This window comes from Hydrogenophaga sp. IBVHS2 (assembly GCF_002127215.1).
Lineage (GTDB): Bacteria > Pseudomonadota > Gammaproteobacteria > Burkholderiales > Burkholderiaceae_C > Hydrogenophaga.
In genome coordinates, this window is sequence record NZ_NFUT01000006.1 from 56,123 (window position 1) to 112,126 (window position 56,004).

Below are 56,004 nucleotides of genomic sequence, written 5' to 3' on the forward strand. Positions count from 1 at the left end.
CGTACACGCGCGCGGTCAGGATCTTCTTGAGGTAATCGGCCGGCGTGAGGTCGGCGGCCGCCGACGGTGCGGCCACATGGGGTACGGGCTTGGGCATCCCGGGATCATATCGACCGACTAAAAAAAACCCGGACCAGCGAACTGGACCGGGTTTGAATCCACCCGTGGAGGGTAGAGGAGACAACCTTCAATACAATGACGCGAGTATACCGACGCCATGCTGCGATGCAACATCCGGCCCCGGCAAATCCCCCACTTTTTTAGAGTGTGGTCTCCAACGGAGCCGCACGACAGACGAACGGACAGACATGGAATGCACCGTCAGCTGGACCGGCGCCACCGGCACCCGATCCTCCATGGGCTTTGTGGCCGAGACCGGCAGCGGTCATGTCATCACCATGGACGGCGCGCCTGACGCCGCAAAGCCCGAGAACGGCGGCGCCAACATGGCCCCGCGCCCCATGGAAACCGTGCTGGCCGGCACCGGCGGCTGCACCGCCTACGACGTGGTGCTCATCCTCAAGCGGGGCCGGCACGACGTGCGGGGCTGCAGCGTCAAGCTCACCAGCGAGCGGGCCGAGACCGATCCCAAGGTGTTCACCCGCATCCACATGCACTTCACCGTCACCGGCAAGGGCATCCCGGCCACCGCCGTGGAGCGGGCGATTGCCATGAGCCACGACAAATACTGCTCCGCCAGCATCATGCTGGCCAAGACCGCCGAGATCACCACCAGCTTCGACCTGATCGAAGCCTGACCGAACCGACCGGTCAGATCCGGTGCGCCACGGTGGTCATCACCTTGGCAGCCGCCCGCATCAGCCCCTTCACCGGCACCGGCAGATCGGCTGCACCGGCATGCTGGGCTTCGCGGGCGTGCCGGGCTTCGTCGTCCTTCATCTGCGCCACGATGGCCCGCGAGGCATGGTCATTGGCCGGCAGGCGGTCCAGGTGACCGGCCAGGTGGGCCTCCACCTGGCGCTCGGTCTCCACCACGAAGCCCAGGCTCACCGGTGTGCCCATGCGCCCGGCCAGCAGTCCCAGGCCGAAGGCACCGGCATACCACAGCGGGTTCAGCAGCGAGGGGCGGGCGCCCAGCTCGTCCAGCCGGGTCCTCGTCCAGGCCAGGTGATCGGTCTCTTCCTTGCCGGCTGCCTCCAGCTGGCGTGCCACCGCTTCGTTCCCCCGGCCCGACGTGGCCGAGGGCCAGCGCGCCGCGACCGCCTGGGCGGTGTAGAGCGCCTGAGCGCAGACCTCGCCCACATGGTTGACCCGCATCAGCGCACCCGAGAGTGCCTTTTCTTCGTCCGACAACGGCCCGTCGATTTGTGACGGTAATGTGGGGCAGGGCCGCGATGCGGCCGGACGCACGAACAAGGTGCGCAGGGCAGCGTCGGCGGCGGTGAGCAGGGCGTCCACAGGGGTCGGGTTCGGCATGGCGGCTCCGTTGGAGATGGTGGCATCGGGCGGCAACAGAGCGCATTGTCCCGCCATTCGCCGCACTGCAGCAAAAAGCCCCGCCCAAGCTCGGCCACCACGGCGTCGACCGGATGAATACCAATGCACCAAGGGTTAACACCAAGGTTGTCGTAATGGTGCAACGCCAGCACCACCGCAGGGCATGAAAGGGGAAATCCCCCGTGGCGGCGGGTAGGGGTTTCTGATGGAATCTGTCACAGCTTCCTGTTACGGAGGTTGGCCCGGCGGCACCAGACCGACGGCCTTTTCATCAAACCCTTGGAGAACCTTTCCATGAAAAAGACCCTCATCGCCCTGGCCGCCGTTGCAGCCACCGGCGCTGCCATGGCCCAGTCCAGCGTGACCGTTTATGGCGTGGTTGACGTTGGTTACACCAGCGTCAACAACAGCGGCACTGGCACCGACAACAGCGGCCTGAGCAGCAGCAACATGACCACCAACCGTCTGGGCTTCCGTGGCACGGAAGATCTGGGTGGCGGCCTGAAGGCCAACTTCCAGGTGGAAACCAGCCTGACCGCAGACGCGCCTGCTGCCTCCTCCATCGGCGATCGCGGCGCATGGGTCGGCCTGTCCGGCGGCTTCGGTGAAATCCGTCTGGGTCGCGAGTACTCGACCACCTTCTGGTCCGGCTTCCTGTTCTCCCCGTTCGGCACCGGCGGCGTGGGCAACGGCTTCGGCTTCGCCAACCGCGTCGTCGCTCATGCTGTGACCGGCCAGACCAACCCGATCTGGAACAACAACTCCATCACCTACAGCAGCCCGCGCATCTCCGGCTTCCAGGGTCATGCCCAGTACGTGTTCGACGAAGTGGCAGGCGCCAACAACGCCGGCCGCAGCATGGGCCTGCGCCTGAACTACTCGGCTGGTCCTCTGGGCGCTGAAATCGCCTACAGCGACACCGATGGCGGCGCAACCGTGGCAGCCACCACGCTGCTGGGTCTGACCACCTCCGCCGCTCACAAGTCCGTGGTCGGCGGCGTGTCCTACGACTTCGGCGTGGCCCGCGTGATGGCCAACTTCGGCCAGGAGAAGGCCAGTGTCCAGGCCACCGGCGCTTCGCTGGCCAAGGTCACCAACTACGAAATCGGTGTGGTCGCCCCCGTTGGCCCCGGCCGTCTGCGTGCTTCGTACAACAACACCAAGGTGGACGTGACCGGCCAAGCAGTCGATCCGAAGGCTTCGAAGTTCGCACTGGGTTATATCTATGACCTGTCCAAGCGCACCGCTGTCTACGCAACGGTGGCTTCGCTCAAGAACAAGAACGGTCTGAACCTGTCCCTGAGCTCCACCAACCCGGCCAACACCGGCGCAGCCAACGGCCGTTCGACCGGTTACAACATCGGTATCAGCCACACCTTCTGATCACCGAATCCGCCTTTGCAAAGGGCGGTTCACCGATCCAAGGCAAAGCCCGGTGCGAAAGCGCCGGGCTTTTTTGTTGCCTGCTCGCAACGTGAAGCCCATTTTTCTAGGGCATACCCGTAGGCCGTCGGGTACGAGCCCCTAAGATGTCAGGGCTAGTTTCATCAACCTGCAACCTGTGTGCTGCAGAACTCCAAAAGGAAGTTATCCATGAAAAAGTCCCTGATTGCTCTGGCCGTTCTGGCCGCATCCGGCGCCGCAATGGCCCAGTCCAGCGTGACCATCTACGGTCTGGCTGATGTGTGGGTCGGTTCCCAGAAGGATTCCACCAACGGCGTGTCCGCTGGCAGCTTCGGCAAAATGGCCAGCGACGAAGGCTTCGCCACCAGCCGTCTGGGCTTCAAGGGCACTGAAGATCTGGGTGGCGGTCTGAAGGCCAACTTCCAGATCGAAACCAACGTTGGTTTTGACCGTCCGGCCGCTACCAGCCTGGGTAACCGTCAAGCCTGGGTGGGTCTGTCGGGTGGTTTCGGTGAAGTCCAGCTGGGCCGCGTGTGGACCCCGTACGACGATACCCGCGCTCTGATCAACGACACCTTCAACGCCAACTTCGCTTCGTCGTTCAACGTGTGGGAAGGCTACTTCGACCGCACCAGCAACGGCATTCGCTACAACACCCCCAGCTTCTCGGGCTTCTCGGCAGCCGGTGCTTATGCCTTCGGCGAAGACAAGACCGCTACCGCCAAGGCTTCCAGCCTGACCTCCATCAGCCTGAACTACGCCAACGGCCCGATCGCCGCCGGTCTGGCTCACCAGATCGAGAAAGACGGCGCTGGTGCCGGCACCATCTATGCCGACCAGACCAGCCTGACCGCTCTGCTCGGCGCCGTGACCGACACCAAGCGCACCTACACCCTGGTGAATGCCTCCTACGACTTCGGCGTCGCCAAGGTCCTGGCTGGTTACAACACCGTGAAGGCCACCTCCAGCGCCACCACCGGTAACGCCAAGGCCAATGAGTGGAACGTTGGCGCCGAAGTGCCGTTCGGTACCGCCCTGGCTCTGGGTGTCGGCTACGCCAAGTCGCAAGTCAAGGTCAACGGCGTCGATGCCAACAAGACCACTGGCTACTCTGCTGCTCTGAAGTACACCCTGTCCAAGCGCACCTTCACCTACGCTGGTCTGACCAAGGCCGAGGAAGAGAATCCCTCTGGCGCCTCGCTGTCGAAGACCACCCGCGTCTTCGCCGGTATCAGCCACTCCTTCTGATCGATGCACTGACACCCGTCAGTTCATCCTCTGAAGCAAAAAACCCACCGCGCAAGCGGTGGGTTTTTTTACGTCCGTACCGAAGTCCGGTCGGTCAGCGGGAACTGGCAGGCGCAGGCTGTGTGGGCTTGGTGTCGGCTCCCTTGCGATCGGCTGGTTTGGCCACGGTCGGGGTGTAGCCGGGTTTGTAGGCTTCGCCGTTCACCGTGAGGCCTTGTGCCGAGAGTTGCACCGCGCGTTTTTCGGCGATGCCGGGCACGCGCTTGACCAGATCGTTCCAGTCCTTGAAGGGGGCGGTCTTGCGGGCTTCGATGATCTTGCTGGAGGTGCTGGGGCCGACGCCCTTGATGCTGTCGAGGTCGGCGGCGCTGGCCTTGTTGACGTCCACGCCGGCCAGACAGGCCAGGCTGGAGACGGAGAGCAGGGCAGCGATCAGGAACTTGCGCATGAAAACTCCTTGAAAGTGGGTTGGGACGGACAATGTAGGTTTGCGTCTGCACGAAGTCCTGATCCAACCGCGCCGAATGAATCTCCGATCTGTGTTGCCCGTGTGTGGCCTGGCCCTGCTGCTGGGCGCCTGCGCATGGTCTCCCGACGCCCGACGTCAGACCGCCGCAGAGCCGGCGCAGCTGCTGACCACGCCCTGGCCGGATCTGCCGTGGCAGCCGTTTCCCCTGCCCGGCAAGCGCTACGTGGCCTTCGAGCCGGAGCAGGTGGACGGCCGTCCGGCATTGAGGGTGCAGGCCGACTCGTCGGTCAGCATCCTGCGGCAGCGCCTGCCCGATGTGCAGAGAGGCATCCGGGTGCCGACGCAGCTTCGCCTGAGCTGGCGGGTGGATGGCCTTCCTGCGGACGGCGATCTGGCCCACATCGACCGCTCCGATTCGCCGGTGGGCGTGGTGCTGGCCTTCGAGGGCGATCGTTCGCGCTGGACCGGCCGGCAGCACCGGCTCTCCGACCTGACGCAGCTGCTCACCGGAGAGCCCTTGCCCTATGCCACGTTGTCCTATGTGTGGAGCGCCCAGCACCCGGCGGAGTCGGTGGTGTTCAACCCCCGGTCCGACCGCATCCGCAAGCTGGTGCTCGACAGCGGTACCGCCCAGGTGGGCCAGTGGCGCGAGCACGTGCGCGACGTGCAGGCCGACTACCGTCTTGCATTCGGTGAGGAACCCGGGCCGCTGGTGGGTATCGCACTGATGACCGACACCGACAACACCCGCAGCCGTCTGACCGCGTGGTACGGTGCCCTCAGCCTGCAACCCCTCTCACCCTGAACCGCCCGCGCCATGGCACTGAACCGCATCAAGGCCCACAGCCGCGCATTCGCCCACATTGCGGCCTTCCACCCCGAGCTCACCGCCCTGCGGCGGGAACTGCATGCGCATCCCGAACTGGGATTCGAGGAGCACTACACCGCCCGGCGTGTGGTCGAGACGCTCAAGGTCTGCGGCGTGGACGAGATCCACACCGGCATCGGCCGCACTGGGGTGGTGGCCACCATCAAGGGACGCGGGCAGGGCACGCGCATGGTCGGTCTGCGCGCCGACATGGACGCCCTGCCCATGGCCGAGGCGAACGAATTTGCATGGAAGTCCACCCGGCCCGGCCTGATGCATGGCTGCGGGCACGACGGCCACACCGCCATGCTGATCGGCGCGGCGCGTTACCTGGCCGAGACACGGAACTTCGATGGCACCGCCGTGCTGATCTTCCAGCCCGGCGAGGAAGGCTTTGCCGGCGCCAAAGCCATGATCGAGGACGGTCTGTTCGACCGTTTCCCGGTGCAGTCGGTGTTCGCCATGCACAACTGGCCCCAGATGCGGCCAGGCACCATCGGCATCAATCCGGGGCCGATGATGGCCTCGGCCGACCGCATCACCATCGAGATCAGCGGTAAGGGCGGACATGGCGCCCACCCCTACCAGACGGTCGACCCGGTGCTGGTGGCGGCCCACATCATCACGGCGGTGCAGAGCATCGTCTCGCGCAACATCCGGCCGATCGACAGCGCGGTCATCAGCCTGTGCGCCATGCAGGCCGGCGACCTGGGGGCGTTCAGCGTGATCCCGGGCAAGGCCACGCTGGTGGGCACGGTGCGCACCTTCAACCCGGAGGTGCAGGCCATGGTGGAGCGCCGCCTCAACGAGGTGTGTTCCGGTGTGGCCCTGGGCCTGGGTGCCTCGGCCCATGTGAAGTACGAGCGCATCTACCCGGCCACCATCAATACCCGAGACGAGGCCCGCTTTGCCGCCGACGTGGCCCAGAAGCTGGTCGGCCACGAACATGTGGACCGGGCCATGGACCCCAGCATGGGCGCCGAGGACTTCTCCTTCATGCTGCAGGTCAAGCCCGGGGCCTACCTGCGGCTGGGGCAGGGGGCCGAGAACGGCATCGGCAGCTGCTTCCTGCACAACAGCCGCTACGACTTCAACGACGAGGTGCTGCCGCTGGGCGCAGCCCTGCACGCCAGCCTGATCGAACACGCCCTGCCGCTGCAGGCGGCCTGAGTCCCATCAGGTGTAGCGCTTGCTGCGCAGGTTGTTCTTCATTTCCTTGAGCAGCGGCTGCAGCTGCTGACCGCCGATCCGCAGCGCCACGCAGGTGGCCAGCACGTCGATGACCATGAGGTGCATGAGGCGCGAGGTCATGGGGCTGTAGCGGTCGTAGCCCTCGGGGTGGTCGGCCGCCAGGTGGATGTGCCCGGCATTGGCCAGCGGCGAACCGCTGGCGGTGATGGTGATCACCGTGGCACCGTGCTGGCGCGCGATGTCGGCGGCGTCCATCAGGTCGCGGGTGCGGCCCGAGTTGGAAACGATGACCACGCAGTCGCCGGCTCCCAGCAGCGAGGCGCTCATCACCTGCATGTGGCCGTCGCTGTAGGCGATGGCGTTGATGCCCAGGCGGAAGAACTTGTGCTGCGCGTCCTGCGCCACGATGCCCGAGTTGCCGGCGCCGAAGAACTCGATGCGGCCACGGCTGCGGTAGGTGGCCATGAGCGCGTCCACCGCGCGCTCGATGGCATGGGTGGAGGCGTCGTTGCGGTATTTCAGGAAGGCCGCCACCGTGTTGTCGATGACCTTGACCAGCACGTCGCTGGTCTTGTCGTCCACGTCTACGCTGCGGTGGATGAAGGGCACGCCCTCGCTCACCGTGCCGGCCAGCTTGAGCTTGAAGTCCGACAGGCCGTCGTAACCCATGCTGCGGCAGAAGCGCACCACGGTGGGCTTGCTCACATGGGCGCGTTCGGCCAGTTCGGACACCGGCAGGCTGGCAAAGCTGCGCGGGTCGGACAGCACCAGCTTGCCCACACGTTGTTCGGCGGGGGCCAGCGAGGGCAGCGAGGCCTTGATGCGGTCGAGCATGGGAAGAGGGTCCGGGTTACGCGAAGATGCGTAATTTTATTACCGGACCGCCGCATAATCGCGGCATGAATCAGCTCGAAGCCCTCAAACAGTTCACCACCGTCGTGGCCGACACCGGCGACTTTCACCAGATCGCCGCCTTCGCCCCGCGCGACGCCACCACCAACCCGTCGCTCATCCTCAAGGCCGTCCAGAAGCCCGATTACGCGCCCTTGCTGGCCGATGCCCTGCAGCGCTACGGCCATCTGGGCAAGGAGGAGGTGATGAACCACCTGCTGGTGCGCTTTGGCTGCGAGATCCTCCAGCACATTCCGGGCCGTGTTTCCACCGAAGTCGATGCCCGCCTGAGCTTCGACACCGAAGCCACCGTGGTGCGCGCCCGCCGCCTGATCGACCTGTACCAGGGCCAGGGTGTGCACATCGACCGGGTGCTGATCAAGATCGCCGCCACCTGGGAAGGCATCCAGGCCGCCGCCCGACTGGAGCGCGACGGCATCCATACCAACCTCACATTGCTGTTCTCGTTCTGCCAGGCCGTGGCCTGTGGCCAGGCCAAGGTGCAGCTGATCTCGCCCTTCGTGGGCCGCATCTACGACTGGTACAAGAAGCAGGCCGGTACGTCCTGGGACGAGGCCGCCATGGCGGGGGCCAACGATCCCGGCGTGCAGTCGGTGCGGCGCATCTTCGAGTTCTACAAGAAGTTCGGTGTGGCCACCGAAGTGATGGGAGCCAGCTTCCGCAACGTGGGGCAGATCACCGCCCTGGCCGGCTGCGACCTGCTGACCATCAGCCCCGAACTGCTGGCCCAGCTGCAGGCCAGCGAGGCGCCGCTGGCCCGTGCGCTGGACCCCCAGGCTGCGCGGGGCGCCGATCTGGAGTTCGTGCAGTACGACGAGGCCGGCTTCCGCTTTGCCCTCAACCAGGACGCCATGGCCACCGAGAAGCTGGCCGAAGGCATCCGCGCCTTCGTGGCCGACACCGTCAAGCTCGAAGCCATGATGGGCTGACCGCCCTCTTTGCGCCCGGACGAAAAAAAGCCCCGCGATCGCTCGCGGGGCTTTTTGCCATGAGGCGCTGGCCCGAAGGCCAGGGGGACATCACATGCCCATGCCGCCCATGTCGCCCATGCCACCCATGCCGCCACCGGGCATGGCCGGTGCGTCATCCTTGGGGGCCTCGGCCACCATGCACTCGGTGGTCAGCATCAGGCTGGCCACGGAGGCGGCGTTCTGCAGGGCGGTGCGGGTCACCTTGGTCGGGTCCAGGATGCCCATCTCGATCATGTCGCCGTAGGTGTCGTTGGCGGCGTTGAAGCCGTAGTTGCCCTTGCCGGCCAGGATGGCGTTGACCACCACGCTCGGCTCGCCACCGGCGTTGGCCACGATCTCGCGCAGCGGGGCTTCGATGGCCTTGAGCACCAGCTTGATGCCGGCGTCCTGGTCAGCGTTGCTGCCCTTGATCTCGCCAGCAGCCTGACGGGCGCGCAGCAGGGCCACGCCACCGCCGGCCACGATGCCTTCTTCCACGGCAGCGCGGGTGGCGTGCAGGGCGTCTTCCACGCGGGCCTTCTTCTCCTTCATCTCGACTTCGGTGGCAGCACCGACCTTGATGACGGCCACGCCGCCGGCCAGCTTGGCCACGCGCTCCTGCAGCTTCTCGCGGTCGTAGTCGGAGGTGGCCTCCTCGATCTGCACGCGGATCTGCTTGACGCGGGCTTCGATGTCAGCGGCAGCGCCGGCGCCGTCGATGATGGTGGTGTTTTCCTTGCCCACTTCGATGCGCTTGGCAGAACCCAGGTCGGCCAGGGTCACTTTTTCCAGCGTCATGCCGACTTCTTCGGCAATCACTTTGCCGCCGGTCAGGATGGCGATGTCTTCCAGCATGGCTTTGCGGCGGTCGCCGAAGCCCGGGGCCTTTACAGCCACAACCTTCAAGATGCCGCGGATGGTGTTCACCACCAAGGTCGCCAGGGCTTCGCCTTCGACGTCTTCGGCAATGATCAGCAGCGGACGGCCAGCCTTGGCCACCTGCTCCAGCGTGGGCAGCAGGTCACGGATGTTGGAGACCTTTTTGTCGTACAGCAGCACGAAAGGGTTGTCCAACAGGGCCGACTGCTTCTCGGGGTTGTTGATGAAGTAGGGCGACAGGTAGCCGCGATCGAACTGCATGCCTTCGACGACGTCGAGCTCGTTCTGCAGCGATTTGCCGTCTTCCACGGTGATCACGCCTTCTTTGCCCACTTTGTCCATGGCGTTGGCGATGATGTCGCCGATGCTGGAGTCGGAGTTGGCGGAAATCGAGCCGACCTGGGCGATTTCCTTGCTGGTCGTGGTGGCCTTGGAGGCCTTCTTCAGTTCGGCGATCAGGGCTTCCACAGCCTTGTCGATGCCGCGCTTCAGGTCCATCGGGTTCATGCCGGCGGCCACGTACTTCATGCCTTCGCGCACGATGGCCTGGGCCAGCACGGTGGCGGTGGTGGTGCCGTCACCGGCGTTGTCGGAGGTCTTGGAAGCAACTTCCTTGACCATCTGCGCGCCCATGTTCTGAAGCTTGTCCTTCAGTTCGATTTCCTTGGCCACGGACACACCGTCCTTGGTCACAGTGGGGGCGCCGAACGAGCGCTCGAGCACCACGTTGCGGCCTTTGGGGCCCAGGGTGACCTTGACGGCGTTGGCCAGGATGTTCACACCCTCGACCATGCGTGCGCGGGCTTCGCCGCCGAAAATGACGTCTTTTGCTGCCATGTTGATTTCTCCGATTCAGTAAATGGGGTGGGTGAGGGGGAGAAGGATCACTTCTCGACGACCGCGAACAGGTCGTCTTCCTTCATGACCAGCAGCTCGTCGCCGTCGACCTTGACGGTCTGGCCGCTGTACTTGCCGAACAGCACACGGTCGCCGACCTTGACGGTCAGGGCCTTGGTTTCGCCTTTGTCGTTCGTCTTGCCCGGGCCGACGGCCAGCACCTCGCCCTGGTCGGGCTTCTCGGCGGCGGCGTCGGGGATGACGATGCCGGAGGCGGTCTTGGTTTCGCTGTCAATGCGCTTGACGATCACGCGATCGGCGAGAGGACGAAGTTTCATTGCATCTCCTGAAAAGGAACGGGTTGGAATGGAGGCTGGAGCCGGCCAGCAGGCCGGGTCGAGGGAGTTGTGTGCGTGTTAGCACTCATCTCCAGCGAGTGCTAATCATAAGGGTGGGGGAGGGTGTTTTCAAGGCCGGGCGGTGAAAAACCGGGTGCAGGCGGTTGTCCTGCCTGCGACTGCGCCCGGGTGGATTCCCTAGTGGTGCTGCTTTGTTAGTTTGCTAACAATGCACCGCATACCCCACACCCTGTCCCTGCGGTGCCCAGCGCGCCGGAGGGACAACCGGAATCCATGAGCAACGAATACATCCTCGAAACGCGGGATCTCACCCGCGAGTTCAAAGGCTTTGTGGCCGTCGACAAGGTCAACCTGCGCGTCAAGCGGGGGTCCATCCACGCCCTGATCGGTCCCAACGGGGCCGGCAAGACGACGGTGTTCAACCTGCTGACCAAGTTCCTGCCGGTCAGCTCCGGCCAGATCTTCTACAAGGGCCAGGACATCACGCCCCTGAAGGCCGCCGATGTGGCGCGGGACGGCATGGTCCGTTCGTTCCAGATCTCGGCGGTGTTCCCGCACCTCACCGTGCTGGAGAACGTGCGCATCGGCCTGCAGCGCCAGCTCGGCACCAGCTACCACTTCTGGAAGCCCGAGTCGTCGCTGTACCAGCTCAACGACCGCGCCCGCGAACTGCTCGATCAGGTGGACCTGGGCAGCTTCGCCGACACCATCACCGTCAACCTGCCGTACGGCCGCAAGCGCGCCCTGGAGATCGCCACCACGCTGGCGCTCGACCCGGAGCTGATGCTGCTGGACGAACCGACCCAGGGCATGGGCCACGAGGATGTGGGCCGGGTGGTGGAGCTGATCCGCAAGGTGGCGGCCAACCGCACCGTGCTGATGGTGGAGCACAACATGAATGTGGTGTCCAACCTGTCCGACACCATCACCGTGCTGGCCCGGGGCAGCGTGCTGGCCGAAGGGCCGTATGCCACGGTCTCCCAGGACCCCCGGGTGCTGGAAGCCTATGTGGGTTCGACCGAGGAGACCGCATGAAACAGCCGCTGCTCAAAGTCTCCGGGCTGGACGCCTGGTACGGCGAATCGCACATCCTGCACGGCGTCAATTTCGAGCTGTACGAGGGCGAACTGATCACCCTGCTCGGCCGCAACGGCGCGGGCCGCAGCACCACCATCAAGTCGATCCTGGGTCTGGTGGGCAAACGCACCGGCTCGGTCCAGATCGGTGGCGTGGAGACCATCCACATGCCCACCAACCGCATCGCGCGGCTGGGCCTGGGTTATTGCCCCGAAGAGCGCGGCATCTTCTCGTCGCTGAGCTGCGAGGAGAACTTGATGCTGCCGCCCAAGGTGGGCGAAGGCGGCATGAGCATCGAGGAAATCTACGAGATGTTCCCCAACCTCAAGGAGCGCCGCAACAGCCAGGGCACGCGCCTGTCGGGCGGCGAGCAGCAGATGCTGGCCATGGCGCGCATCCTGCGCACCGGCGCCAAGGTGCTGCTGCTCGACGAGATCACCGAAGGCCTGGCCCCGGTCATCGTGCAGACCCTGGGTCGCGTGATCCGCGCGCTCAAGGCCAAGGGCCTGACCATCATCCTGGTGGAGCAGAACTTCCGTTTTGCCGCTCCGCTGGCCGATCGTCACTACGTCATGGAACACGGCCAGATCGTGGCCACCGTGGCCAAGAACGAACTCGAAAGCAAGGCAGACATGCTGCGCGAGTACCTGGGCGTCTGACGCCTTCTTTTCATCTGGAGACAAGACATGAAACGCAAACTGATTGCTGCCGCCATCGCCACCGCCCTGGCTGGCGCTGCCCCCTTCGCCATGGCCCAGCAGGGCAAGCTCTCGGGTGACGCCGTGAAGATCGGCGTGCTGACCGACATGTCCGGCCTGTACGCCGACTACGGCGGCCCCGGTGCCGTGGCGGCTGCCCGCCTGGCCGTGCAGGACTTCGGCGGCAAGATGTTCGGCAAGGACATCGTGGTGGTCAACGCCGACCACCAGAACAAGCCCGATGTGGCCAAGAACGTGGCCCAGCAGTGGTTCGACCGCGATGGCGTGGACATCTCGGTGGAAAACCTGAACTCCGCCGTGGCCCTGACCGTGCAGGCCCTGGCCAAGGAAAAGAACAAGATCACCATCACCACCGGTGCCGCCACCGCGCGCCTGACCAACGAAGACTGTGCCCCGGCCAACGGCATCCACTACCTGATGGACACCATTGCCCTGTCCAACGTGGTGGGCAAGGCCATCGTGAAGGACGGCGGCGACAGCTGGTACTTCCTGACCGCCGACTACGCCTTCGGCCATTCGCTGGAGAAGGACACCAGCGAGGTGGTGCGCTCCTCGGGCGGCAAGGTCAATGGCGCCGTGCGCCACCCGCTGGGCACGAGCGACTTCTCCTCCTTCCTGCTGCAGGCCCAGACCTCGGGCGCCAAGGTGGTCGGCCTGGCCAACGCCGGCGGCGACACCGTCAACAGCATCAAGGCCGCGGCCGAGTTCGGCATCACCCGCAAGCAGAACCTGGCTGCCCTGCTGATGCTGCTGACCGACGTGCACGCCATCGGCCTGAACACCGCCCAGGGTCTGTACCTGACCGAAGGCTGGTACTGGGACCTCAACGCCGAGACCCGCGCCTGGTCCGACAAGTTCAGCAAGGTCATGAACGGCCGCAAGCCGAACTCCAACCACGCCTCGGTCTACTCGGCCACCATGCACTACCTCAAGGCCGTGCAGGCCGCCGGCACCGACGACACCGCGGCCGTGATGGCCAAGATGAAGGAGATGCCGATCAACGACATGTTCGCCAAGGGCGGCAAGATCCGCGAAGACGGCCGCATGGTGCACGACATGTACCTGTTCCAGGTGAAGAAGCCGTCCGAGTCCAAGGGCGCCTGGGACTACTACAACCTCAAGGGCACCATCAAGGGCGACGACGCCTTCCAGCCGCTGGCCCAGACCCGCTGCGCTGCCATCAAGAAGTGACGGACCCGGCCGGCTGAGACCGGCCTGAATCACCGAGCCGAACAGACGGGCCGTGCTGGCCACGGCCCGTCATCATTCAACGGACTGCAATGGACCAGATCTTTGGCGTACCGACGGCAGCCTTCATGGGGCAACTCATGCTGGGGCTGGTCAACGGTTCTTTTTACGCACTCCTTTCGTTGGGCCTGGCCGTCATCTTCGGCATGCTCAACATCGTCAACTTCGCGCACGGCGCGCTCTACATGACGGGCGCCTTCTTCGCGTGGATGCTGCTGAACTATGCCGGCGTGAACTACTGGTTCGCGCTGCTGCTCGCGCCCGTGGCCGTGGGCCTGATCGGCGTGATCATCGAAAAGACCATGCTGCGCTGGCTGCATGGACTGGACCACCTCTATGGCCTGCTGCTGACCTTCGGCCTGGCCCTGCTGCTGGAGGGTGTATTCCGCGAGTTTTACGGTTCGTCGGGTCTGCCCTACGAACTGCCTGAAATCTTCCGGGGCGGCTTCGACCTGGGCTTCATGTTCCTGCCCAAGTACCGGGCCTGGGTGATCTTCGCGGCGGTGTTCGTCTGCCTGGCCACCTGGTTCGTGATCGAGAAGACCAAGCTGGGCGCCTATCTGCGCGCCGGCACCGAGAACCCCAACATGGTCAAGGCCTTCGGCATCAACGTGCCGCTGATGGTGACCCTGACCTACGCCTTCGGCGTGGGCCTGGCCGGCCTGGCCGGGGTGATGGCCGCGCCCATCTACCAGGTCAGCCCGCTGATGGGCTCGAACATCATCATCATCGTGTTCGCGGTGGTGGTGATCGGCGGCATGGGCTCCATCCTGGGCTCCATCCTGACCGGCCTGGTGCTGGGCCTGATCGAGGGCCTGACCAAGGTCTTCTATGCCGAGCTGTCCTCGACCGTGGTGTTCATCATCATGGTCATCGTTCTGATGTTCCGCCCGGCGGGCCTGTTCGGTCGGGAGAAATGATGTCCAAAACCCGCATTCTGTATGCCGTGCTGTTCGCGGCACTTCTGGTGGCTCCGTTCGTGGGCTACCCGATCTTCCTGATGAAGGTGCTGTGCTTTGCGCTGTTCGCATGCGCCTTCAACCTGCTGATCGGCTTCACCGGCCTGCTGTCCTTCGGCCATGCCATGTTCTTCGGCTTTGCCGCCTATGTGTCGGGCCATGCCGCCAAGGTGTGGGGACTGACGCCGGAGCTGGCCATCCTGGCCGGCACGCTGTGCGCCACCGTGATCGCGGTGGTGACCGGCTGGCTGGCGGTGCGGCGCCAGGGCATCTACTTCGCCATGGTGACGCTGGCCCTGGCCCAGATGATCTACTTCATCTGCGTGCAGGCACCCTTCACCTACGCCGAGGACGGCATCCAGAGCATTCCGCGCGGCAAGCTGTTCGGCGTGATCGACCTGGCCAGCGACACCGCCATGTACTACGTGGTGGTGGCCATCTTCGTGTTCGGCTTTGCGCTCATCTACCGCATCATCCACTCGCCCTTCGGGCAGGTGCTGAAGTCGGTGCGCGAGAACGAGCCGCGCGCGCTGTCCCTGGGCTACAACGTCGACCGCTACAAGCTGCTGGCTTTCGTGCTGTCGGGCACCATCGCCGGCCTGGCGGGTGCCACCAAGTCGATCGCCTTCGGCATCGCGACGCTGACCGACGTGAGCTGGCAGATGTCGGGCGAGGTGGTGCTGATGACGCTGCTGGGGGGCATGGGCACCATCCTGGGTCCGGCCGTGGGCGCGGCCATCATCGTGACCATGCAGAACTACCTGGCCGACCTGGGCTCCATGGTGTCGATCATCATGGGCATGACCTTCGTGGTCTGCGTGCTGGCCTTCCGCCGCGGCATCGTCGGCGAGATCGAGTACCGCCTGGGCAAGAAGGGGTGACCCCCTTCGCCGGGCTCAGAAGTGGGCCAGGTAGCCGCCGTCCACCGCCAGCGTGTGGCCGGTGACGTAGCTGGCCGCATCCGAGGCCAGGAAGACAGCGGCCCCGGCCACCTCGTCCGGCCGGCCCCAGCGGCCCAGCGAACTGCGGCGGCTCAGCCATTCGGCAATGCCGGGATCGGCCACCATGCCGGCATTGGCGTCGGTGGCGAAGAAGCCGGGAGCGATGGCATTGACGCGAACGCCGCGCGGTCCCAGTTCGGCCGCCAGCGCCCTGGTCATGGCCTCCAGCGCCCCCTTGGTGGTGGTGTAGGCCGCATCGCCGGACCGGGCGATCGGCCCGGCGATCGAGGTCACGTTCACGATGCTGCCGCTGCCTTGCCGCTGCATGGGGCGAGCGGCTTCCCGGCACAGGTGCCAGGCCGACACCAGATTGACTTCCATCAGCCCGCGCAGGGCATCGGCCGGCAGATCGTCCAGGGGCGCTCGATGGCGCTGCCCCACGTTGTTGATCAGCACATCCAGCCGGCCTTCGGCCTGCAGCAGGCGATCGAGCGCCGCGGTGGCGGCAGGCAGATCGGCCACGTCCAGCGGGCACGCCACGGCCTGCGGACCGAGTTCGGCCGCGGCCAGCGCCAGCGCATCGGCATCCCGACCGGCCAGCCAGACGCGTGCACCGTGCCCGATCAGGCCGGCCGCCATGGCGCGGCCCAGACCGCGTGTGGCACCGGTGACCAGCGCCACGCGCCCGGTCAGATCGAAGTGGGAAGTGCTGTGCATAGGCGCCGGATTATCCGGCGCCCGCCGTTCAGACCGACAGCTCGGCCAGGGCCGATGCGGAGAACCGCATGGTGGGTTCGGCTTCGGCGCAGGGCAGGGTGAAGTAGAAGGTGCAGCCGTGGCCCGGTGCCGATTCGCACCAGATCCGGCCGCCATGGCGCTCGATGATCCGCTGGGTGAGCGACAGCCCGGTGCCCGTGCCTTCGAAGTCCATGGAGTGGTGCTGGCGCTGGAACATGACGAACAGGTTGTGCGCCTTGGTCATGTCGAAGCCGGCGCCGTTGTCCCGGATGTAGAACATGCGACCGCCCACCGGGTTGATCTGCCAGCCCAGCTCGATGCGGGGATGCTCGGTCTTGCGGGTGAACTTCACCGCGTTGTCCAGCAGGTGGCCGAAGGCCTGGGCCAGCATCATGGCGTCGCCCAGCAGCACGGGGAGTTCGTCGTCGATGACCCATTCGATGCGGCGGTCGCGGTGTTCCTGCTGCAGGTGCACCAGGATGCCGCGCAGCAGCTGCGTCATGGGCACCGCGTGCTGCTCCACCGTGACCCGCCCCAGCCGGGCGTATTCCAGCAGGCCTTCGATCATCAGTCCCATGCGTTTGCTGGACTTGGCGATCGAGCCCAGGTACTGGATGGATGTGGCATCGCCGCCGTCGCCCACATGCTCCTGCAGCAGCGACACGAAACTGGAGATGTGGCGCAGCGGTGCCCGCAGGTCGTGCGAGACCATGTGGGAGAACACGTCGAGGTCCTTGTTGGCCGCCACCAGCTGGCGGGTGCGCTCGGCCACCCGCTTCTCCAGTTCGCGGTTGAGGTCGTTCATGACGTCTTCCAGGCTCTTGGCGGCGGTCATGTCGCGCGTGATGCACGAGAGGCCCTGCAGTTCGCCCTGCTCGTTGCGCAGGGCGGTCAGGATGGTGTGGGCCCAGAAGCGCGATCCGTCCGACCGCACACGCCAGCCCCGGCTTTCCCACTGGCCGTGGGCCTTGGCCAGGCGCAGCACCTGGGGCGCATCGGTTTCGTCCTCGCCGTTGGTCATGGTGCTCATCAGCACCTCGAAGGGCAGCCCCTCGATCTGCCGGCGGGAGTGGCCGTGCAGCCGCTGCGCGCTGTCGGTCCATTCGGTGATGCGGCCCTCGGCATCCACGAAGTAGACGCAGTAATCCTGGATGGCCGACACCATCAGCCGGTAGCGCTGTTCGCTGGCGTACAGCTCGGCGGTGCGGGCGCGCACCCGCTCTTCGAGCTCCTGGTTGGCATTGAGCACCATCTCCTCGGTGCGCTTGCGCTCGCTGATGTCGTGCAGCTCGATGAAGATGCCGTTCACCTCGCCGTCGCGCACATCCGGGATGTAGCGGATCTCGTAACAGTGAGCGCGGCCGTCCACGTCGCTGCGCACCGCCTCGAACTGCTGCTCCTGTCCGCTCAGTGCCTCGGCGATGCGCGGCAGGATCTCGGCCATCACGTCGGGGTGGACGATCTCGCTCATGTGGCGGCCCAGCAGTTCGTCGGGCTGGCAGCCGTAGCTGGCGGCATGGGCGATGTTGGCGAATCGGCAGACGAGGTCCCGGTCGTAATAGGTCAGCCGGGCCGGAATCCGGTCGGTGAAGCTGCGCAGCAGACTTTCGGGCGCCAGGGCGGCGGTGCTGCGATCGGTGTCCATGGGCGGGCCTCCTGGGGAGAAACGGAAATGCAGAGAACGCGTTGTCTCTTCCGTATCGACCCGCCCTGCCAAAACTTCAGTCCAGCGATCTGGGGACGTCCATCAAAAAAGCCCTGCGGATTCCTCCGCAGGGCTTGGCAGCCAAGTGAGCGCCAGCTTTTATTTGAGGCCAGCGGCTTCGCGCAGGATCTGCGCCTTGTCGGTGCGCTCCCAGGTGAATTCCGGCTCCTCGCGTCCGAAGTGGCCGTAGGCGGCGGTCTTGCTGTAGATCGGGCGCAGCAGGTCCAGCATCTGGATGATGCCTTTGGGACGCAGGTCGAAATGGGCTTCCACCAACTTGGCGATCTCGGCGTCCGGGATCACGCCGGTGCCTTCGGTGTAGACCGTGATGTTCATCGGCTTGGCCACGCCGATGGCGTAGGCCACCTGCACCTGGCACTGGCGGGCCAGGCCGGCGGCCACCACGTTCTTGGCCACATAGCGGGCGGCATATGCGGCCGAGCGGTCGACCTTGGACGGGTCCTTGCCCGAGAACGCGCCACCACCGTGCGGGCAGGCGCCGCCGTAGGTGTCGACGATGATCTTGCGGCCGGTCAGACCGCAGTCACCCTGGGGGCCACCGATGACGAAACGGCCGGTCGGGTTGACCAGGTAGCGGGTGTTCTGGATCCACTCCTTGGGCAGCACCGGCTTGATGATCTCCTCGATCACCGCCTCGTAGAAGCTGGCCTTGAGCTTGGTGGCGGTCTCGCTCTGGTCCGGGCTGTGCTGGGTGGACAGCACCACGGTGTCGATGCTGTGCGGCTTGCCGTCCACATAGCGCATGGTCACCTGGCTCTTGGCGTCCGGGCGCAGGAAGGGCAGACGGCCGTCCTTGCGCAGCTGGGCCTGGCGCTCCACCAGCCGGTGGGCGTAGTAGATGGGGGCGGGCATCAGCTCGGGCGTTTCGTCGCAGGCGTAGCCGAACATCAGGCCCTGGTCGCCGGCGCCGGTATTCAGGTGGTCGTCGGAGGCATGGTCCACGCCCTGGGCGATGTCGTTGGACTGCTTGTCGTAGGCCACCAGCACCGCGCAACCCTTGTAGTCGATGCCGTACTCGGTGTTGTCGTAGCCGATGCGTTTGATGGTGTCGCGCGCCACCTGGATGTAGTCGACGTGCGCGTTGGTCGTGATCTCGCCGGCCAGCACCACGAGACCGGTGTTGGTCAGGGTCTCGGCCGCCACGCGCGAGCGCGGGTCCTGGGCGAAGATGGCATCGAGGATGGCATCCGAGATCTGGTCGGCCACCTTGTCGGGATGGCCTTCGGATACGGACTCGGAAGTGAAGAGGAAATCGTTCGCCATGTCTTTAAACTCCTGCGTTGGGTGGATCGGCGTTGCCGGTCCTGCAGAAGGCGGCGAACGCTTTAGCGGTATTTGTGAATCGCCCCGCAATCAGTTCATCAACTCGGCGATCCGCGTATTTTAAGCGCAAGCCCCATTCCCGTTCCTGGCCCGCCTTGACCTTGCTTGTCACATCGCTGTTCCGCCTGGGGCGCCACCTGCCGTTGTGGTGCCTGCACGGCATCGGCAGCGTCCTGGGCTGGTTGAGCTTTGGCCTGTCCTCGCGTTATCGGCGCCGCCTGATCGACCATGCGGCGCAGGCCGGTTACGGCCGTGCGGTGGCCCTGGGCTCGGTCGGGCAGGCCGGGCGGCTGGTGGCCGAGCTGCCCCGGTTGTGGCTGGGGCGGCCGGTGCCGGTGCGCTGGGACGGCGAGCAGCACATCGAGGCCGCCCTGCAGGAGGGCGCCGGCCTGCTGTTCCTCACGCCGCACCTGGGTTGCTTCGAGATCACCGCCCAGGCCTATGCAGAACGCTTCGGCGCGCGGCGCCCCATGACCGTGCTGTTCCGCCCGCCCCGGCTGGCCGCCCTGCGCGATCTGGTCGCGCAGGCGCGGCAGCGCCCCGGCCTGCAGACCGCTCCGGTTTCCCTGGCGGGCGTGCGCCAGCTGATGCGGGCCCTGAAGGCCGGAGAGGCCGTGGGCCTGCTGCCCGATCAGGTACCGCCGCAGGGTCAGGGGGTCTGGGCGCCTTTCTTTGACCGCGCCGCCTACACCATGACGCTGTCCAGCCGTCTGGCCCAGGCCGGCGGATGCCGTGTGCTGCTGAGCTGGGGGGAGCGCCTGCCCCGGGGCCAGGGCTATGTGGTGCATGTGCGCCCGCTGGCCGAGCCGCTGCCCGACGATGCGTCGGCCGCCGCTGCCGTGGTGAACCGGGCCATGGAATCGCTGGTGCGAGAATCGCCCGCCCAATACCTGTGGTCCTACGACCGCTACAAGAATCCGCGCTGATGTCCGCCGAGCCGTCCGTTCCGTCCCACCAGAAACCGCCCGGCGGCCTGGCCAACTGGCTGGGCCTGGCTGCCATGCGCCTGCTGGCGCACCTGCCGCTGCCCTGGATCCGCGCGCTGGGCTGGCTGCTGGGGCAGGTGCTGCACACCGTGGCGCGGCGCCGCCGTACCATCGCCCGCACCAACTGGTCGCTGTGTTTTCCCGGGCAATCGGTGGCGCAGCGGGATGCGGCCATCCGGCGCCACTTCGTGTACTTCGCTCAGGCCTGGCTAGACCGCAGCTGGCTGTGGGAGGCCGCGCCCGACGTGGTGCGCCGACGCCTGCTCCTCAAGGGGGATCTGGGCGCCCTCGAAGGCGGGCAGCCCACGGTGATGTTTGCACCGCATTTCGTCGGCATGGACGCCGGCTGGACCGCCATCACCGCCCACCTGCCGCGCCGTTTCTGCGGCATCTATGCCGAGCAGCTCAACCCGGATGTGGACCGCTGGATGGCCCGGGGGCGGCAGCGTTTCGGCGATCCCCACATCGTGGCCATGCGCCAGGGCCTCAAGCCGCTGGTGAGTGCTCTGCGCGACGGCCTGCCCTTGTACCTGCTGCCCGACATGGACTATGGCACCCGCGATTCGGTGTTCGTCCCTTTTTTCGGCGTGTCCACGGCCACGCTCACCTCCCTGTCACGCTTTGCCCGGCTGTCGCGGGCGCGGGTGGTTCCGGTGGTCAGCCGTCTCACGCCCGGGGGCTATGAGGTCGTGGTGCATCCGGCCTGGGAGGCCTATCCCACGGCCGATGTCGAGGCCGACACGGCACTCATGAACCGGCGCCTCGAAGATTTCATCGCCGGCATGCCCGAGCAGTACTACTGGGTCCACAAGCGCTTCAAGTCGCGCCCGCCGGGAGAGGCTTCGCTCTACGACGGGGTGCGCTGAGCGCTTCGGGCGTTCAGCCGCTCCGCGATCAGGCGGATCACCTCGACCGGCTGCTCGTGCACGATCCAGTGGGTGGCACCGGCCACCTGCACCACGTCCAGGTCGGGCACCCAGGTGTCGAGTCCCTCCAGCAGGGCCGGTGGCAGGGCGGTGTCGCCCAGACCCCAGATCACCCGCGTGGGCACCCGCACCATCACCTTGTCCAGGGGCAGCTGCACGGCCGCTGCGGCCGGGTCCTGCGGCGTGGGCGGCCGCAGCGGGGAGGCCCCGTAGTAATGGCAGCCGCCATGCAGGCCGTGCCGCCAGACTTCGCGGTACTGCTCGCGCACCGCGTCGGTGAGCCAGGCCTGCGGTCCGCTGTCGGCGGCCATGTTGGTGAAGAACGGCCAGAGCCGGGCGAAGTCGTTCTCGGCCAGCAGACGGGGGGCGTCGGGACGGGCCAGAAAGTTCATGTAGGCACTCGCCGCCTGCTGGGCCGGGTTGTGGGCCAGTTCGCGCTGGAACGGTCCCGGGTGCGGGGCATTCAGGATGATCAGCTGTTCCATCAGCGTCGGGTGCTGCGCCGCCACCGTCCAGGCCACGGCGCCGCCCCAATCGTGGGCGATCAGGGCGCCCAGCCGGCCGGGGGTGGGGCTGCCGGCCGTGATGGCGGTGGTGAGCGCCACGATGTCCTGCACCAGATGCCTCGCCTTGTAGGCGCCGACCTCATCGGGTGAACTCGATTTCTCGAAGCCCCGCAGGTTGGGCGCCACGCAGTACCAGGCGCCTTGCTCGGGGCGCGAGAAATGCCGCAGCAGCTCGTCCCACACGAACGCGCTTTCCGGGAAGCCGTGCAGGAACAGCAGGACCGGACGCCCCGGCGTGCCGGCGGTGCGGCAGTTCAGGCGGATGCCGTGCGGCAGTTCGATCGGAAGCATCTGGATCATGGCGGGCTTTCGCTGAGGGGCTGGCCCGCCGACGCGCTCCCGGCGGGAGCGTCACTCGTCGAGTGCGGGCGGTTCGTCGTCGGCCGGGTCGGCAGCAGCGGGAGTTGCAGGCGCCGTCCGGGGCTCATGGGTCCATTGCCACAGCAGCTGCGCCACCTCGTCCAGCCCCTGCTTCTTGAGGGCCGAGAACAGTCTGGCCTCTCCGCCGCCGGACTGCAGTCGCGCGATCGACAGGGCCTTGTTGGCCTCGGCCCGGGTGAGCTTGTCCGATTTGGTCAGCAGCACCAGGAACTTCAGCCCCTCCTGCACCCGCGGACGGATGACCTCCAGCAGCGTCTCGTCCAGTTCGGTCAGACCCAGGCGCGGATCGATCAGCAGCACCACCCCGACCAGGTTGGGCCGCGTGATGAGGTAATTGCCCATCACCCGCTGCCAGCGCAGCTTGGCCTCTCGCGGCACGGCGGCATAGCCGTAACCGGGCAGGTCGGCCAGCACCGCATCGGTCACGCCCTGCTTGCCCAGCGAGAACAGGTTGATGCTCTGGGTGCGGCCAGGGGTCTTGGAGGCAAACGCCAGCCGCTTCTGCTGGGTGAGGGTGTTGATGCAGGTGGACTTGCCAGCGTTGGAGCGGCCGACGAAGGCCACTTCGGGCACGTCGAGGGCCGGCAGGTGCTCCAGCTGCGGAGCGGTGGTGAGGAAACGGGCGGTGTGCAACCAACCGTGCGTGATCCGGGGATCGGGCTTGGCGTCTGGTGGAGTAGGGTATTGGGTCATTAGGGGGATCCCGGTGGGGCATTGTAAAATCGACGGGCTTTGCCGGGGTGACCCGGCCCACCCCATCAACCGAAACCGTCGCATCGACGCCCGTCCCGTCATGAAATTGCCCGTTTCCCTCCTTTGCGCCGCTGCTGCTGCAGTGCTGTCCTTCAGCGCCCAGGCGCAGTCCGCCAAGCCCGACCTAGTCAAGGGTGCTGCGACCTACGGCAACGTCTGCGTGGCCTGCCATGCCGTCGACGGCAATTCGACCACCCCGGCCAACCCCAAACTGGCCGGTCAGCACCCCGAGTACCTGATCAAGCAGCTGCAGGAATATAAGTCGGGCAAGCGGGCCAACGCCATCATGCAGGGCTTCGCCGCCACCCTGTCGGACGACGACATGCGCAACGTCGCCTACTGGCTGGCCAGCCAGAAGCCCAAGGACGGCGCCTCCACCGACAAGGACCTGGTCAAGCTCGGCGAGCGCATCTACCGCGGCGGCATCGCCGACCGCCAGATCGCCGCCTGCGCCGGCTGCCACAGCCCCAACGGTGCCGGCATCCCGTCGCAGTACCCGCGCCTGTCCGGCCAGCACGCCGAGTACACCGAAACCCAGCTGCGCCACTTCCGTGACGGCACCCGCGCCAACAATGCCCAGATGACGGGCGTGGCCGCCAAGATGAACGACCGCGAGATCAAGGCGGTCTCCGACTACATCGCTGGCCTTCGTTGAGCGGGCCTTCGAAGCCTGGGGTCATATAAGCCGTCGTTAATGCATTGACGGACAATCGCGGCGGCCGGGCGCGGCAGGACACAAAAAAGACGGCCGCGCATTGAACTGCCAGACCCGCCACACGTCATAGCAGGGCGCCATCCGGACCAGACGGATGCGCCCTTTTTTCTTGCACCGTCCACCGTCCCATGAGCGTATCCACCGAAGGTCTCCAGCTGCGCACCGGCTCCCGGTGGGTCAGCGACATGGTCGAGCTGCTGTCCTCGATGCGGTTCGCCATTTCACTGCTCACGGTGATCTGCATCGCCTCGGTCATCGGCACGGTGGTCAAGCAGCACGAGCCCTTCAACAACTACGTCAACCAGTTCGGTCCTTTCTGGGCCGAGGTGTTCGCCAGCGCCCAGCTGTTCTCGGTCTACAGCGCCTGGTGGTTCCTGCTGATCCTGGCCTTTCTGGTGATCAGCACCAGCCTGTGCATCGCCCGCAACACGCCCAAGATCCTGGTCGACCTGAAGTCGCACAAGGAAAACATCCGGGAGCAAAGCCTCAAGGCGTTTGCGCACAAGGCCGAGGCGTCGCTCGCCGAATCCCCGGAATCGGCGGCGCGGCGCATCGGTCAGACCCTGGTGGGTTCGGGCTGGAAGGTGAAGCTGCAGTCCCGCGACACCCCGCAGGGCACCGGCTGGATGGTGGCGGCCAAGGCCGGTGCGGCCAACAAGCTGGGCTACATCGCCGCCCACAGCGCCATCGTGCTGATCTGTGTGGGCGGCCTGCTCGATGGTGATCTGATGGTCCGTGCCCAGACCTGGTTCAACGGCAAGCAGCCGTTCCAGGGCGGCGGGCTGATCGCCGATGTGCCCGAACAGCACCGGCTGTCCTCCAGCAACCCGACCTTCCGCGGCAACCTGCTGGTGACCGAAGGCACCGCCTCGAGCACCGCCATCCTGGCCCAGCCCCAGGGCGTCCTGCTGCAGGAGCTGCCCTTCTCGGTGGAACTCAAGAAATTCATCGTCGAGTATTACGACACCGGCATGCCCCGCCTGTTTGCCAGCGAGATCGTCATCCACGACAAGGAAACCGGCGAGAAGAAGGAAGCCCGTGTCGAGGTGAACCACCCTGCCAACCACCGCGGCATCAACATCTACCAGTCCAGCTTCGATGACGGCGGCTCCCGCGTGAAGCTGCAGGCGGTGCCGCTCACCCGGCCCACCCGTCCCTTCGAGGTCGAAGGCACCATCGGCAGCTCCACGGCGCTGAGCAACGGCGATCAGCAGCTCACCCTGGAGTACACCGCGCTGCGGGTGATCAACGTCGAGAACTTTGCCAACGCCGGCGTTGCAGACGGCAGCCAGACCGACGTGCGCAAGGTCGACCTGCGGCACTCCATCGAAAGCCGCCTGGGTGCCGGCAACAAGACGGTGACCGAGAAGCATCTGCGCAACGTCGGCCCGAGCATCACCTACAAGCTGCGCGACGCTGCCGGTCAGGCGGTGGAGTACCACAACTACATGCTGCCGGTGGAGCTCGATGGCCAGCGGGTCTTCCTGCTCGGCCTGCGTGAGACCCCGCAGGAGCCGTTCCGCTACCTGCGCGTGCCGGCCGATGCCGACGACAGCATGGACGCCTTCGTGCGCCTGCGCGGGGCGCTCGATGACCCCGAGATGCGCCGTGCCGCGGTGCGTCGTTATGCGGAGTCGTCGGTGGAGCCGGGGCGTCCCGACCTGGCCGAGGCCCTGGTGGCGTCGGCCACCCGCGCGCTCGACCTGTTCGCCGGCGCCGAGCCGGTGCCGGCCACCGACAGCCGTCCGGAGGTGGTGGGCGGTCTGCAGGCCATCTCGGCCTTCCTGGAATCCAACGTGCCGGGCAACGACCGCGAGCGCGCGAGCGATGTGCTGGTGCGCATCCTCAACGGCACGCTGTTCGAGCTCTACCAGCTGAGCCGCGAGAAGGCCGGTCTTCCGCGGTCCGCGCAGGACGAATCCACCCGCCGCTTCATGACCCAGGCCGTCATCAGCCTGAGCGACACCTTCTTCTACCCGGCGCCCATGACGTTCCAGCTCAAGGATTTCACCCATCTGCAGGCCAGCGTCTTCCAGGTGGCCCGGGCCCCGGGCCAGAACATCGTCTACCTGGGCTGCCTGTTGCTCATCATCGGGATCTTCGCCATGCTGTACGTGCGTGACCGCCGCATCTGGGTGTGGCTGAGCCCCAGCGGCGAGAACCGGTCCGAGGCCCGCATGGCCCTGTCGTCCAACCGCAAGACCATGGACGGCGATCGCGAATTCGACCAACTTCAGTCCCAGTTGCTCAAGGTGACCCCATGAATACCGCCACCCAGACCATCGAGCTCAAGAAAGACGGCACTGCCCAGGGCGTGCAGCCCAATTACTTCGCGCGACGCGACCTGTGGGACTGGCTCTTTGCCGCCCTGATGGTGGCGGGTGCGGCATGGGCCTTCGCCCAGTACCACACCGCCATGAACGTCTACGAGCAGTGGATCCTGGCCGGCACCGTGCCGTCGGTGATCTGGCTGGGCTGGTTCTGGCGCCCGGTGCGGGCCCTGACCGTGACGGTCGGCTTCTTCTCCCTGCTCGCCATCTGGCTGTACCAGACGCCGGCCGGCGCCGATCTGGCCCGGGCCGATCAGGTGTTCATGCTGAAGTACTTCATCTCCAGCCAGTCGGCCATCCTGTGGATGAGCCTGCTGTTCTTCATGAGCACGGCTTTCTACTGGATCGGGCTTTTCACCCGCGCCGGCAGCGCGTTCGAGGTGCTGGGCTCGCGCCTGGCCTGGGCAGCCGTCACGCTGGCGCTGATCGGCACCATGGTGCGCTGGTACGAGAGCCACCAGATCGGCCCCGGCATCGGCCACATCCCGGTGAGCAACCTCTACGAGGTGTTCGTCCTGTTCTGCTGGATGACGGCCGCCTTCTATCTGTACTACGAAGACCAGTACCAGACCCGCAGCATGGGCGCGTTCTCGATGCTCATCGTCAGCGCGGCGGTCGGCTTCCTGCTCTGGTACACCGTCGTGCGCGAGGCCCATGCCATCCAGCCGCTGGTGCCGGCGCTGCAGAGCTGGTGGATGAAGGTGCATGTGCCAGCCAACTTCATCGGTTACGGCACCTTCGCGATCGCCGCCATGCTGGCCTTTGCCTACCTGATCAAGCAGTCCGCCGGCGAGACCCGCTGGTACAAGCTGGCGCCGCTGTGGCTGCTGGGCGTGGTGCTGTGCTTCGAGCCCATCGTGTTCCGCCAGGGCGCGCAGGACCAGGGCGGCAGCTACTGGTTCGTGTACTTCGGCATCTCGGCCCTGATCGTGGGCGCCATCATCGGTGGCCGGCGTCGCATTGCCGAGCGCCTGCCCAGCTTCGAGGTGCTCGACGACGTGATGTACAAGGCCATCGCTGTGGGCTTCGCCTTCTTCACCATTGCCACCGTGCTGGGTGCGCTGTGGGCGGCTGAAGCCTGGGGCGGCTACTGGAGCTGGGACCCGAAGGAAACCTGGGCCCTGATCGTCTGGCTGAACTACGCCGCCTGGCTGCACATGCGCCTCATGAAGGGCCTGCGCGGCACCGTGGCCGCCTGGTGGGCGCTGGTGGGTCTGGCCATCACCACGTTCGCCTTCCTGGGCGTCAACATGTTCCTCTCCGGACTGCACAGCTACGGGGAACTCTGACCCGGTCCGGCTTTTCTGCCGGAACTTTGCAAGAATCGCTGCGGTCCCACGACCAATCTGGACAGCGGTGGCGGCATCCTCCGCCACCGCTGTTTTCACTCGAGGTTCGCAATGATCATCCGCACCGGCACTGATGGCTTCCAGCACCCGATCTCCAGCGAGATCACTCCCCAGAGCGTCTACCAGAACCGCCGCCAGTGGCTCATGACGGCCGCTGCCGCCGGCGCGCTGGGCTGGACCGGGCGCGAGGCTTTCGCACAGGCCGGTGTCGAGCGCCCGGGCCGTCTGGCGCCGCTGGCGTCGAGCCCGAGCAAGGTGGCCGGCGCCCAGGCGCTGGACAAGCCCACGGCCTACAAGGACGCCAGCACCTACAACAACTTCTACGAGTTCGGCACCGACAAGTCGGACCCGGCGGCGCGTGCCGGCTCGCTCAAGACCCGGCCCTGGACGGTGCAGGTCGAAGGTCTGGTGAACAAGCCCGGCACCTACGACATCGAGACCCTGCTCAAGCTCGCCCCCATGGAGGAGCGCATCTACCGCATGCGCTGCGTGGAAGGCTGGTCGATGGTGATTCCGTGGGTGGGTTATTCGCTGGCCGAGCTGATCCGGCGTGTCGAACCCCAGGGCAGCGCGAAGTACGTGGAGTTCCACACCCTGGCCGACAAGGCCCAGATGCCGGGGCTGCGCAGCCCGGTGCTGTTGTGGCCGTATGTGGAAGGTCTGCGCATGGACGAGGCGCTGCATCCGCTGTCCATGCTGGTGTTCGGCATGTACGGCGAGGTGCTGCCCAACCAGAACGGCGCACCGCTGCGCCTGATGGTGCCGTGGAAGTACGGCTTCAAGAGCGGCAAGTCGATCGTCAAGATCCGCTTCACCGACAAGCAGCCGAACACCGCCTGGAACATCGCTGCGCCGCAGGAGTACGGCTTCTATTCCAACGTGAATCCGCAGGTGGCTCATCCGCGCTGGAGCCAGGCCACCGAGCGCCGCATCGGCGACGAAGGCGGCCTGTTCGCCAAACGCCGCCAGACCCAGATGTTCAACGGCTATGAAGCCCAGGTCGGCCAGCTCTATGCCGGCATGGACCTGCGCAAGTTCTACTGAGCCGCGCGCCCATGGCCACGGCCAGCCCGACGCTGCAACGCCCGCAGCCCAGCCTGCCCAACCGGGTGCTGCTGCACCCGGCGGCCAAGCCGGTGCTGGGGCTGCTGTGCCTGCTGCCCTTTGCCTGGCTGTTCTGGGCGGCCTGGCATGACCAGCTGGGCGCCAACCCGGCCGAGGCCTTGATCCGTTCCCTGGGCGACTGGACCTTGCGCTTTCTGGTGCTGGTGCTGCTGGTCACGCCGCTGCGCACCTGGGCCGGCTGGCCGGCGCTGGCGCGGATGCGGCGCATGCTGGGCCTGTTCGTGTTCTTCTATGCCAGCCTGCACCTGGTGGCCTACGCCTGGTTCGACATGGGCCTGGACCTGAGCGAGATCGTGCACGACACCGGACAACGCCGCTTCATCCTGGTGGGCATGGTGTCGTGGCTGCTGTTGCTGGCGCTGGCGGCCACCTCGTTCAACCGCGCCATCCGCTGGCTGGGTGCGGCCCGGTGGCAGGCGCTGCACCGCGCCGTGTACGTGGTGGCGGTGCTGGCCATCCTGCACTTCTTCTGGATGCGCGCCGGCAAGAACAACTTTGCCGAGGTGTGGGTGTATGCCGCCATCCTGGGCGGCCTGCTGGGCTGGCGTCTGTGGCGCCGTGTCGGGCGCCTCCGGCTTCAGTCCAGCGGGACTTCGGCCCGCAGTTGATCGGCCACGCTCTCGCGCTGGCGGATCACCCGCACCCGATCGCCGTCCACCAGCACTTCGGCGGCCCGTCCCCGGGTGTTGTAGTTGCTGGCCATGCTCATGCAGTAGGCGCCGGCGGACAGCACCGCCAGCACGTCGCCGGCCTGCACGTTCAGAGTGCGGTCGCGGCCGATCCAGTCACCGCTTTCGCACACCGGGCCCACCACGTCCCAGACCATGCCGTCGCCGCCGCGCGGCCGCACCGGCTCGATGCGGTGGAAGGCCTGGTACATGGCCGGTCGCGGCAGGTCGTTCATGGCCGCATCCACGATCAGGAAATTCTTCTGCTCGCCCGGCTTGAGGTAGAGCACTTCGGTCAGGCACACACCGGCATTGCCCACAAGCGAACGCCCCGGTTCGATCATGATCCGGCGCTGTCCGAACCCGCGCGCATCCAGCCGGGCGAGCAGCTGGCTCCACAGATCGTCGGCGGCCGGCGGTGTGTCGCCGTTGTAGTCGATGCCCAGGCCACCCCCAAAGTCGATGTGGGGCACGGGCACACCGGCTGCTTCGATGGCGGTCACCAGGTCCAGCACCCGGTCCATCGCATCCAGGTAGGGGCCTGACTGGGTGATCTGCGAACCGATGTGGCAATCGATGCCCACCACCTGCAGCCCGGCACACGACGCAGCATGGCGGTAGGTCGCCACCACCTCTTCATGGGCAATGCCGAACTTGTTGCCCTTCAGGCCGGTGGAGATGTACGGGTGGGTCTTGGCGTCGACGTTGGGGTTGACGCGGATGCTCACCGGCGCGCGCCGGCCCAGGCTGCGCGCCACGTCGTCGAGCACGTCCAGCTCGGCGCGGCTCTCCACGTTGAAGCAGCCCACGCCGACCTCGATGGCCCGGCGCATCTCGGCGCGGGTCTTGCCCACACCGGAGAACACGATGCGTTCCGGCTGCACGCCGGCGGCAAGTGCCCGCTCGAGCTCGCCGCCCGACACGATGTCCAGGCCACAGCCGGCCCGCACCAGCGTCTGCAGGATGGCCAGCGACGAGTTGGCCTTCATGGCGTAGCAGATCAGGTGGTCGCGACCGGCCAGTCCGCGCTGATAGGCCGACAGCGCCGCCAGCATGGCCGCGCGGCTGTAGGCGAACAGGGGAGTGCCGTGTTCGCGGGCCAGCCGCGACAGGGCCACGCCCTCCAGGTGGAGTTCACCGTTCTGGTGTGTCAGGAAGGCGGGGAGCTGGGACATTCTGGGCAGGGGAGGGGGCAGGCGTGGCCGCCGGGGGAGCGGTCACCGAAGACGGGGAGGGGAGGTACAGCGGGCCTTTCTGGCCGCATCCCCACAGGCCGCCGCAGGCCACAAGGCACAGAACCCCAAGGCGGGCGGGGCCATGGCTGCGGCCTAGAATGCGTTGGTACCCGAACATCCGCGCATTGTAATGACCGACACCGAATACCAGGACCGCGCCGAAGCGCTGCTCAAGGCCGTCGAACTGGCCTGTGACCGCCTGAACGACGACACCGACGCCGACATCGACAACCAGCGGGTGGGGGGCATGATCACGCTGACCTTCCGCAACCGCAGCCAGATCATCATCAATCTGCAGAAGCCGTTGCAGGAAGTGTGGCTGGCCGCCAAGGCCGGCGGCTTTCATTACCGCCACGACGGCACCGCCTGGATGGACACCAAGGGCCACGGCGAGTTCTTCGCCAACCTGACCCGCCATGCCAGCGAGCAGGCGGGTCAGCCGCTGTCGTTCAGTTCCTGAACAGATCGAGGATCGAACGGCGGTCTTCCACCGCCGGCGCCCGAGGCGCCTCGCCCGGCAATGCTTCGGTGCCGGTCTGGCCCGGCAGCGGGTCCTGCATGCCCAGGGACTGCACGCCCTTGCCCGGACCGTACTCTTCGTAGTACCACTCGCCGCCCACATTCACCACCCCGGGCGGCGGGTCGTACTGGGCCACCGGCACGTCCTTGAGCGCCGTCTGCATGTACTGGATCCAGATCGGCAGGCTCAGGCCACCACCGGTCTCGCGGCTGCCCAGGTTGCGGGGTGTGTCGTAACCCACCCATGCCGCGGCCACCACCGTGGGCTGGTAACCGACGAACCAGGCATCCACGGCGTCGTTGGTGGTGCCGGTCTTGCCGAAGAGGTCGGGTCGCTTCAGCGTGGCCTGGGCCCGAGCGGCCGTACCCGAGCGGGTGATTTCCTGCAGCAGGCTGTTCATGACGAAGGCATTGCGTGCATCGATGACGCGCGGTGCACTGTCCAGCGTGGTCTGGGGCGCCTCGAACAGCACATGACCCCGGTAGTCGGCCACCTTGGTGATCAGCGTCGGGGTGATGCGGTAGCCGCCGTTGGCGAAGACCGCGTAGCCGGTGGCCATCTGCATCGGTGTCACCGAGCCGGCGCCCAGCGCCATGGTCAGGTAGGGGGGGTGGCGGGCTGGCTCGAAGCCGAATCGCGACACCCATTCCTGCGCGCTCTGGGTGCCCACCAGCTGCAGCACCCGGATGGACACCATGTTCTTGGACTTGGCCAAGGCCCTCCGCACCGACATGGGCCCATCGAACTGACCGTCGTAGTTCTTGGGTTCCCACGGTTTGCCGCCGGTCTGCTCTGCGCTGTAGAACAGGGGGGCATCGTTGACGACCGTCATGGGCGTCAGGCCTTTTTCCAAGGCGGCGGAGTAGATGAAGGGCTTGAAGCTCGATCCCGGCTGCCGCCAGGCCTGGGTCACGTGGTTGAACTTGCTTTTCTGGAAGTCGAAGCCGCCCACCAGCGCATGGATGCGCCCGTTGCGCGGATCCATGGCCACGAAGGCCGACTCGACCTCGGGCAGCTGGGTGATGCGCCAGTTCTTGTCGTCCACCTTGACCACGCGGATGACCGCGCCCGGGCGGATGCGGATGTTCGGGCCGGCCTTGTCCGACAGGCCCGACTGGGCCGGCTTGAGACCCTCCCCGGTGATCTCGAAGGGCTCGCCGTCCTGGCGAACCGCCACCACCTTGCGCGGGCTGGCCTCCAGCACCACGGCGGTCAGCAGATCGCCGTTGTCCGGTCGGTCCGACAGGGCGTCGTCGATGGCTGCGTCCCTCTCGGCCGGATCGGCCGGCAGCGTGATGAACAGCTCCGGACCCCGGTAGAACTGACGGCGCTCGTAATCCAGGATGCCGGCCCGCACCGCCTTGTAGGCCGCTTCCTGGGCAGCCGACTTGACCGTCGTGGTGACCACCAGGCCGCGCGTGTAGGCCTCTTCGCCGTACTGATCGACCATCGCCTGACGCACCATCTCGGCCACGTAGTCGGCCTGGATGCCGACCGACGTGGCGGGCGTCCTGAGCTTGAGCGGTTCGGCGCGGGCCTGCTCGGCCTGAGCTTCGGTGATGAAACCGTTCTCCACCATCCGGTCGATGATGTGAAGCTGGCGAGCCCGTGCCCGCTTGGGGTTGCGGATCGGGTTGTACGCCGAGGGTGCCTGCGGCAGCCCGGCCAGCATGGCCGCCTCGGCGATGCTGATGTCCTTGAGCGTCTTGCCGAAATAGGTCTGAGCCGCCGATTCGAATCCGTAAGACCGTTGTCCCAGGAAGATCTGGTTCATGTAGATCTCCAGGATCTGCTCCTTGGTCAGCAGGTGCTCCAGCTTGAACGTCAGCAGCACCTCATAGATCTTGCGGGTGTAGCTCTTCTCGGCCGACAGGTAGACGTTGCGGGCCACCTGCATGGTGATGGTGGATGCCCCCTGGCTCTTGGCCTGGCGCAGGTTGGCCAGCGCTGCGCGCAGCATGCCACGGTAGTCGACCCCGCTGTGTTCGAAGAAGCGGGCGTCCTCGATGGCCAGCACCGCGTTCTTCATCACGTCGGGGATGTCGTCGATGCGCATCAGATTGCGTCGCTCTTCCCCGAACTCGCCGATCAGGCGGCCATCGGCGCTCAGCACCCGCAGGGGCAGCTTGGGACGGTAGTCGGCCAGGCCCGTCACATCGGGCAAATTGGGGTAGGCGACTGCGAGGGCGATGCCCACCGCAATCAGCACGCACGCAACACCGGCTGCCGCCAGTCCGGCCAGACCCACCACCAAGCGTCCGATCAGGGCGACCGGACTCGACGGTGCAGATACTCGTTTCGAAGGAGAACGGGTGGGGGTACTGTCGTCAGCGGGCATGAAGGCGATCGTGTTGGCGGTTGCTCATTATAAAAACGCCCCCTTTCGGTCCACCCGACCTCCCGCCGGGAACTTGTGAAGGGATGTGAGGCGCATTCGCGAACCGGCTTGAGCGTGTTGCCACGGGACCTTGTCTCGTGTGATTTTGACAACGTTTCCATTTGTGGTCTGTGTCAAAAATCTTTGCCGCTCAAAGGGCTTGCTGCTAGCATTGAAGTGAATTCTTAAGTTTTGAACCAGCCTTGGCTTGATGTTTTGGGGGCCGCCTTGATCTCACTGGGATCTTTATTCAGCCGCGAACCGGCGCCCATGCTGGGCATAGACATCAGCACGTCCAGCGTGAAGCTGGTGGAACTGAGCCGCAACCGCTCAGGCGAGCTGGTCCTTGAACGCTGCGCGATGGAGCCGCTGGAGCGTGGCTGGATCGTCGACGGCAACATCGAAAAATTCGACGAGGTGGCCGACGCGCTGCGCCGTCTGGTGCGCAAGAGCGGCAGCAAGACGAAGCAGGTCGCGCTCGCCCTGCCGGCTTCGGCCGTGATCACCAAGAAGATCATCCTGCCCGGCGGCCTGACCGACAAGGAGCTCGAAGCCCAGGTCGAGTCCGAGGCCAACCAGTACATTCCCTTCTCCCTGGACGAAGTTAGTCTTGACTTCTGTGTGATCGGTCCCAGCGCCACATCGGTGGGCGACATGGAAGTGCTGATTGCGGCATCCCGCAAGGAAAAGGTGTCGGACCGTCAGGGCCTGGCGGAAGCCGCCGGTCTCAAGCCGGTGGTGATGGACGTGGAATCCTATGCGTCGCGCCTGGCCGCAGGACGCGTCATTGAATCGTTGCCCAACCAAGGCGCGGACGCGCTGGTGGCCCTGTTCGAACTGGGTTCGCTGACCACCAGCATGCAGGTGATCCGCAACGACGAAGTCCTGTACGAGCGCGATCAGGCGTTCGGTGGCGCGCAGCTCACCCAGCTCATCGTGCGCCAATACGGTTTCTCGGCCGACGAGGCCGAAGCCAAAAAGCGCTCGGGCGAGCTGCCTGAGGACTACCGCCAGGCCGTGCTCGACCCGTTCGTGGACACCCTGGCCCAGGAAGTCGGTCGTGCACTGCAGTTCTTCTTCACCAGCACGCCCTTCAACAAGGTCGATCACATCCTGCTGGCGGGCGGCAGCGCTGCGCTGGCCGGACTGACCGAAGCCGTGACGCAGCAGACCTCGTTCAACTGCATGGTCATCAATCCCTTCGACACCATGGAGATGGGGTCCTCCGTCCAGGCGCGAAAGATCAGCCGTGAAGCGCCGGCCTACCTGACCTCGACCGGCCTGGCGCTGCGGAGGTTCCACCAATGATCCTGATCAACCTGCTGCCCCACCGGGAGGCAGCCCGCAAGCGGCAGAAGGAACTCTTCTTCACGCAACTCGGTGGCTCGGCCCTGGCCGGTGTGCTGGTGTCCGCCGCCGTTTTCCTCTGGTACCAGGCCCGCATCGAGGAACAGCAGGCGAGGAACGATTTCCTGGTGGCCGAGACGGCGAAGCTGGACGCCGAAATCAAGGACATCGCCTCGCTGCAACAGCAGATCGCGTCGCTGCGGGCACGCCAGACGGCCGTCGAGGACCTTCAGGCCGACCGCAACCTGCCGGTGCACATGCTCGAGGAGCTGGTCACCCAGCTGCCCGAGGGGGTCTATCTCAACACGATCCGGCAGGAAAACCTCAGCATCCTGATGACCGGCACCGCCCAGTCGCAGGAACGCGTCTCGGAGCTGTTGCGCAACCTGACCAACAACAGCCCCTGGCTGACCAAGCCCGAGCTGATCGAGATCGTCGCCGGTTCGGCGGCGTTGGCCGGGCGAGAGCAGCGCCGGGTGTCCAATTTCACTGTTCGGGCCACGCTCAAGCGTCCTGCACCGGCAGTGCCGGGCGCGCCGGCTCCAGCGGCGGGACAGCCGCCCGCCAAGGTCTGACCAGGGGTGCACGATGGCCAAATCTCCCAACATCAACATCGACTTCAAGGTACTGCAGGACAAGCTGCGCAGCCAGTTCTCCGACCTTGACCCCAACGATCCGTCCCTGTGGCCGGCGCTGCCCCGCAACCTGTTGCTGGTGGCGGTGTGCGCCGCGATCATCGGCGGGCTGTGGTTCTTCTGGCTCAAGGATGTCGACGCCCAGCTGCTGGGCGCCCAGGCGCGTGAGACAGAGCTTCGGACCACCTACCGCGCCAAGCTGGTGCAGGCGGTGAACCTGGATGCCCTCAAGAAGCAGCTCGAGCAGGTGCAGCAGTACGTCACCCAGCTGGAGAAGCAGCTGCCCAGCAAGGCCGAGATGGACGCGCTTCTGTCCGACATCAACCAGGCCGGCCTGGGTCGCAGTCTGCAGTTCGAGCTGTTCCGGCCAGGGCAGGTGACCGTCAAGCAGTACTACGCCGAATTGCCGATTTCCATCCGGGTGACGGGCAGCTACCACGACATCGGTCTGTTTGCCGCCGATGTGGCCAACCTCTCCCGGATCGTGACGCTCAACAACCTGTCCCTGGCCCCGGGCCGTGACCGGAACACCCTGAGCATGGAGGGCACCGCCAAGACCTTCCGCTACCTGGATCAGGAAGAGATTGCAGCCCAGCAGGGAGGCAAGAAGTGATGCGACAACGCACGATTCCTGTTCTGGGCCTGCTGGCGACCACGGCATTGTTGACCGCCTGCGGCGGTGGACAGCAGGACGACATCCGGGCCTGGATGCAGGCCGAACGCAACGGCATCAAGCCGTCCGTGCAGCCGATTCCGGAGCCCACGAAGTTCAATCCGGAGCCGTACAGCGCGGCCAACGGCCTGCCCCCGTTCAGCACCGAAAAGCTCGAAAGCGTGCTGCGCGGTGCCGCAGCTGGTCCTGCCGCCAGCTCGGCGCTGATCGAGCCGGAACTCAACCGTCGCCGCGAGCCGCTGGAGGCTTTCCCGCTGGACACCATGTCCATGGTGGGCAGTCTGGACCGGGGCGGCGCGCTGGTCGCGTTGGTGAAGGTCGGCGGCTTGCTGTACCAGGTCAAGGCCGGCAACTATCTGGGTCTGAATTACGGACGCGTCATGCGCATCAGCGAGACCGAGGTGGTGCTCCGAGAAATCGTCCAGGATTCCACCGGCGAATGGACTGAGCGCCCCGCAGCGCTGCAATTGGTAGAGGGAAACTCCAAATGAACAAGGCATATCGGACTACCGGCAGCAGCGCAGGGTCCCGGTTGAAACGCGCGGCAGTGTGGATGGTCCTGTCCACGGCCAGCGCATGGGCCTATGCCCAGAACACCATCGAGTCGGTCACTGGCGGCACGCAGGGCGGCACCGAGGTGATCCGCATCGTGACCAAGGAGCCGCTCAAGGGCCCGCCTGCCGGATTCACCATCCAGTCGCCCGCCCGCATCGCGCTGGACTTTCCTGGCGTGACCAATGCCATCGGTCGCAGCACGGTCGACATCAACGAAGGCAACCTCCGTTCGGCCAATGTGGTCCAGGCCGGTGACCGCACCCGGGTGGTCATCAACCTCAAGCAGTCGGCTGCTTACCAGACCCGCATCGAAGGCAACACTCTGCTGGTGCTGATGGACCGCAACGAGGCCGTCACAGCCCAGACCCAGCCGCCGGCAGCGTTTGCAGAGAGCCGGACGCTCGATGTGGCGGCACTGCGCGACATCGATTTCCGCCGCGGCGCAGGCGGTACCGGCCGCATCGTGGTCGAGCTGGCCAGCAGCCAGGTGGGCGTCGACATCCGCCCCCAGGGTTCCACGCTGGTGGTGGACTTCCTCAAGACGTCCCTGCCCGAGGGTCTTCGCCGTCGACTGGACGTGACCGATTTCGGCACGCCGGTCCAGTCCATCGTCACCAGCCAGATCGGCGACCGTGTGCGCATGGTGGTCACCCCGACCGGTGCCTGGGATCACTCGGCCTATCAGAGCGACAACCAGTTCGTGCTGGAAGTGCGTGAGCAGAAGATCGATCCGGCCAAGCTGAGCCAGGGTCCCGGCTACACCGGCGAGAAGCTCTCGCTGAACTTCCAGAACATCGAGGTCCGCTCCCTGCTGCAGGTGATCGCCGATTTCACCAGCTTCAACATCGTCACGTCCGACTCGGTCACCGGATCGGTCACCCTGCGCCTCAAGGACGTGCCCTGGGATCAGGCGCTGGACATCATCATGCAGGCCAAGGGCCTGGGCATGCGCAAGTCGGGCAACGTGATCTGGATTGCGCCCAAGGACGAGATCACCGCCCGCGAGAAGCAGGAGCTGGAATCCAAGGCCTCGATCGAAAGTCTGGAAGTGCTGCGCACCCAGTCGTTCCAGATGAACTATGCCAAGGCCGCCGACATCGCCAACCAGCTGCGCAGCTCCGGCAACTCCTCTGGTTCTGCCACCGGCGGTGGCAACGCCAGCATCCTGTCCAGCCGCGGCAGCGTGATTTCGGAGCCGCGCACCAACCAGCTGTTCGTCACCGACACCCCGTCGCGACTCCAGCAGGTGCAGGAGCTGATCAACAAGCTCGACATCCCGATCCGCCAGGTGATGATCGAAGCCCGCATCGTCGAGGCCGACGACACCTTCAGCAAGTCGATCGGTGTGCGCCTGGGCGGGGGCATCCGCCAGTCGCCGGACACTGGCGGCAACTCGGTGCGGGGCAACTTCGGTTCGAACTACGGTGCCGTCACCGGTGCCGGCCAACCCAGTCTGACCTCGCTGCCCTTCGTCAACCTGCCGGCCAACCCGTCCAACAACGCCGCGGCCACTTACGCACTGTCGCTGTTCAGCCCGAGCGCGACCCGCTTCCTGGCGCTGGAGGTGTCGGCGCTGGAGTCGGATGGCAAGGGCCGCATCGTGTCCAGCCCCCGGGTGGTGACCGCCGACCAGGTCAAGGCGCTGATCGAGCAGGGTACCGAAATCCCGTACCAGACCGCCACGTCCAGCGGCGCCACCGCGATTGCCTTCCGCAAGGCCAACCTCAAGCTGGAAGTGACGCCGCAGATCACGCCGGAAGGCAACATCATCCTGGACCTGGATGTGAACAAGGACAGCCCCGGTGATGTGACGCCTGACGGCATCGCCATCAACACCAAGCACGTCAAGACCCAGGTGCTGGTGGAGAACGGCGGCACGGTGGTGATCGGTGGCATCTTCGAGCAGACCGACCGCAACGAGGTCGACAAGGTGCCGCTGCTGGGCGATCTGCCGGGCGTGGGCAATCTGTTCAAGACGCGCAACCGGATTTCCAACAAGTCCGAACTGCTCATCTTCATCACCCCGCGGGTGCTGGGTCGCACGGTCTCGAATTGACGTCACGCACCGTGGCCCTGGTGGGCCTGCCCGGATCGGGCAAGTCCACCATCGGAAGGCAGCTCGCGCGCAGGCTCGGGCTGCCTTTCTTCGATTCCGACGCCGTCATCGAGCAGCGCATCGGCTGTCCGATCCGCCTGTTCTTCGAGCAGGAGGGCGAGGCCCGCTTCCGGGACATCGAGGCCGAGGTGATCGCCGAGCTGGCGGCGGGCGCCTCCAAGGTGCTGTCCACCGGGGGCGGGACGGTGCTGCGCGAAGACAACCGGCGGATCCTGCACGCCAACACGGTGGTGGTTTATCTGCGGTCAGCGCCCGAGGAGGTGTTTCGGCGCGTTCGGCATGACCGCAACCGGCCGCTGCTGCAGGTGGACGACCCGCTGCAGAAGCTCCGCGACCTGCATGCCCAGCGCGATCCCCTCTACGCGGAAACCGCGCACTTCACCATCGACACGGGTCGTCCGTCGGTTTCCACCCTGGTCAACATGATCGTCATGCAGCTGGACATGTCGGACATCGGCCGCGCCACGCCGGGACTCTGACCCTCATTGCCTTCCGACCGTCCGTCAGCCCCTACACTCCGGACATGGACACGCCGGATACCCGCCTCAGCCGCGCCCAGGTGCGCATCGATCTCGCCGAACGCAGCTACGACATCCTGATCGGTGACGGGCTGCTGACCGATCCTGCAAGCTACCACGGGCTGCCGGAAGGTGGGACTGCCATGGTGGTCACCAACACCACGGTCGCACCCTTGTACCTGGAGGCCCTGGCCGGCGTGTTGCGGACCCGTCATGCGCGCGTGTTGCACGTGGTGCTGCCCGATGGTGAGTCCCACAAGGACTGGCGAACCCTCCAGCTGATCTTCGATGCCCTGCTCGGGTCGGCCTGCGACCGGAAGACGGTGCTGTACGCACTGGGCGGCGGCGTCATCGGCGACATGACCGGTTTTGCCGCCGCCAGCTACATGCGCGGTGTGCCCTTCGTGCAGGTGCCCACCACCTTGCTGGCGCAGGTGGATTCGTCGGTGGGCGGCAAGACGGCCATCAACCACCCGCTGGGCAAGAACATGATCGGTGCGTTCTACCAGCCGCTGCGGGTGATCTGTGATCTGGACACGCTCAGGACGCTGCCCGACCGCGAGCTCAGCGCCGGTCTGGCCGAGGTCATCAAGTACGGGCCGATCGCCGACATGGCGTTCCTCGACTGGATCGAGGCCCATGTCGATGCCCTGGTGGCCCGCGACCCTGCCGCACTCGCGCGCGCGGTGCAGCGCAGCTGCGAGATCAAGGCGCTGGTGGTGGGGCAGGACGAGCGGGAGTCGGGTCTTCGGGCCATCCTCAATTTCGGCCACACCTTCGGCCACGCCATCGAGGCCGGCATGGGCTACGGCGCCTGGCTGCATGGCGAGGCGGTGGGCTGCGGCATGGTGATGGCCGCGCGGCTGTCGCAGGCGCTCGGCCGGGTGGACGCGGCCTTCGTGACGCGACTGCAGGCGCTGGTGCAGCGGGCCGGCTTGCCGACCCGTGCTCCGGTGCTCGATGCGGACGACAACGCGCAGCGCTGGCTGTCGCTGATGCGGGTGGACAAGAAGGCCGAGGCCGGCGAGATCCGCTTCGTGCTGATCGATCCGCCCGGCACGGCCGTGATGCGTCCGGCGCCCGATGACACGGTGGCCCGCGTCATCGCCGAATCCTGCGCGGGATGATGGAGGCGGTCGGTCTGGACCCTTGCGCGTGCGATCCGGCCGCCACGCGAGGCAGGCGCCATCCCGAGACGCCAGCGCCCACCCGCACCGCCTTCCAGCGCGACCGCGACCGTGTCATCCATTCCACCGCGTTCCGGCGGCTGGTCTACAAGACCCAGGTGTTCCTCAACCACGAGGGCGACCTGTTCCGGACCCGGCTGACGCATTCCCTCGAAGTGGCCCAGCTGGGCCGTTCGATCGCCCGGTCATTGCGGCTCAACGAGGACCTGGTCGAAGCCATCGCGCTGGCGCACGATCTGGGTCATACCCCGTTCGGCCATGCGGGTCAGGATGCCCTGCACGACTGCATGCGCCGCTGCATCGAACAGGGGACGTCCACCGACGACTGGGGCTTCGAGCACAACCTGCAGAGTCTGCGGGTGGTCGACGAGCTGGAGGAGCGGTACCCGGCCTTCGACGGACTCAACCTGTGCTTCGAGACCCGCGAAGGCATCCTCAAGCATTGTTCGCGCAGCAATGCCCAGCGGCTCGAAGCCATGGAGCCCGGCGGCGTGGCCCACCGCTTCCTGCACGGCGGGTCGCCGTCGCTCGAGGCCCAGCTGTGCAACCTGGCCGACGAGATTGCCTACAACGCCCATGACATCGACGATGGCGTGCGGTCCGGGCTCATCACCCTGGAGCAGCTGGAGCAGGTGCCGCTGTTCGACGACTACCGCCGCCGTGCGCTGCAAGTTCATCCGAAGCTCGGCGGGCGGCGTCTGTTGTTCGAATCGATACGGCTCATGCTGAGCGACCAGGTCTATGACGTGATCGAGGCGACCCGCCGATCGCTGCACGACGCCGGTGTCGCCACGGTGGACGATGTGCGGCGATCTCCCCCGCTGGTGGTGTTCTCGGCCGACATGCGCCAGCGCAGCCAGGCGCTCAAGACCTTTCTGCTGCGCAACCTCTACCGGCACCCGCAGGTCATGGAAACCACCGGCCGGGCGCGGCAGGTGGTGACCGAGCTGTTCACGGCCTATCTGTCCGATCCGGCGCAACTGCCCGAAGCCCATGCCAGCCGCCAGCACCTGCCCCGTGCGGTGGCCGATTACATCGCCGGCATGACCGACCGCTTCGCGATCCGCGAACACGAACGGCTGTCCGGTGCCGTCCTGTTCCCCTGAAACCGCCCCATGGCCCGTCAGCCCCGACTCACCCTGCCCGGCGAGCCGCACCATGTGGTGCTCAGGGGCAACGACCGGCAGGCCATCGTGCGCGACGATGCCGACCGCGAACACCTGATGCAGGCGATCTTCCAGCACGCCCGCAACCAGCGGGTGGCCGTGCACGCCTGGGTCATCGTGGACAACCACTTCCACCTGCTGGCCACGCCCGACACGGAGGACGGGGTCCCGCGCCTGATGCAGGCGCTCGGCCGCAGTCACGTGCGCCACTTCAATGACCGGCACCGGCGCACCGGCACCCTCTGGGAGGGGCGGTACCGCAGCACCCTGGTGCAGCCCGACCACCACCTGCTGGACTGCATGGTCTATCTGGATCTCCACCCGGTGCGGCTGGGGCTGGCCACGGAGCCGGGCGCCTACCCGTGGTCCAGCCATGGGCACTACGCCGGCCTGGGCGTGCAGCGGCAGGTGGCTCCCCCTGCGGTGTACTGGGGCCTGGGCAACACGCCCTTCGCGCGTGAGGCGGCGTACGCCACTGCCGTTCGAACCGGTGTCGGATCGCTGCGCGAGGCGGCCCTGGTGGATGCGGTGCTGCACGGCTGGGCCTGGGGGGACGAAGCCCACCTCGCCGAGCTGCAGCGCCGCACCGGCCGGCGGCTGAGCCGCGGCAAGCCGGGCCGTCCGAGGCGCCCCGAGCCCGAGACCGACGACGGTAATCTGTCCCCAATTAATTGACGGGTCACCGACTTAGGTTGGATTTAAGTGTCTGACCCCATTTAAATGGGCTTGGCATGCGTGTTGCATTGCAATAAGCTCCCACCTCCCGTTTTTGCGTCCCCACGCACCTACCGAACAAAGGAAGCGCCATGAACACGGCAGCCGAACAGCAGCACCTCCAGCAACACGGCCTGTACGACCCGGCCAACGAGCACGACGCCTGCGGCGTGGGCTTCGTGGCCCACATCAAGGGTGAAAAGAGCCATGCCATCGTGGAGCAGGCGCTCAAGATCCTGGAGAACCTCGACCACCGGGGTGCCGTGGGCGCCGACAAGCTGATGGGCGACGGTGCCGGCCTGCTGATCCAGATGCCCGATGCCCTCTACCGTGAAGAGATGGCCGCCCAGGGCGTGACGCTGCCGCCGGCGGGTGAATATGGCGTGGGCATGATCTTCATGCCCAAGGAGCACGCCAGCCGGCTGGCCTGCGAACAGGAAATGGAGCGGGCCATCGCGGCCGAAGGCCAGGTGCTGCTGGGCTGGCGTGACGTGCCGGTGAACCGCGACATGCCGATGTCGCCCACCGTGCGCGAGAAGGAACCCATCATCCGCCAGGTATTCATCGGCCGGGGCAGCGACGTCATCGTGCAGGACGCGCTCGAGCGCAAGCTCTACGTCATCCGCAAGACCGCCAGCGCCGCCATCCAGCGCCTCAAGCTCACCCACTCCAAGGAGTACTACGTGGTGAGCATGAGCAGCCGCACCGTGGTCTACAAGGGCCTGCTGCTGGCCGATCAGGTGGGCACCTACTTCATGGACCTGCAGGACCCGCGCTGCGTCTCGGCCCTGGGTCTGGTGCACCAGCGCTTCTCCACCAACACCTTCCCGGAGTGGCCGCTGGCCCACCCCTACCGCTACGTGGCCCACAACGGCGAGATCAACACCGTCAAGGGCAACTACAACTGGATGAAGGCGCGCGAAGGCGTGATGAGCTCGCCGGTGCTGGGGGACGACCTGAAGAAGCTCTACCCCATCAGCTTCCCCAGCCAGTCCGACACCGCCACCTTCGACAACTGCCTCGAACTGCTGACCATGGCCGGCTACCCGCTGGCCCAGGCGGTGATGATGATGATCCCCGAGCCGTGGGAGCAGCACACCACCATGGACGAGCGCCGCAAGGCCTTCTACGAGTACCACGCCGCCATGATGGAGCCGTGGGACGGCCCGGCCTCCATCGTGTTCACCGACGGCCGCCAGATCGGCGCCACGCTGGACCGCAACGGCCTGCGCCCCTCGCGTTACTGCATCACCGACGACGACTTCGTGATCATGGGGTCCGAGTCGGGCGTGCTGCCGGTGCCCGAGAACAAGATCGTGCGCAAATGGCGCCTGCAGCCCGGCAAGATGTTCCTGATCGACCTGGAACAGGGCCGCATGATCGACGACGAGGAGCTCAAGGCCAACCTCGCCAACAGCAAGCCGTACAAGCAGTGGATCGAGAACCTGCGCATCAAGCTCGATGACGTCGAGCCGAACGCTGCCGACGTGCCGCAGGACGGTGCCGTGTCGCTGCTGGACCGCCAGCAGGCCTTCGGCATGACACAGGAAGACATCAAGTTCCTGCTGGCGCCCATGGCCCAGGCCGGCGAGGAGGGCATCGGCTCCATGGGCAACGACAGCCCGCTGGCCGTGCTGTCCGACAAGAACAAGCCACTCTACAACTACTTCAAGCAGCTGTTCGCCCAGGTGACCAACCCGCCGATCGACCCGATCCGCGAGGCCATCGTGATGTCGCTGGTGTCCTTCATCGGACCCAAGCCCAACCTGCTGGACATCAACCAGGTCAACCCGCCGATGCGCCTGGAGGTGAGCCAGCCGGTGCTGGACTTCGCCGACATGGCCAAGCTGCGCGACATCGAAGCCACCACCCAGGGCAAGTTCCGCAGTGCCACGCTGGACATCACCTACCCGGTGGCCTGGGGCCGCGAAGGCGTGGAAGCCAAGCTGGCCTCGCTGTGCGCCGCTGCCGTGGACGCCATCAAGGGCGGCAAGAACATCCTGATCATCAGCGACCGTGCGGTGTCGCCGACCCAGATCGCCATCCCCGCGCTGCTGGCCCTGTCGGCCATCCACCAGCATCTGGTGCGGGAAGGCCTGCGCACCTCGGTCGGTCTGGTGGTGGAGACCGGCACCGCCCGCGAAGTGCACCACTTCGCCGTGCTGGCCGGCTACGGCGCCGAAGCCGTGCACCCCTACCTGGCCATGGAGACACTGGTCCACATCCACAAGGACCTGCCCGGGGACCTGAGCGCCGACAAGGCGATCTACAACTACGTCAAGGCCATCGGCAAGGGCCTGTCCAAGATCATGTCCAAGATGGGCGTGAGCACCTACATGTCGTACTGCGGCGCCCAGCTGTTCGAGGCCATCGGCCTGAACAGCGACACCGTGGCCAAGTACTTCACCGGCACCGCCAGCCGGGTGGAAGGCATCGGCGTGTTCGAGATCGCCGAAGAGGCCATCCGCATGCACAAGGCCGCCTTCGGTGACGACCCTGTGCTGGCCACCATGCTGGACACCGGCGGCGAGTACGCCTGGCGCGCCCGTGGCGAAGAGCACATGTGGACGCCGGACGCGATCGCCAAGCTGCAGCACAGCACGCGCGCCAACAACTGGAGCACCTACAAGGAATACGCCCAGCTGATCAACGACCAGAGCCGCCGCCACATGACGCTGCGCGGCCTGTTCGAATTCCGCTTCGACCCCGCCAAGGCCATCCCGCTGGACGAGGTCGAGCCGGCCAAGGAGATCGTCAAGCGCTTCGCCACCGGCGCCATGTCGCTCGGCTCCATCTCCACCGAAGCACACGCCACGCTGGCTGTGGCCATGAACCGCATCGGCGGCAAGAGCAACACCGGCGAGGGCGGCGAGGATGAGCGCCGCTACCGCAACGAGCTCAAGGGCATCAAGATCACCAAGGGCGAGACGCTCAAGTCCATCATCGGCGACGATGTGGTCGAGGTCGACATGCCGCTGGAAGCCGGCGACAGCCTGCGCTCGCGCATCAAGCAGGTGGCCTCCGGCCGGTTCGGCGTGACCGCCGAATACCTGCAGAGCGCCGACCAGGTGCAGATCAAGATGGCCCAGGGCGCCAAGCCGGGCGAGGGCGGTCAGCTGCCCGGCGGCAAGGTGTCCGAGTACATCGGCAAGCTGCGTTACTCGGTGCCCGGCGTGGGCCTGATCAGCCCGCCGCCGCACCACGACATCTATTCCATCGAAGACCTGGCCCAGCTGATCCACGACCTCAAGAACGTGGCACCGCACGCCAGCATCAGCGTCAAGCTGGTGTCGGAAGTGGGCGTGGGCACCATCGCAGCCGGCGTGGCCAAGTGCAAGGCCGACCATGTGGTGATCGCCGGCCACGACGGCGGCACCGGCGCCTCGCCGTGGTCGTCCATCAAGCACGCCGGTTCGCCCTGGGAAATCGGTCTGGCCGAAACCCAGCAGACCCTGGTGCTCAACCGCCTGCGCAGCCGCATCCGCGTGCAGGCCGACGGTCAGATGAAGACCGGCCGTGACGTGGTGATTGCCGGTCTGCTGGGCGCCGACGAGTTCGGCTTCGCCACCGCGCCGCTGGTGGTGGAGGGCTGCATCATGATGCGCAAGTGCCACCTCAACACCTGCCCGGTGGGCGTGGCCACCCAGGACCCGGCGCTGCGCAAGAAGTTCACCGGCAAGCCCGAGCACGTCGTCAACTACTTCTTCTTCATTGCCGAGGAAGTGCGCCAGATCATGGCCCAGCTGGGCGTGCGCAAGTTCGACGAGCTCATCGGCCGTGCCGACCTGCTGGACATGCGCGCCGGCATCGAGCACTGGAAAGCCCGCGGCCTGGACTTCAGCCGTCTGCTGGCCACCCCGGCCGTGCCGGCCGACGTGCCGCGCCTGCACACCGAAGAGCAGGAGCACGGTCTGGAGAAGTCGCTGGACCGCGTGCTGATCGAGCGCGCCAAGCCGGCCCTGGAAAAGGGTGAGCGGGTGCAGTTCATCGAGGTGGCGCGCAACGTCAACCGCTCGGTGGGTGCCATGCTGTCCGGCGAACTGACCAAGCACCATCCGGAAGGCCTGCCGGACGACACCATCCGCATCCAGCTCGAAGGCACCGGCGGTCAGTCGTTCGGCGCCTTCCTGGCCAAGGGCATCACGCTCTACCTGATCGGTGACGCGAACGACTACACCGGCAAGGGCCTCTCGGGCGGCCGCGTGGTGGTGCGGCCGAGCATCGACTTCCGTGGCGAGGCCGCGCGCAACATCATCGTCGGCAACACCGTGATGTACGGCGCCACCAGCGGCGAGGCCTTCTTCAGCGGCGTGGGCGGCGAGCGCTTTGCGGTGCGTCTGTCCGGCGCCACGGCGGTGGTCGAAGGCACCGGTGACCATGGCTGCGAATACATGACCGGCGGCACCGTGGTGGTGCTGGGCAAGACCGGCCGCAACTTCGCTGCCGGCATGAGCGGCGGCGTGGCTTACGTCTATGACGAGGACGGTCGCTTCGCCGAGCGCTGCAACACCGCCATGGTCAGCATGGAGAAGGTGCTGCCGGCGGCCGAGCAGGAAGCCTCCATGGACAAGGCCATCTGGCACCGCGGCCAGACCGACGAAGCCCAGCTCAAGAAGCTGCTGGAAGACCACAACCGCTGGACCGGCAGCAAGCGCGCCCGCGAGCTGCTGGACAACTGGGCCACCTCGCGTGCCAGGTTCGTCAAGGTGTTCCCGAACGAATACAAGCGCGCCCTGGGCGAGATCGCCGCCCGCAAGTCCGCTGCCGCCGCCCCCAAGGCCCCGGCTGCGTCCAAGCGCGCTGCCGCCGTCAAGTAATCCGAACAACGCACCGACCCACGAAGGACCAACACCATGGGAAAAGTCACCGGCTTCATGGAATTCGAACGACTGGAAGAGGGCTACAAGCCCGTTCCGGAACGGGTGAAGCACTACAAGGAATTCGTCATCGGCCTGACCGAGGAGCAGTCCAAGGTCCAGGCCGCCCGCTGCATGGACTGCGGCACGCCGTTCTGCAACAACGGCTGCCCGGTCAACAACATCATTCCGGACTTCAACAACCTTGTGTTCGAGGGTGACTGGCGCAACGCCATCACTGTGCTGCACAGCACCAACAACTTCCCCGAGTTCACCGGCCGCATCTGCCCCGCACCCTGCGAGGCCGCCTGCACGCTCAACGTGAACGACGATGCGGTGGGCATCAAGTCGATCGAGCACGCCATCATCGACCGCGCCTGGAACGAGGGCTGGGTCCAGCCGCAGCCGCCGCGCCACAAGACCGGCAAGAAGGTGGCGGTCGTCGGTTCCGGGCCGGCCGGCCTGGCCGCGGCCCAGCAGCTCGCCCGCGTCGGCCACGACGTGACCGTGTTCGAGAAGAACGACCGGGTCGGTGGCCTGCTGCGCTACGGCATCCCCGACTTCAAGATGGAGAAGACCCACATCGACCGCCGCGTCGAGCAGATGGAAGCCGAAGGCGTGACCTTCCGCACCGGGGTCATGGTCGGCCAGCTGCCCGAGGGCAGCAAGGTGACCAACTGGGCCAAGGAGACCATCTCGCCCGAGCAGTTGCGCAGCGAGTTCGACGCCGTCCTGCTGTGCGGCGGCGCCGAGCAGAGCCGCGATCTGCCGGTGCCCGGCCGCGACCTCGATGGCGTGCACTTCGCCATGGAGTTCCTGCCCATGCAGAACAAGGTGAATGCCGGCGACAAGCTTAAGGGCCAGATCCGCGCCGACGGCAAGCACGTCATCGTGATCGGTGGCGGCGACACCGGCTCCGACTGTGTGGGCACCAGCAACCGCCACGGCGCGGCCAGCGTGACCCAGTTCGAGGTCATGCCCCAGCCGCCCGAGCAGGAAAACAAGCCCCTGGTGTGGCCGTACTGGCCGCTCAAGCTGCGCACCAGCTCCAGCCACGAAGAAGGCTGCCAGCGCGAGTTCGCCATCTCCACCAAGGAGTTCATCGGCAAGAACGGCAAGGTCACCGGCCTCAAGACGGTCCATGTCGAGATGAAGGACGGCAAGCTGGTCGAGATCCCGGGCACCGAAAAGGAATACCAGGCCGACCTGGTGCTGCTGGCCATGGGCTTCGTGAGCCCGGTGGCTTCGGTGCTGGACGCTTTCGGCATCGACAAGGACGGCCGCGGCAACGCCCGCGCCACCACCGATTTCACCGGTGGTTACGTCACCAACGTCAACAAAGTGTTTGCGGCCGGTGACATCCGCCGTGGCCAGTCGCTGGTGGTCTGGGCCATCCGCGAGGGCCGGCAGGCCGCCCGTGCCGTGGACGAGTTCCTGATGGGCCATTCCGACCTGCCGCGCTGACACCGTGGCCCGCAGGGGACCCGGGATACCGGGTTATCCCGCATCCCTTATCATGAAGAGCCGGGCCCCCAGCCCGGCTTTTCATTGATGAACCCCATCCCAGACACCCCCCTTGTCGAACTGCGCGGCGTCACCTTCGGCTACGGTGAGCGCGTCATCCTCGACGACATTTCGCTGACCGTGCCGCGTGGCAAGGTCACGGCGCTCATGGGCGCTTCCGGCGGCGGCAAGACCACGGTGCTGCGCCTGATCGGCGGGCAGATCCGGGCCAACCGGGGCCAGACCCTGTTCGACGGCAGTGACGTCACCACCATGGACGCTGCCCGGCTCTACGAAGCGCGCCGCCGCATGGGCATGCTGTTCCAGTTCGGTGCCCTGTTCACCGACATGAGCGTGTTCGACAACGTCGCCTTCCCCTTGCGCGAGCACACCGCGCTGCCCGAATCCATGGTGCGCGACATCGTGCTCATGAAGCTCAACGCCGTGGGCCTGCGCGGTGCCCGGCAGCTGATGCCCAGCGAACTCTCAGGCGGCATGGCCCGGCGCGTGGCGCTGGCCCGTGCCATTGCGCTCGACCCCGAACTCATCATGTACGACGAGCCGTTTGCCGGTCTCGATCCCATCTCCCTGGGCACGGCGGCCCGGCTCATCCGCCAGCTCAACGACGCCATGGGCCTGACCAGCATCGTGGTTTCGCACGACCTGGACGAGACCTTCCACATCGCCGATCAGGTCATCGTGCTGGCCAACGGCCGCATTGCCGCCCAAGGCACGCCCGACGAGGTGCGCCACAGCACCGACCCGCTGGTGCACCAGTTCGTCAATGCCCTGCCCGACGGCCCGGTCCGCTTCCACCATCCGGCCCCGGACCTGACCGCCGACTTCGGCCCGGGAGGCCAGGCATGAAGGCCCTGCACCCCGCCCGCGTGGGCCGGGCCGTGCGGCTCAAGCTGGCCGGCATCGGCCTGGGCGCCCGGCTGTTCCTGCGCCTGCTGACACTGTTCGGTGCCAGCCTGCGCCGATTCGGTCTGGTCCGCGACCAGATCCATTTTCTGGGCAACTATTCGCTGGCCATCATCGGCGTGTCGGGCCTGTTCGTGGGTTTCGTGCTCGGGCTGCAGGGCTACTACACGCTGCAGCGCTATGGCGCCACCGAGGCCCTGGGGCTGCTGGTGGCGCTCTCACTGGTGCGCGAGCTGGGGCCGGTGGTCAGTGCGCTGCTGTTTGCAGGCCGGGCCGGCACCTCGCTGACGGCCGAGATCGGTCTCATGAAGGCCGGCGAGCAGCTCAGCGCGATGGAAATGATGGCCGTCGATCCGGTGCGGCGGGTGCTGGCGCCCCGGTTCTGGGCCGGTGTGATCACGCTGCCGCTGCTGGCCGCGGTGTTCAGCGCGGTCGGCATCATCGGCGGCTGGGTGGTGGGCGTCCTCATGATCGGTGTGGACGCCGGCGCCTTCTGGAGCCAGATGCAGGGCGGTGTGGACGTGTGGGCCGATGTGGGCAACGGCGTCATCAAGAGCATCGTCTTCGGCTTCACCGTCACCTTCGTGGCCTTGCTGCAGGGCTATCTGGCCCAGCCCACCCCCGAAGGCGTGTCACGCGCCACCACCCGCACCGTGGTGGTGGCTTCCCTGGCGGTGCTCGGACTCGACTTCGTCCTCACCGCCATGATGTTCAGCATCTGAATCACCGGACCTCACCGCCATGAACACCTCCAAAAACGATGTCTGGGTCGGCCTGTTCGTCCTCATCGGCGCCGCCGCGATCCTCTTCCTGGCCCTGCAGTCGGCCAACCTGCTCTCGCTCAATTTCGAGCCCACCTACAAGGTGACCGCCCGCTTCGACAACATCGGCGGCCTCAAGCCCCGGGCCGCGGTGCGCAGTGCCGGGGTGGTGGTCGGCCGGGTGGAGTCGATCACCTTCGACGACAAGACTTTCCAGGGCAATGTGGTGCTGGCGCTGGAGTCGCGTTACGCTTTCCCCAAGGACAGCTCCATGAAGATCCTCACCAGCGGTCTTCTGGGGGAGCAATACATCGGCATCGAGCCGGGTGGCGATCCGGAGAACATCGCTGCCGGTGCGGTGATCACCCAGACCCAGTCCGCCGTCATCCTCGAAAACCTGATCGGCCAGTTCCTGTTCAACAAGGCCGCCGAGGGCAAGCCGGCCGAAGGCGCCCAGTGAGGCCGCACAAGGAGCACACCATGAACCCCGTCTCTTGCGTTTCCCGCCGACTCCAGCTCGCGTTTCTGGCGGGCCTGACCGCCTTGCTGGCCGGCTGTGCCACCGGCCCTGATGCCAATCCGCGCGACCCGCTGGAGCCTTTCAACCGGGGTGTCTACCGGTTCAACGACGCGGTGGACACGGCGGTGGTCAAGCCGGTCGCCACCGCCTATGTGGAAGTCACGCCCCAGCCGGTTCGTACCGGGGTCAACAACTTCTTCTCCAACCTGGGCGATCTGTGGTCGACCTTCAATGCGCTGTTCCAGCTGCGGCCCAAGGAGGCGGGCGAGAACCTCATGCGCTTCAGCGTGAACACGGTGTTCGGCCTGGGCGGGGTGCTCGACATCGCCTCCGAAGCCGGCATTCCGCGCACCAAGATCGATTTCGGCCAGACCCTGGGCCGCTGGGGTGTGCCGTCGGGCCCGTATGTGGTGCTGCCATTCCTGGGCCCGTCGTCGGTGCGCGACACCGGCGGGCTGGTGGTCGATCTCGCGGCCGATCCGCTGAACCAGCTCGACAACAAGGCCAACCGCAATGCCCTGTGGGCGCTGGAGGTGGTGGACATCCGTGCCGGCCTGCTGGGCGCCTCCAACGTGCTGGAAGAGGCCGCGCTCGACAAGTACAGCTTCACCCGCGACCTCTACCTCAACCGGCGCCAGAGCCAGGTCGACCGCATGATCGACAAGGGCATCGGCATCGGCGACGGTGAGTGATCACTCCGATGATCACCGATACGAATCGCAACGAATGACCCGGGAACCCGACACGAAGCTGCGCCATCGCACGCCTACCATCGGGTTTCCCCTACTGAAAGGAATTTCCATGATCCAGCGCCGTTCCTGGCTGGCCATCCTGTCCCTCTCCGCCGCTGCGTGGGCACTGCCCGCGATGGCGTCCGACGAGGCGCCGGATGCCATGGTCAAACGCATCTCCACCGAGGTGCTCAACGCGGTCAAGGCCGATCCGGCCATCCAGGCCGGGGACATCAACCGCATCGTCAACCTGGTCGACACCAAGATCATGCCCAACGTGAACTTCACGCGCATGACCGCCTCGGCCGTCGGCCGGTTCTGGCGCCAGGCCACGCCCGAGCAGCAGAAGCAGCTGCAGGACGAGTTCAAGACCCTGCTGGTGCGCACCTACTCCGGCGCGCTGGGCGAGGTCAAGGACCAGACGCTGAGCTTCAAGCCGCTGCGCATGCAGCCCACCGACACCGAGGTCATCGTGCGCAGCGAGGTGCGCGGGCGGGGCGAGCCGATCCAGCTGGACTACCGCCTGGAAAAAAGCGCCGGTGGCTGGAAGATCTACGACCTCAACGTGCTGGGCGTGTGGCTGGTGGAAACCTACCGCACCCAGTTCGCGCAGGAAATCTCGGCCAAGGGCATCGACGGGCTGATCGCATCGCTGGCCCAGCGCAACAAGACCAACAGCGCCCGGAGCTGAGAGCCCCGGCCGCGTCCTGATCGATTTCCGTGACCGATACCTTGAATCCGGTGGCCCGCCTGCCCGAGCGGCTGACGCTGCATGAAGCAGCGGCCACCCTCCAGTCCTTCCAGTCCGCCGTGGCGTCCCGGGCCGGCCCGGTCGTGCAGGTCGATGCGTCGGCCTTGCGGCACTTCGACTCTTCGGCCGTGGCCGTGCTGCTCGAGATCGGGCGCGACCTGCAGCAGCGGGGCCAGTCGCTTCAGGTCGTCGGCCTGCCCCGGCGGCTGCGCGATCTGGTGGCCCTGTACGGCGTGGAGTCGCTTCTCCCTGCCTGAAGCGGCCGGCGGACCCCCGCCTTAAAATGGCCGGCTCACCCGCTGCCGCAGATGGTCTGCGCCCGACCGGTGAGACCTGCGGTCCCGCCTGCGCATGCCAGCTGTTTCCTTCCAGAACGTCTCCAAGACCTACACCACCGCCCGTGGCGCCTTCCAGGCCCTGCGCTCGGTGTCGTTCGACATCGAGCCCGGTGAATTCTTCGGTCTGCTCGGCCCCAACGGCGCCGGCAAGACCACGCTCATCAGCATCCTGGCCGGCCTGAGCCGGGCCACCGAGGGCCGCGTGACCGTGCTCGGCCACGATGTGCAGTCCGACTATGCGGCGGCCCGCCGCCAGCTCGGTGTGGTCCCGCAGGAGCTGGTGTTCGATCCTTTCTTCAACGTGCGCGAGGCACTGCGCATCCAGTCCGGCTATTTCGGCGTGCGCCACAACGACGACTGGATCGACGAGCTGCTCGCCGGCCTGGGCCTGGCCGACAAGGCCAATGCCAACATGCGCCAGCTCTCCGGCGGCATGAAGCGCCGGGTGCTGATCGCCCAGGCGCTGGTGCACAAGCCCCCGGTCATCGTGCTGGACGAGCCCACCGCCGGTGTCGACGTGGAGCTGCGCCAGACGCTGTGGCAGTTCGTCTCCGGCCTGAACAAGCGGCTGGGCAGCACCGTGCTGCTGACCACCCACTACCTGGAAGAGGCCGAGGCGCTCTGCACCCGGATTGCCATGCTCAAGCAGGGCGAGGTGGTGGCGCTGGAAAGCACATCGTCCCTGCTGGCCCGTTCTTCGTCGCAGGTGCTGCGCTTCAAGACCGACACGGCCCTGCCGGCCGACCTGGCGGCCCTGGCCCGCGTGACCGGTCGGGTCGTGCAGCTGCCGGCCGACGACGCCCTGGCCGTGGAACGCACGCTGGCCCGACTGCGCGAAGCCGGCTTGACGCCACAGGACATCGAGATCCGCAAACCCGATCTCGAGGATGTGTTCCTGGCCCTCACCGGCAGCAACCCGGCTGTGCAGGAGGTGGCGGCATGAACGGCTGGCAGACCCTGTTCTACAAGGAGGTCCTGCGCTTCTGGAAGGTCGGTTTCCAGACCGTGGCGGCACCGGTCATCACGGCCATCCTCTACCTGATGATCTTCGGTCACGTGCTGGAGGACCGGGTGCAGGTGTACGACTCGGTCAACTACACCGCCTTCCTGCTGCCCGGCCTGGTCATGATGAGCGTGCTGCAGAACGCCTTTGCCAACAGCAGCAGCTCGCTCATCCAGAGCAAGATCATGGGCAACCTGGTCTTCCTGCTGCTCACGCCGCTCTCCCACCGGGCGTGGTTCGTGGCCTATGTGGGTTCCTCGGTGGTGCGCGGCATGGCGGTGGGTGCCGGCGTGATGCTGGCCACCTGGTGGTTCGCACAGCCCACCGTGGTGGCGCCGCTGTGGATCGTGGCCTTCGGCCTGATGGGCGCGGCGCTGCTGGGCGCCCTCGGCGTGATTGCCGGGCTGTGGGCCGAGAAGTTCGACCAGATGGCCGCGTTCCAGAACTTCATCATCGTGCCCATGACCTTCCTCTCGGGCGTGTTCTACTCCATCCATTCCCTGCCGGCTTTCTGGCAGCAGGTCAGCCACCTCAACCCGTTTTTCTACATGATCGACGGTTTCCGCTATGGCTTCTTCGGCCAGAGCGACGTCTCTCCGTGGATCAGCCTGGGCCTGGTGGCTGCCGCACTCGCCGCCGTGAGCGCCCTGGCCCTGCACCTGCTCAAGACCGGCTACAAGATCCGACACTGACATGACCGCCGAACAACTCCAGAACCTCATTGCTGCCGGCCTGCCGTGCGACCACATCGAAGTCACCGGTGACGGTCGGCACTGGGCCGCGGTCATCGTGTCGCCGGCCTTCGAGGGCCTGCGCCTGATCCAGCGCCACCAGCGGGTGTACGCCACCCTGGGTGAACGCATCCGCACCGACGAGGTCCATGCCCTGTCGATGAAGACCCACACACCGGCCGAATGGGCGGCCCAGGCCTGACATGGACAAACTCCGAATCCGCGGTGGCAACACCCTGACCGGCGAGGTGCCGATCTCCGGCGCCAAGAACGCTGCCCTGCCCGAGCTGTGCGCCGCACTGCTCACCGACCAGCCGGTGACGCTGCAGAACGTGCCGCGCCTGCGCGACGTGGTCACCATGCGCCAGCTGCTGGACAACATGGGCGTGCACACCCGCACCGACGAGCCGGGCAGCATCACCCTGCGCGCGCCCGACAGCCTCAAGCCCGAAGCACCGTACGACCTGGTCAAGACCATGCGCGCCTCGGTGCTGGTGCTCGGCCCGCTGCTGGCCCGTTTCGGTCAGGCCAAGGTGTCCCTGCCCGGGGGCTGCGCCATCGGTTCGCGCCCGGTCGACCAGCACATCAAGGGCATGCAGGCCATGGGCGCCGAGATCGTGGTGGAGCACGGTTACATGGTGGCCCGCCTGCCGGCCGGTCGCAGCCGCCTGCACGGCGCCCGCATCGCCACCGACATGGTCACCGTCACCGGCACCGAGAATTTCCTGATGGCCGCCGCGCTGGCCGAAGGCGAGACGCTGCTCGAGAACGCGGCGCAGGAACCCGAGATCGGCGACCTGGCCGAGATGCTCATCGCCATGGGGGCGCGCATCGAGGGTCATGGCACCAGCCGCATCCATGTGCAGGGCGTGGACCGGCTGCAGGGCGGCAGCCACCGGGTGGTGGCCGACCGCATCGAGGCCGGCACCTTCCTGTGTGCCGTGGCCGCCACCGGCGGCGATGTGGTGCTGCGGCATGGTCGCGCCGACCACCTGGATGCCGTCATCGACAAGCTGCTGGAAGCCGGCGCCGAGGTCGAGGCGGGCCATAACTCGGCCGGCGACTTCATCCGCATCCGCGCCAGCGGGCGACTGAAGGCGCAGACCTTCCGCACCACCGAATACCCGGGTTTCCCTACCGACATGCAGGCGCAGTTCATGGCGCTCAACTGCATCTCGCAGGGCACCAGCAAGGTCACCGAGACCATCTTCGAGAACCGGTTCATGCACGTGAACGAGCTGGTGCGTCTGGGGGCCCGCATCCAGACCGACGGCAAGGTGGCGGTCATCGAGGGCGTGGAGCGCCTCTCGGGAGCCACCGTCATGGCCACCGACCTGCGGGCCTCGGCCAGTCTGGTGATCGCCGGTCTGGTGGCCGAGGGCGAGACCGTGGTCGACCGCATCTACCACCTCGACCGGGGCTACGACCAGATGGAGTCCAAGCTGCGCGCCATCGGGGCCGACATCGAACGCATCTCATGAACGACACCATCACCCTGGCCCTGTCCAAGGGCCGCATCTTCGACGAGACCCTGCCGCTGCTGAAGGCCGCCGGCATCGAGGTGCTGGAAGACCCCGAGAAATCGCGCAAGCTGATCCTGCCGACCAACCAGCCCGGCGTGCGGGTGGTGCTGGTGCGCGCCACCGATGTGCCCACCTACGTGGAGCATGGCGGCGCCGACCTGGGCGTGACCGGCAAGGACACCCTGATCGAGCACGGCGGCCAGGGCCTGTACCAG

The 56,004-nt window shown here is 66.4% G+C and carries 55 protein-coding genes (2 of these 55 only partly in view); 41 read left to right on the forward strand and 14 right to left on the reverse strand.

Translation table 11 applies throughout. From position 1 onward, the window contains the following. A protein-coding gene (gene ilvA / locus CAP38_RS13735; RefSeq protein WP_086121998.1) for a threonine ammonia-lyase, biosynthetic crosses the window boundary here: on the reverse strand, nt 1-97 show its start. The gene continues 1,496 nt to the left of window position 1, outside the view; 97 of the gene's 1,593 nt are visible here — the first part of the coding sequence; the start codon lies at nt 95-97; its stop codon lies beyond the left edge, outside the window. Nucleotides 98-308: 211 nt separating this feature from the next. Here ilvA and CAP38_RS13740 point away from each other — a divergent pair, with 211 nt between their 5' ends. Then, the gene (locus CAP38_RS13740; protein ID WP_086121999.1) at nt 309-758 is read left to right on the forward strand and encodes an OsmC family protein; all 450 of its coding nucleotides are present in this window, start codon (nt 309-311) and stop codon (nt 756-758) included. Between the two features lie 13 nt (nt 759-771). Here CAP38_RS13740 and coq7 read toward each other — a convergent pair whose 3' ends face one another. Beyond that, entirely contained in the window at nt 772-1,437 is a 666-nt protein-coding gene (coq7, locus tag CAP38_RS13745; protein WP_086122160.1) for a 2-polyprenyl-3-methyl-6-methoxy-1,4-benzoquinone monooxygenase, read from the reverse strand. A 315-nt stretch (nt 1,438-1,752) separates the two neighbouring features. On the opposite strand from coq7, the gene CAP38_RS13750 reads away from it, so the two are divergent. Continuing rightward, nucleotides 1,753-2,841, forward strand: coding sequence for a porin (locus CAP38_RS13750; protein WP_086122000.1), 1,089 nt, complete (start codon nt 1,753-1,755; stop codon nt 2,839-2,841). Nucleotides 2,842-3,051: 210 nt separating this feature from the next. Then, nucleotides 3,052-4,110, forward strand: a complete 1,059-nt coding sequence (locus tag CAP38_RS13755; protein ID WP_086122001.1) for a porin — start codon at nt 3,052-3,054, stop codon at nt 4,108-4,110. Between the two features lie 94 nt (nt 4,111-4,204). Here CAP38_RS13755 and CAP38_RS13760 read toward each other — a convergent pair whose 3' ends face one another. Next, the gene (locus CAP38_RS13760) at nt 4,205-4,558 is read right to left on the reverse strand and encodes a helix-hairpin-helix domain-containing protein (protein WP_086122002.1); all 354 of its coding nucleotides are present in this window, start codon (nt 4,556-4,558) and stop codon (nt 4,205-4,207) included. 76 nt (nt 4,559-4,634) lie between these two features. Between CAP38_RS13760 and CAP38_RS13765 the strand changes: the two genes are divergently transcribed. Together CAP38_RS13765 and CAP38_RS13770 are read left to right on the forward strand one after the other, a co-directional pair. Then, complete coding sequence (locus CAP38_RS13765; RefSeq protein WP_086122003.1) at nt 4,635-5,384, forward strand: DUF3047 domain-containing protein; 750 nt, start codon at nt 4,635-4,637, stop codon at nt 5,382-5,384. 12 nt (nt 5,385-5,396) lie between these two features. After that, nucleotides 5,397-6,617 carry a M20 aminoacylase family protein gene (locus CAP38_RS13770; protein WP_086122004.1) on the forward strand — a complete coding sequence of 407 codons (1,221 nt, stop codon included), beginning with the start codon at nt 5,397-5,399 and terminating at the stop codon, nt 6,615-6,617. Nucleotides 6,618-6,623: 6 nt separating this feature from the next. On the opposite strand, the gene CAP38_RS13775 is transcribed toward CAP38_RS13770, so the two are convergent. Further along, entirely contained in the window at nt 6,624-7,472 is an 849-nt protein-coding gene (locus CAP38_RS13775) for a MurR/RpiR family transcriptional regulator (RefSeq protein ID WP_086122005.1), read from the reverse strand. Nucleotides 7,473-7,537: 65 nt separating this feature from the next. On the opposite strand from CAP38_RS13775, the gene tal reads away from it, so the two are divergent. After that, nucleotides 7,538-8,479, forward strand: a complete 942-nt coding sequence (gene tal / locus CAP38_RS13780) for a transaldolase (RefSeq protein WP_086122006.1) — start codon at nt 7,538-7,540, stop codon at nt 8,477-8,479. A gap of 90 nt (nt 8,480-8,569) precedes the next feature. Here the strand turns inward: tal and groL are convergent, their stop codons facing one another. Both groL and groES read right to left on the reverse strand, forming a co-directional pair. After that, complete coding sequence (gene groL / locus CAP38_RS13785; protein ID WP_086122007.1) at nt 8,570-10,216, reverse strand: chaperonin GroEL; 1,647 nt, start codon at nt 10,214-10,216, stop codon at nt 8,570-8,572. A gap of 47 nt (nt 10,217-10,263) precedes the next feature. Continuing rightward, nucleotides 10,264-10,554, reverse strand: a complete 291-nt coding sequence (gene groES, locus CAP38_RS13790; protein WP_086122008.1) for a co-chaperone GroES — start codon at nt 10,552-10,554, stop codon at nt 10,264-10,266. A gap of 294 nt (nt 10,555-10,848) precedes the next feature. Between groES and CAP38_RS13795 the strand changes: the two genes are divergently transcribed. From CAP38_RS13795 to CAP38_RS13815, 5 genes are all read left to right on the forward strand, one after another. Beyond that, entirely contained in the window at nt 10,849-11,610 is a 762-nt protein-coding gene (locus tag CAP38_RS13795) for an ABC transporter ATP-binding protein (RefSeq protein WP_086122009.1), read from the forward strand. Next, nucleotides 11,607-12,311, forward strand: coding sequence for an ABC transporter ATP-binding protein (locus tag CAP38_RS13800; protein ID WP_086122010.1), 705 nt, complete (start codon nt 11,607-11,609; stop codon nt 12,309-12,311). Before CAP38_RS13795 ends, CAP38_RS13800 begins: the two co-directional genes overlap by 4 nt. A 27-nt stretch (nt 12,312-12,338) precedes the next feature. Continuing rightward, complete coding sequence (locus CAP38_RS13805; RefSeq protein WP_086122011.1) at nt 12,339-13,562, forward strand: ABC transporter substrate-binding protein; 1,224 nt, start codon at nt 12,339-12,341, stop codon at nt 13,560-13,562. 89 nt (nt 13,563-13,651) lie between these two features. Continuing rightward, complete coding sequence (locus CAP38_RS13810) at nt 13,652-14,539, forward strand: branched-chain amino acid ABC transporter permease (protein WP_086122012.1); 888 nt, start codon at nt 13,652-13,654, stop codon at nt 14,537-14,539. Next, nucleotides 14,539-15,459 (forward strand): branched-chain amino acid ABC transporter permease, encoded by a 921-nt coding sequence (locus tag CAP38_RS13815; RefSeq protein WP_373271417.1) that lies wholly within the window; start codon nt 14,539-14,541, stop codon nt 15,457-15,459. The genes CAP38_RS13810 and CAP38_RS13815 overlap by 1 nt, the downstream gene beginning before the upstream one ends. A 15-nt stretch (nt 15,460-15,474) precedes the next feature. On the opposite strand, the gene CAP38_RS13820 is transcribed toward CAP38_RS13815, so the two are convergent. From CAP38_RS13820 to metK, 3 genes are all read right to left on the reverse strand, one after another. After that, the gene (locus tag CAP38_RS13820) at nt 15,475-16,236 is read right to left on the reverse strand and encodes an SDR family oxidoreductase (RefSeq protein ID WP_086122014.1); all 762 of its coding nucleotides are present in this window, start codon (nt 16,234-16,236) and stop codon (nt 15,475-15,477) included. Between the two features lie 28 nt (nt 16,237-16,264). Continuing rightward, on the reverse strand, nt 16,265-17,902 hold the full coding sequence (locus CAP38_RS13825) for a PAS domain S-box protein (RefSeq protein WP_086122015.1): 1,638 nt from the start codon (nt 17,900-17,902) through the stop codon (nt 16,265-16,267). A gap of 159 nt (nt 17,903-18,061) precedes the next feature. Beyond that, complete coding sequence (gene metK, locus CAP38_RS13830; protein WP_086122016.1) at nt 18,062-19,246, reverse strand: methionine adenosyltransferase; 1,185 nt, start codon at nt 19,244-19,246, stop codon at nt 18,062-18,064. A gap of 155 nt (nt 19,247-19,401) precedes the next feature. On the opposite strand from metK, the gene CAP38_RS13835 reads away from it, so the two are divergent. Next, nucleotides 19,402-20,232: a lysophospholipid acyltransferase family protein gene (locus CAP38_RS13835; RefSeq protein WP_086122017.1), complete on the forward strand. Its 831-nt coding sequence runs from the start codon at nt 19,402-19,404 to the stop codon at nt 20,230-20,232. Next, nucleotides 20,232-21,158: a lipid A biosynthesis acyltransferase gene (locus CAP38_RS13840; RefSeq protein ID WP_086122018.1), complete on the forward strand. Its 927-nt coding sequence runs from the start codon at nt 20,232-20,234 to the stop codon at nt 21,156-21,158. The genes CAP38_RS13835 and CAP38_RS13840 overlap by 1 nt, the downstream gene beginning before the upstream one ends. Here CAP38_RS13840 and CAP38_RS13845 read toward each other — a convergent pair. Beyond that, a complete protein-coding gene (locus CAP38_RS13845; protein ID WP_086122019.1) occupies nt 21,140-22,084 on the reverse strand; it encodes an alpha/beta fold hydrolase in 945 nt (314 codons plus the stop codon). The two genes, CAP38_RS13840 and CAP38_RS13845, sit on opposite strands and share 19 nt — an antisense overlap. Before the next feature lie 51 nt (nt 22,085-22,135). Then, the gene (yihA, locus tag CAP38_RS13850; protein ID WP_086122020.1) at nt 22,136-22,858 is read right to left on the reverse strand and encodes a ribosome biogenesis GTP-binding protein YihA/YsxC; all 723 of its coding nucleotides are present in this window, start codon (nt 22,856-22,858) and stop codon (nt 22,136-22,138) included. Between the two features lie 100 nt (nt 22,859-22,958). On the opposite strand from yihA, the gene CAP38_RS13855 reads away from it, so the two are divergent. The 5 genes from CAP38_RS13855 to CAP38_RS13875 all read left to right on the forward strand — a co-directional run bounded on the left by CAP38_RS13855 (nt 22,959) and on the right by CAP38_RS13875 (nt 29,045). After that, the gene (locus CAP38_RS13855; protein ID WP_086122021.1) at nt 22,959-23,573 is read left to right on the forward strand and encodes a cytochrome c; all 615 of its coding nucleotides are present in this window, start codon (nt 22,959-22,961) and stop codon (nt 23,571-23,573) included. A 188-nt stretch (nt 23,574-23,761) separates the two neighbouring features. Then, nucleotides 23,762-25,897 carry a cytochrome c biogenesis protein ResB gene (locus tag CAP38_RS13860; RefSeq protein ID WP_086122022.1) on the forward strand — a complete coding sequence of 712 codons (2,136 nt, stop codon included), beginning with the start codon at nt 23,762-23,764 and terminating at the stop codon, nt 25,895-25,897. Next, entirely contained in the window at nt 25,894-27,252 is a 1,359-nt protein-coding gene (gene ccsB / locus CAP38_RS13865) for a c-type cytochrome biogenesis protein CcsB (protein ID WP_086122023.1), read from the forward strand. The genes CAP38_RS13860 and ccsB overlap by 4 nt, the downstream gene beginning before the upstream one ends. 111 nt (nt 27,253-27,363) lie before the next feature. Next, nucleotides 27,364-28,356 carry a protein-methionine-sulfoxide reductase catalytic subunit MsrP gene (gene msrP / locus CAP38_RS13870; RefSeq protein ID WP_086122024.1) on the forward strand — a complete coding sequence of 331 codons (993 nt, stop codon included), beginning with the start codon at nt 27,364-27,366 and terminating at the stop codon, nt 28,354-28,356. A gap of 11 nt (nt 28,357-28,367) precedes the next feature. Continuing rightward, nucleotides 28,368-29,045 (forward strand): sulfite oxidase heme-binding subunit YedZ, encoded by a 678-nt coding sequence (locus tag CAP38_RS13875; RefSeq protein WP_179188558.1) that lies wholly within the window; start codon nt 28,368-28,370, stop codon nt 29,043-29,045. Here CAP38_RS13875 and lysA read toward each other — a convergent pair. Together lysA and CAP38_RS15270 are read right to left on the reverse strand one after the other, a co-directional pair. After that, nucleotides 29,015-30,280: a diaminopimelate decarboxylase gene (gene lysA / locus CAP38_RS13880; protein WP_086122025.1), complete on the reverse strand. Its 1,266-nt coding sequence runs from the start codon at nt 30,278-30,280 to the stop codon at nt 29,015-29,017. The two genes, CAP38_RS13875 and lysA, sit on opposite strands and share 31 nt — an antisense overlap. Further along, the gene (locus tag CAP38_RS15270) at nt 30,240-30,458 is read right to left on the reverse strand and encodes a lipoprotein (RefSeq protein ID WP_143435838.1); all 219 of its coding nucleotides are present in this window, start codon (nt 30,456-30,458) and stop codon (nt 30,240-30,242) included. The genes lysA and CAP38_RS15270 overlap by 41 nt, the downstream gene beginning before the upstream one ends. A 12-nt stretch (nt 30,459-30,470) precedes the next feature. On the opposite strand from CAP38_RS15270, the gene cyaY reads away from it, so the two are divergent. Continuing rightward, nucleotides 30,471-30,800, forward strand: coding sequence for an iron donor protein CyaY (gene cyaY / locus CAP38_RS13885; RefSeq protein ID WP_086122026.1), 330 nt, complete (start codon nt 30,471-30,473; stop codon nt 30,798-30,800). Here cyaY and CAP38_RS13890 read toward each other — a convergent pair. After that, entirely contained in the window at nt 30,790-33,198 is a 2,409-nt protein-coding gene (locus CAP38_RS13890; protein ID WP_086122027.1) for a penicillin-binding protein 1A, read from the reverse strand. The two genes, cyaY and CAP38_RS13890, sit on opposite strands and share 11 nt — an antisense overlap. 267 nt (nt 33,199-33,465) lie before the next feature. On the opposite strand from CAP38_RS13890, the gene CAP38_RS13895 reads away from it, so the two are divergent. The 22 genes from CAP38_RS13895 to hisG form a co-directional block, all read left to right on the forward strand. Next, nucleotides 33,466-34,545, forward strand: coding sequence for a pilus assembly protein PilM (locus CAP38_RS13895; protein WP_086122028.1), 1,080 nt, complete (start codon nt 33,466-33,468; stop codon nt 34,543-34,545). Continuing rightward, nucleotides 34,542-35,159: a PilN domain-containing protein gene (locus tag CAP38_RS13900; protein WP_086122029.1), complete on the forward strand. Its 618-nt coding sequence runs from the start codon at nt 34,542-34,544 to the stop codon at nt 35,157-35,159. Before CAP38_RS13895 ends, CAP38_RS13900 begins: the two co-directional genes overlap by 4 nt. Before the next feature lie 13 nt (nt 35,160-35,172). Next, complete coding sequence (locus CAP38_RS13905; RefSeq protein WP_086122030.1) at nt 35,173-35,832, forward strand: type 4a pilus biogenesis protein PilO; 660 nt, start codon at nt 35,173-35,175, stop codon at nt 35,830-35,832. Further along, entirely contained in the window at nt 35,832-36,383 is a 552-nt protein-coding gene (locus CAP38_RS13910; RefSeq protein ID WP_256924462.1) for a pilus assembly protein PilP, read from the forward strand. The genes CAP38_RS13905 and CAP38_RS13910 overlap by 1 nt, the downstream gene beginning before the upstream one ends. A 62-nt stretch (nt 36,384-36,445) precedes the next feature. Continuing rightward, the gene (pilQ, locus tag CAP38_RS13915) at nt 36,446-38,503 is read left to right on the forward strand and encodes a type IV pilus secretin PilQ (RefSeq protein ID WP_373271418.1); all 2,058 of its coding nucleotides are present in this window, start codon (nt 36,446-36,448) and stop codon (nt 38,501-38,503) included. Beyond that, nucleotides 38,500-39,042: a shikimate kinase gene (locus CAP38_RS13920; RefSeq protein ID WP_256924463.1), complete on the forward strand. Its 543-nt coding sequence runs from the start codon at nt 38,500-38,502 to the stop codon at nt 39,040-39,042. The genes pilQ and CAP38_RS13920 overlap by 4 nt, the downstream gene beginning before the upstream one ends. 44 nt (nt 39,043-39,086) lie before the next feature. Then, a complete protein-coding gene (gene aroB, locus CAP38_RS13925) occupies nt 39,087-40,208 on the forward strand; it encodes a 3-dehydroquinate synthase (RefSeq protein WP_086122032.1) in 1,122 nt (373 codons plus the stop codon). Continuing rightward, nucleotides 40,208-41,374, forward strand: a complete 1,167-nt coding sequence (locus CAP38_RS13930) for a deoxyguanosinetriphosphate triphosphohydrolase (protein WP_373271419.1) — start codon at nt 40,208-40,210, stop codon at nt 41,372-41,374. Before aroB ends, CAP38_RS13930 begins: the two co-directional genes overlap by 1 nt. Nucleotides 41,375-41,383: 9 nt before the next feature. Next, nucleotides 41,384-42,109 carry a transposase gene (locus CAP38_RS13935; protein ID WP_086122034.1) on the forward strand — a complete coding sequence of 242 codons (726 nt, stop codon included), beginning with the start codon at nt 41,384-41,386 and terminating at the stop codon, nt 42,107-42,109. Between the two features lie 131 nt (nt 42,110-42,240). Continuing rightward, nucleotides 42,241-46,965 (forward strand): glutamate synthase-related protein, encoded by a 4,725-nt coding sequence (locus CAP38_RS13940; protein WP_086122035.1) that lies wholly within the window; start codon nt 42,241-42,243, stop codon nt 46,963-46,965. Nucleotides 46,966-47,001: 36 nt separating this feature from the next. Continuing rightward, complete coding sequence (locus CAP38_RS13945) at nt 47,002-48,468, forward strand: glutamate synthase subunit beta (RefSeq protein WP_086122036.1); 1,467 nt, start codon at nt 47,002-47,004, stop codon at nt 48,466-48,468. 87 nt (nt 48,469-48,555) lie between these two features. Beyond that, the gene (locus CAP38_RS13950) at nt 48,556-49,374 is read left to right on the forward strand and encodes an ABC transporter ATP-binding protein (RefSeq protein WP_086122037.1); all 819 of its coding nucleotides are present in this window, start codon (nt 48,556-48,558) and stop codon (nt 49,372-49,374) included. After that, nucleotides 49,371-50,153 (forward strand): lipid asymmetry maintenance ABC transporter permease subunit MlaE, encoded by a 783-nt coding sequence (gene mlaE, locus CAP38_RS13955; protein ID WP_086122038.1) that lies wholly within the window; start codon nt 49,371-49,373, stop codon nt 50,151-50,153. Before CAP38_RS13950 ends, mlaE begins: the two co-directional genes overlap by 4 nt. 19 nt (nt 50,154-50,172) lie before the next feature. After that, entirely contained in the window at nt 50,173-50,652 is a 480-nt protein-coding gene (gene mlaD, locus CAP38_RS13960) for an outer membrane lipid asymmetry maintenance protein MlaD (RefSeq protein ID WP_086122039.1), read from the forward strand. A 20-nt stretch (nt 50,653-50,672) separates the two neighbouring features. Beyond that, on the forward strand, nt 50,673-51,404 hold the full coding sequence (locus CAP38_RS13965; protein ID WP_086122040.1) for a VacJ family lipoprotein: 732 nt from the start codon (nt 50,673-50,675) through the stop codon (nt 51,402-51,404). A gap of 109 nt (nt 51,405-51,513) precedes the next feature. Then, complete coding sequence (locus CAP38_RS13970) at nt 51,514-52,134, forward strand: phospholipid-binding protein MlaC (protein ID WP_086122041.1); 621 nt, start codon at nt 51,514-51,516, stop codon at nt 52,132-52,134. A gap of 29 nt (nt 52,135-52,163) precedes the next feature. After that, a complete protein-coding gene (locus CAP38_RS13975; RefSeq protein WP_256924464.1) occupies nt 52,164-52,451 on the forward strand; it encodes a lipid asymmetry maintenance protein MlaB in 288 nt (95 codons plus the stop codon). A gap of 94 nt (nt 52,452-52,545) precedes the next feature. Further along, nucleotides 52,546-53,475, forward strand: coding sequence for an ABC transporter ATP-binding protein (locus CAP38_RS13980; RefSeq protein ID WP_086122042.1), 930 nt, complete (start codon nt 52,546-52,548; stop codon nt 53,473-53,475). Beyond that, the gene (locus tag CAP38_RS13985) at nt 53,472-54,227 is read left to right on the forward strand and encodes an ABC transporter permease (RefSeq protein ID WP_086122043.1); all 756 of its coding nucleotides are present in this window, start codon (nt 53,472-53,474) and stop codon (nt 54,225-54,227) included. Before CAP38_RS13980 ends, CAP38_RS13985 begins: the two co-directional genes overlap by 4 nt. A gap of 1 nt (nt 54,228) precedes the next feature. Next, the gene (locus CAP38_RS13990; RefSeq protein ID WP_086122044.1) at nt 54,229-54,468 is read left to right on the forward strand and encodes a BolA family protein; all 240 of its coding nucleotides are present in this window, start codon (nt 54,229-54,231) and stop codon (nt 54,466-54,468) included. 1 nt (nt 54,469) lies between these two features. Then, a complete protein-coding gene (murA, locus tag CAP38_RS13995) occupies nt 54,470-55,747 on the forward strand; it encodes a UDP-N-acetylglucosamine 1-carboxyvinyltransferase (RefSeq protein WP_086122045.1) in 1,278 nt (425 codons plus the stop codon). After that, nucleotides 55,744-56,004: the start of an ATP phosphoribosyltransferase gene (gene hisG, locus CAP38_RS14000; RefSeq protein ID WP_086122046.1), read on the forward strand. Its footprint extends 399 nt past the window's final position; the window shows 261 of its 660 coding nt (coding positions 1-261); the start codon lies at nt 55,744-55,746; its stop codon lies off the right edge, out of view. Before murA ends, hisG begins: the two co-directional genes overlap by 4 nt.

Coding starts and splice junctions, on each gene's coding strand:
- CAP38_RS13740 (WP_086121999.1), top strand. CDS start 309: ATGGAATGCACCGTCAGCTGGACCGGCGCCACCGGCACCCGATCCTCC.
- coq7 (WP_086122160.1), bottom strand. CDS start 1,437: ATGCCGAACCCGACCCCTGTGGACGCCCTGCTCACCGCCGCCGACGCT.
- CAP38_RS13750 (WP_086122000.1), top strand. CDS start 1,753: ATGAAAAAGACCCTCATCGCCCTGGCCGCCGTTGCAGCCACCGGCGCT.
- CAP38_RS13755 (WP_086122001.1), top strand. CDS start 3,052: ATGAAAAAGTCCCTGATTGCTCTGGCCGTTCTGGCCGCATCCGGCGCC.
- CAP38_RS13760 (WP_086122002.1), bottom strand. CDS start 4,558: ATGCGCAAGTTCCTGATCGCTGCCCTGCTCTCCGTCTCCAGCCTGGCC.
- CAP38_RS13765 (WP_086122003.1), top strand. CDS start 4,635: ATGAATCTCCGATCTGTGTTGCCCGTGTGTGGCCTGGCCCTGCTGCTG.
- CAP38_RS13770 (WP_086122004.1), top strand. CDS start 5,397: ATGGCACTGAACCGCATCAAGGCCCACAGCCGCGCATTCGCCCACATT.
- CAP38_RS13775 (WP_086122005.1), bottom strand. CDS start 7,472: ATGCTCGACCGCATCAAGGCCTCGCTGCCCTCGCTGGCCCCCGCCGAA.
- tal (WP_086122006.1), top strand. CDS start 7,538: ATGAATCAGCTCGAAGCCCTCAAACAGTTCACCACCGTCGTGGCCGAC.
- groL (WP_086122007.1), bottom strand. CDS start 10,216: ATGGCAGCAAAAGACGTCATTTTCGGCGGCGAAGCCCGCGCACGCATG.
- groES (WP_086122008.1), bottom strand. CDS start 10,554: ATGAAACTTCGTCCTCTCGCCGATCGCGTGATCGTCAAGCGCATTGAC.
- CAP38_RS13795 (WP_086122009.1), top strand. CDS start 10,849: ATGAGCAACGAATACATCCTCGAAACGCGGGATCTCACCCGCGAGTTC.
- CAP38_RS13800 (WP_086122010.1), top strand. CDS start 11,607: ATGAAACAGCCGCTGCTCAAAGTCTCCGGGCTGGACGCCTGGTACGGC.
- CAP38_RS13805 (WP_086122011.1), top strand. CDS start 12,339: ATGAAACGCAAACTGATTGCTGCCGCCATCGCCACCGCCCTGGCTGGC.
- CAP38_RS13810 (WP_086122012.1), top strand. CDS start 13,652: ATGGACCAGATCTTTGGCGTACCGACGGCAGCCTTCATGGGGCAACTC.
- CAP38_RS13815 (WP_373271417.1), top strand. CDS start 14,539: ATGTCCAAAACCCGCATTCTGTATGCCGTGCTGTTCGCGGCACTTCTG.
- CAP38_RS13820 (WP_086122014.1), bottom strand. CDS start 16,236: ATGCACAGCACTTCCCACTTCGATCTGACCGGGCGCGTGGCGCTGGTC.
- CAP38_RS13825 (WP_086122015.1), bottom strand. CDS start 17,902: ATGGACACCGATCGCAGCACCGCCGCCCTGGCGCCCGAAAGTCTGCTG.
- metK (WP_086122016.1), bottom strand. CDS start 19,246: ATGGCGAACGATTTCCTCTTCACTTCCGAGTCCGTATCCGAAGGCCAT.
- CAP38_RS13840 (WP_086122018.1), top strand. CDS start 20,232: ATGTCCGCCGAGCCGTCCGTTCCGTCCCACCAGAAACCGCCCGGCGGC.
- CAP38_RS13845 (WP_086122019.1), bottom strand. CDS start 22,084: ATGATCCAGATGCTTCCGATCGAACTGCCGCACGGCATCCGCCTGAAC.
- yihA (WP_086122020.1), bottom strand. CDS start 22,858: ATGACCCAATACCCTACTCCACCAGACGCCAAGCCCGATCCCCGGATC.
- CAP38_RS13855 (WP_086122021.1), top strand. CDS start 22,959: ATGAAATTGCCCGTTTCCCTCCTTTGCGCCGCTGCTGCTGCAGTGCTG.
- CAP38_RS13860 (WP_086122022.1), top strand. CDS start 23,762: ATGAGCGTATCCACCGAAGGTCTCCAGCTGCGCACCGGCTCCCGGTGG.
- ccsB (WP_086122023.1), top strand. CDS start 25,894: ATGAATACCGCCACCCAGACCATCGAGCTCAAGAAAGACGGCACTGCC.
- msrP (WP_086122024.1), top strand. CDS start 27,364: ATGATCATCCGCACCGGCACTGATGGCTTCCAGCACCCGATCTCCAGC.
- CAP38_RS13875 (WP_179188558.1), top strand. CDS start 28,368: ATGGCCACGGCCAGCCCGACGCTGCAACGCCCGCAGCCCAGCCTGCCC.
- lysA (WP_086122025.1), bottom strand. CDS start 30,280: ATGTCCCAGCTCCCCGCCTTCCTGACACACCAGAACGGTGAACTCCAC.
- CAP38_RS15270 (WP_143435838.1), bottom strand. CDS start 30,458: ATGTTCGGGTACCAACGCATTCTAGGCCGCAGCCATGGCCCCGCCCGC.
- cyaY (WP_086122026.1), top strand. CDS start 30,471: ATGACCGACACCGAATACCAGGACCGCGCCGAAGCGCTGCTCAAGGCC.
- CAP38_RS13890 (WP_086122027.1), bottom strand. CDS start 33,198: ATGCCCGCTGACGACAGTACCCCCACCCGTTCTCCTTCGAAACGAGTA.
- CAP38_RS13900 (WP_086122029.1), top strand. CDS start 34,542: ATGATCCTGATCAACCTGCTGCCCCACCGGGAGGCAGCCCGCAAGCGG.
- CAP38_RS13905 (WP_086122030.1), top strand. CDS start 35,173: ATGGCCAAATCTCCCAACATCAACATCGACTTCAAGGTACTGCAGGAC.
- CAP38_RS13910 (WP_256924462.1), top strand. CDS start 35,832: ATGCGACAACGCACGATTCCTGTTCTGGGCCTGCTGGCGACCACGGCA.
- pilQ (WP_373271418.1), top strand. CDS start 36,446: ATGGTCCTGTCCACGGCCAGCGCATGGGCCTATGCCCAGAACACCATC.
- aroB (WP_086122032.1), top strand. CDS start 39,087: ATGGACACGCCGGATACCCGCCTCAGCCGCGCCCAGGTGCGCATCGAT.
- CAP38_RS13930 (WP_373271419.1), top strand. CDS start 40,208: ATGGAGGCGGTCGGTCTGGACCCTTGCGCGTGCGATCCGGCCGCCACG.
- CAP38_RS13935 (WP_086122034.1), top strand. CDS start 41,384: ATGGCCCGTCAGCCCCGACTCACCCTGCCCGGCGAGCCGCACCATGTG.
- CAP38_RS13940 (WP_086122035.1), top strand. CDS start 42,241: ATGAACACGGCAGCCGAACAGCAGCACCTCCAGCAACACGGCCTGTAC.
- CAP38_RS13945 (WP_086122036.1), top strand. CDS start 47,002: ATGGGAAAAGTCACCGGCTTCATGGAATTCGAACGACTGGAAGAGGGC.
- CAP38_RS13950 (WP_086122037.1), top strand. CDS start 48,556: ATGAACCCCATCCCAGACACCCCCCTTGTCGAACTGCGCGGCGTCACC.
- mlaE (WP_086122038.1), top strand. CDS start 49,371: ATGAAGGCCCTGCACCCCGCCCGCGTGGGCCGGGCCGTGCGGCTCAAG.
- mlaD (WP_086122039.1), top strand. CDS start 50,173: ATGAACACCTCCAAAAACGATGTCTGGGTCGGCCTGTTCGTCCTCATC.
- CAP38_RS13965 (WP_086122040.1), top strand. CDS start 50,673: ATGAACCCCGTCTCTTGCGTTTCCCGCCGACTCCAGCTCGCGTTTCTG.
- CAP38_RS13970 (WP_086122041.1), top strand. CDS start 51,514: ATGATCCAGCGCCGTTCCTGGCTGGCCATCCTGTCCCTCTCCGCCGCT.
- CAP38_RS13980 (WP_086122042.1), top strand. CDS start 52,546: ATGCCAGCTGTTTCCTTCCAGAACGTCTCCAAGACCTACACCACCGCC.
- CAP38_RS13985 (WP_086122043.1), top strand. CDS start 53,472: ATGAACGGCTGGCAGACCCTGTTCTACAAGGAGGTCCTGCGCTTCTGG.
- CAP38_RS13990 (WP_086122044.1), top strand. CDS start 54,229: ATGACCGCCGAACAACTCCAGAACCTCATTGCTGCCGGCCTGCCGTGC.
- murA (WP_086122045.1), top strand. CDS start 54,470: ATGGACAAACTCCGAATCCGCGGTGGCAACACCCTGACCGGCGAGGTG.